Below are 57,671 nucleotides of genomic sequence, written 5' to 3' on the forward strand. Positions count from 1 at the left end.
AAAGCGGTGGAGAAAGACAATGCCAGTCAAGATTGATGGTTTTCTGAAGGTTCCCGATATCAAGGGCCCCAGCACCCGCGACGGCCACGATGACGAGATCGAAATCCATGGCGTCGACTACAAGATGGTCGCACCCTATGACCCGAATTCGCTGTCACGCCGTGGCCGCGTCTCCATGGGCATGATCAAGTTCACCAAACACTACGACAAATCCTCGCCCTATCTGAAAAAGGCTTTGTTCGAGAACAAGGCGCTCGATGAAGTGGTTTTCTCCGCACGCCGGACCATCGATGGCGAGACCAAGGACTATCTGGTCGTCACGCTCACCGACGCCTCGATCATGGAATACGACATGTCGCAGGCCGAGGATGAGGAGGACCTGATCCAGGAGGAGGTCAGCTTCGCCTACAAGAAGATCAAGTTCGTCTATGACGGCAATGATGAAGCCGAAATGGATGTCTATGTCGGCAAGTGAGGTTCGGCGGCCCGGCGCGGGCAAGCAACAGATCGCGGGCAGCCTGCGGGCGAAAAGCGAGGCGGTCCAGCCGTCGCTGTGGGATCGCCTCGTCAATGACCTGCCGGGCCTGACCTCGGAGATAGACGGGCTGCGCCATGTCCTGCTGGACGAGCTTGGCGCGGACCGTCTCGAAACCCTCGTTGCCGGCAGTGCGCGGACCATCGACGCCGATGCGGAGCTGACGCCCGACCAGAAACGGCGTCTGCATCGCCTGGCCTTTCAGGCCCAGCACCGTGTCGAGATCGAAAGCCGCGGTGTGGTGGTATCGGCCCGCGTGCTCAGGGAAGCGGTGCGGCGCGACATTGAGGCTCTGTTCAACACCGAGCGCTTCGAGGCCACGCCGCTGCTTTCCGACCTGGAAAATGAGCAGATGGCGGACAATCCACCGTCGCTTGCCGATTTTCCGGAGGTCCGTCGAAGCGTGGTCAATTACGGCGTGCCTTCCTTCTCGGGCCGGTCGTCCCGCGACTTCGACCGCGACGTGCTGGCGCGCGAAATCCGCTCGGTGCTCGCCACCTTCGAGCCTCGGCTCAAGGAAAGCGCGACGAAGGTTACCGTCACCCTGGGCGACAAGACCGTGGGCCTGAAGATCGAGATCGATGCCGTGCTGATCATGACGCCGACACCGGAACGCATGCGCCTGCGCACCACGATCAATCTCGACAACGGCTTGGCGCGGACCGAAATTAGGGACGCCTGAGATGGATCGGGTTTTCGTCGAATATTACGAGGAGGAACTGACCCATATCCGCAGCCTTGCGGCGGAATTCGCCGACATGCATCCGGCGGTGGCGCGCAACCTTTCGCTCGATACGGTGCCCTGCCCCGATCCCTATGTCGAACGGCTGCTGGACGGCGTCGCCTTCCTCGCCGCGCGCACAAGACTGAAAGTCGACGCCGAGCGCTCGCGATTTTCGCGCAGCGTGCTCGATGTCCTCTATCCCGATCTGGTCACGCCGGCACCGGCAACCGCGATGGCGGTGCTGAAACCCGGCCAGCAGGTGCAGACCATGCCCGCCGGCCACGTCGTCAAGCGCAACACGCGGCTGGTCTCCAGCCTGCAACCCGGCCTGTCGACGCGCTGCACCTTCTCCACCGCGCAGGACATGACGCTGTGGCCGATAGCAATCACTGCGGTCAGCTATTTTCAGGATCGCAGTGCGCTGGCGGCGGCCGGCATCGGACCGATCGGCGGCATCGCCGGCGAGGCGGCGCTGCGGCTGGTGCTGACGCGGACCGGAAAAGGCAAACTCGACGAATTGGCGCTCGACCAGCTTGACCTCTACTTCGCCGGACGCACCAAGGCGCCGCTGCTGTTCGACGCGATTTTCGGCGCCTGCGTGGCCATTGGCGCTCGGCCTGAAGGCAAGACCAACCGGCTTTCGCCCTTGCCGGCACCCGAAATGGTCGGCATCAGCGACGACGAGGCCTTGATGCCGCGCACCCGCCCGACATTCGAAGGCTACCGCCTGCTGCGCGAATACTTCGTCATGCCGGAGCGCTTTCACTATGCGCGGGTCCTGGGGCTGCAGCCGGTGGTGCGCAAATGCGAGGCCGGACTGGAGATCATCTTCCTGTTCCGCCGCCCGGCGCCCGAACTCGCCGACCTGACGCCGGCGGATTTCGAACTTTTCGCGACGCCGATCATCAATCTGTTCGAGCGTGAGTGCAACGTCGTCGAACTCGATCAGCGCAAGACGCGGCAGGTGCTGCATGCCGACCGCACGCGGGCGCGCGACTTCGAGATCTATCGTGTGCTCCGCGTCGAGGATGCCGACAGTGAAGGCAGCGACGCCGAGATACCGGAGCTGTTCAGCCTCGGGCAGAACCGCGGCAGTGGCTGGGTCTATTCGACGGAACGGCGGCCACGCCGGGCGACGGAAGATGAGCGGAGCGACGGCCTGACCCGCACGTCATACACCGGCGACGATGTTTTCCTGGCCGTATCGCGGCCGCTTGGAAGCCCGGCGAACCGGCCGTTGAAGCGGCTCGACATCATGGCGCTTTGCACCAACCGCGACCTGCCAATCCTCGATGACAATCCGACCTTGACGCTGGAGGCCGGCGACCCGGTCGAATCCGTGCGGTTGCTCGGTGCACTGCGTCCGCCGCAGCCGGCCATCCCCGCGGCACTGCCCACCGGAGCCGACGACGAATCCCGGGCCGACGATCTCGCCTGGCGACTGGTGGCGCAGCTGGCGCTCAACTTCTTGAGCCTCGCCAAGGAGGGCCGCGGCGTCGATCCGCTGCATGCATTGCTCGATCTTTATGCCGACCGCGGCGATCCGAGCCTTGCCCGCAACGTGCATTCGATCGTGCGCATCGACTCGCGGTCGGTGATCGAACGGCTGCAGATCGACGGGCCGATGTGCTTCGGGCGCGGCACTGAAGTGACGCTGCATGTCGACCAGTCGGTGCTGGCCGGGCAAAGCACCTTGCTGCTGTCGGCCTTGCTGGCGCGGCTGTTTGCCCGTCATGCCGGAATAAACGGCTTCGTGCGAACCCGCACGCGGCTGCTGCAGAAGCAGGAGGATGTGCCATGGCCGATGACGCCCGGCAATCGCTACCTGATCTAGACAAGACAGCTGGTCTGGACAAGACCGGTCCAGACCGGGCCGAAGGTCTGTCTGAAGCGTTCGACTTTTTCGAACTGCTGCGCCGTCTCGAACAGCGGAGCGGTCTGTTCGGCCATTCCGGACGCCCCGACCGCGAGCCGGCAAGGCTTGGCCAGCATGTGCGCCTCGCCTTTTCCGCGCGGGATCTGGTGCAATTCCGCGAAGCCAGCGACAAGGCTCCGGCCCGGGTCACGGTTGCAAATCTCGGTCTGTTGGGGCCTGAGGGTCCGATGCCGCTGCATCTGACGCGCTGGGTGCTCGACCGCCTGTCGCAGCGCTGGTTTGCCGGCGCCGACGCCCAGCAGACCAGCGACACGACCTTCGTGGACTTCGTCAACATCCTGCAGCACCGCATGATCGCCCTCTACTACCGGGCCTGGGCTGATGCGCATCCGGCGGTCCAGGTCGAGCGCGCGGTCGGTGGCCGCGTTCGCGCCATGCTGGAAGCGATGGCGGGGATTGGACTTCCGGGCACCCGTAATCCTGACCTCGACACCGTCAAGCTTCGCCAGGCGGCGTCACTCGCCAGCCAGGTCGACGGCCCGGAACGGTTGACACTGTTCCTGGCGGAAGCGTTCAGGGTGCCGGTTCAAATCAAGGAGTTCATCGCCGCCTGGATAACCATACCGACCGGTCTCCAGACCCGCCTTGCAAAAGCCTATGCCGGGCTCGGCCGGGGGGCGACGATCGGCCCCCGCGTTTTCAACCGCCAAAGCAGGATCGAGCTGCGCGTAGGCCCTCTCGGTTTCGAGGAGTTCAAGGCGTTCCTGCCGGGAGGCTCGCGCCTCAAACTGTTCAAGCAGGCCGTTCGCGATATGGTCGGGGAATCGCTCGACGTCGACCTGCGCATCGTGCTGGCGCGCGAAGCGGTGCCGCCGCCCCGCATCGGAGCGGTCCAGCTCGGCCGGACCGCCTGGCTTGCGCGGCCCGCCGAAAGGGGCGATGCTGACGAATTGCGGCTGCGGACAATTGTCGGATGGCGGCCGGAGATGGCGGGGGTCGCGGCATGAGCCTGCTGCTGACGCTGGAGCAAGGGCCACGCACCCAGGCGGTACGGCAGACCCGGCTGGACGAAGGCGAGCTGGTGATCGGCCGCAGCGCCGACGCAGGCTGGCAGATCAACGATCCCGACATGTTCGTTTCCCGCGCCCATTGCAGGATCACGGGTGGGCGAGACGGCTATTTCGTCACCGACACGTCGAGCAGCGGGCTCTACATAAACGACTCCGACAGCCCGCTCGGTGCCGGCCAGTCGACGCGGCTTCAAAGCGGCATGCGGCTGAGACTTGGCGACTATGTCGTCTATGTCGACCTGCAGTCGCCGACAGCTCAGACACCCGCTGCCAGCCAGCCAGTTGCGGAACGCTTGCCGCCGGCATCGCGGGCGCCGCTGAGTATCGGCAGTGATGACTTCTTTTCCGCCAAGGTCGAGGAAGAGCCGCGACGGCCACGTCCAGCCGATCTGCCCAATCCGTTCGAGCAGCCGGTTGCGGGCGCGTTCGAGCGCGCAGCCTCCAGCCAGCGCAGCTCGCCTGCTTTCGATGACCCGTTCAGCCTCGATCCGGTTTCGTCGCCTGGGTCGAAAGGTGTTGCCCCTTATCCCGAACCTGGCTCGCCAAGCTTCGCGGACCCGTTCAGCCTCGACTCGGTGCCTCCCCTCAACGGGTCCACCGAACCTGCCGCCGGAAAGCCATCCGAATTCAAGGACGACTTTGGCTTCGGACCAGCCGCGGCGCCCAGTTCGGCAAACGGCGCCGGCGCGATCGGTCAGCGCGAACGAGCCCCCCAAAGGCCGCAATCCGCCAATCCCTGGGATCTGCCTGTGCAAGCGGCTGATGCCCCGCCTCCGGTGCGCACTGGTGCTGCCGCCAAACCCGCCCGCATGCCGGCAGCGGCACAGCTGGGGGACATGGCGCTTCGCTCCGCATTCCTGCGCGGCATCGGCGTCGAGGAAGCCGATTTTCCGGGGCGCGACAGCATTGCGGAAATGGAGAAGTTCGGCCGCGAATACAGGCTGATGATGGAAGGCCTGATGCAGCTTCTGCGCAAGCGGGCCGAGGAAAAGGGCAACGCCCGCGTCGCCCAGACCATGGTCGGGGCTTCCGAAGTCAATCCGCTCAAATTTCTGCCGACGATTGACGACGCCATCGTCACGCTTATCGCCGAGCGCAGCCCCGGATTTCTGGCCGGCGAAGCGGCAATCGCCGACGCGATCCGCGATCTCGCGCAGCATCACGTGCGCGCCTGGCGCGGCGTGCAGGCCGCATTGCGACGTATGGTCGACCGTTTTGAGCCGGCTGCGATCGAGCAGGAGCTGAAGTCGAATTCGGCGCTCGGCAACCTGCTTGCGGGCGGGCGCAGCGCCAAGCTGTGGGAGCTTTACCAGAAACGCCATCGTGAAATCGCCGAGAGTGCCGAGAAAAGCTTTCTTGGCGAAATCGGCGCCGATTTTCGGGACGCATATGAGGAGGAGTGAGACATGATCGACCGACGTCAATTCGTTGTTACCCTGGGCGCGACCGGGCTGCTTACGGCTTGCCAGAGTGGTCCGCCAAAACCCTCGGTGATCACCATCAATGTGACCGGAGGGGCCGGCATGAACCCGGGACCTGGCGGTGGCGACCGGCCGGTGACAGTTCTCGTCATGCGGCTGCGCAGCACCGGCAAGTTCAATTCCGCCGACTACTTTGCCCTGCAAGGCGATTCCGGCTCGGCGCTGGCAGGCGATCTCATCGGATCCGACCAGATCGCCGTCGGGCCGGGTAAATCCGCGTCGAAAACCATCACCGTCGAACCGGACGCGACGGCGCTGGGCTTCGTCGCGCTGATCCGCGAACCCACCGGCAGGAACTGGCGCACGACCAAGTCGGTGTCGTCGGGATCGAAATTCACGATCAATGTCTCGCTTGGCAGCGGCGGCATTTCCGCCTAGCGGCCAAGGCAAGGGGAGCTCGATGCAGAGAGTAGCGGCATGAGCGATGCAAACAGGGTGCTGTGGTCCGAAGGGCTTTTCCTGCGGACCCAGCATTTCCAGCAGCAGGATCGCTTTTTCGAGGCGACAGTACGCGGCGCGTTGCAGGCCGGGCAACTGCATACGTTCGGCTTTCAGCAGCTGACGCTGGACCAGGCGTTGCTCGACGCCGGCCAGGTCGCCATCCTGTCGGCACGGGGCATCTTTCCGGACGGGACACCTTTCGCCATTCCAGAGATGATGGACGCGCCGCGGCCGTTGCCGGTCACGTCCGATACGGCTGCGGGATCGGTGCTGGTCGCCTTGCCGCTCGAGCCTCCCGGCGGTGTCGGCTTCGATCCGGCACACGCCGCCGCCTCGGGAGCCCGCTATCACGGGCGGATCGTTTCGGTGCGCGACGCCGTCCAGGGCGGTTCAGACCCTGAAGAGATCGAAATCGCCCGGCCACAAGCGCTGCTGCTTGCACCCGGCAAATCGGTTGGCGGCTACACAGCCTTGCCGATCGCCGATCTCAAGGGTGTTCGAGCCGATGGCGGCGTCTCGCTGGACGAGACCTTCCTGCCGCCGACACTGGTGACCGGAGCGGTTGCCTGGTATCGGCAACTGCTGCTGGAAGTCGTCACCGGCCTCGACCAGATCGCCGAGGCGCATGGCAAGATGGTGATGGGCGGACCGGGGCGCAGCGTCGAAGACCTGCTGATGCTTAACCTCGCCAATGCGGCGCGGCCGCGGCTGGCCCACATGCTGGCGCAGGATGTCTTCCATCCGGCCGAGCTTTACCTTGAACTTGCCGGGCTCGCCGGTTCGATGGCGACGTACGGATCGAGCGCGCGGCGGCTGGGCGAGCTGCCGGCTTACGATCACATGGCGCCCGGCCCCGCCTATATGGCGCTGGCGGATGCGCTACGCTCGCTCATCCTCAGCCTGCGCTACATCGAACCGAAATCGCGGGCGCTGCCGGTCATGCGGCATTCGACCAATGTCTGGAAAATCCGCATCGACAACCCGAAGCTGCTGGTGGCCAGCCGCATCGTCATCCGGGTCGGTTCGGAGCTGTCGGAAGACGCGCTGCGCAAGATATTCGTCAATCAGGCGACTGTCGGTTCCGCCGACCAGTTCGAGGGCTTGTGGAAATCGCGTCTGCCCGGCATTCCGCTGAAACCGCTTCATTCCCAGCCGCGCGAAATCCCTTACGACGGCGATCGGCTGTGCCTCGAGCTGGACCAGAAAAGCGAACACTGGGCGTCGCTGCTCGATGCCCCCGGCTTCGTCATCGGCGTTTCGGGCGTATTGCCAAGCGAGCCGCAGGTGGACTGCTACTCGGTGAACAGGTGAGATGATGAGCCGCGATGATCCTTTCGGACTGTCGGAGGATCGCGAACGCACCCGCATAAGGCTGACCGGCGCGCCGATGCCGCGGCCGATGGCGCCACTCTTGCCGGGTGCGGCGGTGAAGCGGTCTCGCACCCACCCGAACGCACTCGTCAACGCATTCGCGCCCTTGCTCGAATTCGCGCCCGAGCTTGAAAGCGCGCTGGCGCCGGAGAACCCGGAAGCGCTGCGCACCCGACTGCTCGAAGAACTGGTTCGGGCACGCGACACGGCAATGTCGACGGGCTCCTCGATGGAGCGGGCCGATCAGGCAGCCTGGGTGGTGGCGGCGTTGCTCGACGATCTCGCCCTGAACACGCCCTGGGGCGGGGCCAGCGCCTGGCCGAGGCAGCCGCTTGTGGTCATGCTGCGTGGCGACGTCGATGCCGGCACGCAGTTCTTCACGCGTCTCGACGAACTGGAACGCCATCCCAACCGCGACCGCGAATTGCTGGAGCTGCAGTACAATTGCATGGCGCTCGGCTTCCGCGGCAAATATCGCGTGCCCGGCCGCTCAGGCGATCGCTCGCTCAATGCGGTTCGCGTGGCGGCGGCACGCTTCCTGCGCGATGCCGACGCCGAGGGCGCGCCGCTGTCGCCAAACTGGAAGGGCGTCATCGCCTCCGACGAGCCGCAGCGCTTCATCGTTCCGATCTGGGTCATGGCGCTCGGCGCGGCGGTTGTCGCCACCGCCATCCATATCGGGCTGTCGATGGGGCTGAGCAGCCAGGCGGTCGAACTATCAGCCCTTGTGCGCGCATTGCCGCCGCCCGAACGCGGCGACATCAGCCGGACCTCGCCCAAGGTCGATGCCCCGCCACCGGAAAAAGTGGATTTTGCGCTGTTGCCGGAATTCCAGGCCGGGGCGCCGGCCGACCTCAAATCCGCCCTCAGCGGCACCGAGAGCGTTTCGCTGGCCAAGCTGATCATCCAGGCTTCCAATCCCGAACTGTTCCAGTCGTCGCGGCCACAACTGAGCGACGGCTTCGAACCGCTGATCGCTTCGATCGCCAAGGTGATCCTCGCCAATCAGGAGCTGATCGGGAACATCACGGTGATCGGTCATACGGACGGCGTTCCCCTGCAAAAGACCAACCCGCTGTCGACCAACCAGCGGCTGTCGGAGGCGCGCGCCCAGACGATCGCCGACATGCTGGTGCAGAACGGGGTGCCGCAGGACCGCGTCCATTCCGAGGGCCGCGCGGCGACCGACCCGGTGGCCAGCGACAGCACGCGCGAGGGGCGAGCCTTGAACCGCCGCGTCGAGGTGCTCGTCGAAAAGAGGCTGTGAGATGTTTATCCTGCGCTTCCTCTGGGCGGTCCTGACATCGCGCTGGCTGTGGACGCTGATCGGCATCACGCTGCTGTCCCTGGTCATCTGGGTGTTCGGTCCGATCGTCAGGGTCGGTCCGTATTCGCCTTTCGATTCCGACAATGTGCGCATTGCCATGATCGCGGGGCTGATCATCTTCTGGCTGATCTGGTTGATCGTCGCCCAGCGCCGGGCGATCCGCGCCAACCGCATGTTCGTCGCCGAGATCGCAGCACCCGTAGCGGAAAAGCCGCTCAGCCCCGGCGAAGAGAACGTCGCCGCCGTCGGCGCCAAATTCGCCGAAGTGATGGCCGAACTGAAACGCCGCAAGCTCGGCGGACGCAAGTTCCTGCGCGAGATGCCGTGGTACGTGATCGTTGGGCCGCCGGCCACCGGCAAGACCACCGCCTTGCGGCAGTCCGGACTGAATTTTCCGATCGACCTCACCGACGATTTGCAAGGCGTCGGCGGCACGCGCAACTGCGACTGGTTCTTTTCCGAGAGCGCCGTTCTGATCGACACCGCCGGCCGCTATGTCCAGCAGGAGAGCCAGCCCGATGTCGACGCGGCGGAATGGCTGGGCTTCCTCGACCTTTTGAAGAAGCATCGCGGCCGCCGCGCGCTCAACGGCGTGATTGTCGCGCTGTCGATCGACGTGCTGTCGGAGGGCGACGAAGCCATCAAGGCGCATGGCCGCAAGATCCGCCGCCGGCTGGCCGAGCTCAACGACCGGCTCGAAATCCGCCTTCCGGTCTATTTGATGCTGACCAAGGCCGATTTGATCAAGGGTTTCGAGGCTTTCTTCGGCGGCCTGTCCACAGCCTCGCGCGAACAGGTGTGGGGAACGACCTTCGCGCTGGATGCGCGCGTCGATGCCAAGACCATCGAACGCGAAATTTCGACGCTGGCGACGGAGCTCGAGCGGCGGCTGGTGCCGCGCCTGGAAGACGAGGACAAGCTCGCCGCCCGCGCCGAGATCTTCAGGTTTCCCGCCCAGCTGTCCAGCCTGTCCGAACCGATCCAGGTGCTGGTCGAGGCGATGGTCGGCGAAAGCCGCTATGAAGAGGCAGCCTGGCTGCGCGGCCTCTATCTGACTTCAGCGACGCAGGAAGGGGCGCCCATCGACCGGCTGACCGCTGCGCTGTCGTCGTCCTTCGGCCTGCCGCCACGGCGGGCCCTGCCCGCGCAAAGGGTGGAGAAACGCAGCTTCTTCCTGAAGAACCTGCTCACCGAAGTCATCTTCAAAGAGGCCGGCCTCGGCACGTTCGATCCGCTGGCGCAGCGCCGCCGCGCCTGGATCTGGCGCGGTGCGGCGGCTGCGTGTGCTGCGGCAGCCGTGCTGGCCGGCGGGCTGTTCACTTGGTCCTATTTCGACAACCGCAACGCGATCACGGCGCAGGCGAGCCAGTTCGAGGCGCTGCAAACGCCGCTGACCGCAACTGCCGCAAATCCGGCATCGGTGCAGCAGCCTGCCATAGACGGCGCACTCGAGGCGATGGACGCGGTCGCGAATGCCCGGACAGCACCGCCAGGCGCAGCCCAGGATCTGCTGGGGCCATCGGCCTCGGCGGAGCTGGTGCGGGCACAGACCGACACTTACGACCACGCCCTGCGCAACGTGCTCGAACCACGGATGGTGGCGCTGCTCGAGGCGACCATGTGGCGGCAGATCCGCGATCCGGATTTCATGCTCGGCGCATTGAAGACCTATCGCATGATGACGGGCCTGTCGCAGATGGACCCCGATTTCGCCCAGAACTGGTGGGTGAACATCCTGCCGGAATTCGCGGCCGCAGCACCCTTTCCGACCGCCGATGCCGAAGAGCATCAGCTTGCCGCCATCCGCCGCATGGCGGTCGACGAAAGCTATGTCGCGCCCGACCAGGCGCTGGTCGCCGAAGCGCTGAAAACAGTGTGCACGATCTCGTTGCCGGCGCGGGCCTACAAGCAGTTGCTGGCCGATCCGGAGGTGGCCGGGCTCAAGGAGTGGATCCCGGCCAATTTCGCCGGCCCCAATGGCGGCAAGGTGTTTGCGCGGCGTTCGGACAAGACGCTTCGCGTCGGCATTGCCGGAGCGTTCACCTATGCCGGCTTCCACGACGCCATTCTCGACCGCATCGACGATGTCGCCGCCCAGGCGGCGCTCGATCGCGCGGTTTTCGCCGGCGGCTGCTCGGAAAATTCCGAGACCTCGGTCTCGGCGCTGTCCGAGGATATTCTAAAACTCTACTATGACGACTACATCGCGCAATGGGACAGCTTCCTGCGCGACATGCGGCTCGCGCCATTGACCGATCTCAATGTCGCCAGCGAAAACCTGAAGGACCTCTCGAGTGCCGATTCAGCCTTGAAGCGGCTGCTGACGGCGGTCGTTCAGGAGACCGAACTGACGCGTTCCGACGACGCGCCCGCCGACAACAAGGCGGCGGCCAAGGGTGCCTCGAAACTGCTCGGCAAGTTGGGCAAACTCGGCAAGCTGGCGACAAGCGGTGCGAAACTGCTGCCCCGCGCCGGCTCAGCCACAGAGGTGGACCTGACCGGCAATCTGGTGGCCGAACATTTCAAGCCGCTGAAGAGCACCATTGCCGAGGTCGACGGCCAGCCGCCGGCGCTGGATGCCGCCGTCGTCGCGCTGACCGCGCTGTCGAACGTTTTGCAGACGGTCACCGCCAACCCCAATCCGCAGGATGCCATCAAGAAGCAAGGCGGCCTTGCCGAACTGACCGGTGCGGTCGCCAGGCAAGCACAGATCCTGCCCGATCCTATCAACGTCTGGCTTAGCGGAATTGCCGGTGACACCAGCAATCTGACGCAGAAGGCGGTCACGTCGGAGCTCAACGCCATCTGGCGGGCGGACATATTGCCGTTCTGCCAGGCGGCGCTGAACGACCGCTATCCATTCAGTCCCGACAGCGCTGTGGACGTCAATGTGCGTGATTTCGCCCGTTTGTTCGGGCCGGCCGGACTGATCGACGGTTTCATCAACGACCACCTGATCAACTATGTCGACACCACCAGCCAGCCATGGAAATGGCGCGCCGATTTCGGCCTCGATCCTTCGGCGCTGGCGGCGTTCGAGCAGGCCAGGCATATCCGCGACGATCTCTTTCCCGGTGGCACCGGACCGGTGATGAGCTTCACGCTCGAACCGAAGGACCTGTCTCCCAACGTCACGCGGGTCACGCTCAATCTCGATGGTCAGACGCTGGTCTACTTCAACAATGCGACGCGGCCGCAACCGATGACCTGGCCGGGCAAGGACGGCACCGGGGTCATTTCGCTCGCCTTCCAGCCCATCGACGGATCGCCCGAAATCATGCTCAACGAGACTGGCAGTTGGGCGTGGCTGAGGATGCTGCGCAACGGCCGTTTCGCCGGCACGTCGCTCTCCGATGTCTACAGCCTGCGCCTGGGCACGAAGGGAATGTGGGCCGATTTCGAACTCAAGGCCGCCAGCGTCGAGAACCCCTACAATCTGCAGATGTTCAAGAAATTCTCATGTCCGCCGCAGATATGATCTTGCCCGGCTTTTACGGCAAAATGCCCGCCACCGGCGACTTCGTGACGCGGCGGCTGTCGGGCGACTTTGTCCGCGGCTGGGACCGCTGGCTGGCGCAGCATCTCGTCCCGCTGTTCGGCTCGGAATTTTGGCCAGGCACAACCGCGCTGCGCTTTCTGGCGGGTCCGGTATCCTTCGGCGCATCGGCAGGCATCATCGTGCAAAGCGCCGACAGGGTCGGAAGGAAATTTCCTTTGAGCGTCGTCGCCCAGCTTGCCGAAGCTCCCATTCAATTCGCCGACGCCGAGGCGTGGTTTGCCAGCATCGAAGCGGCGGCCACCGCCGCCCAGAATGGCGAGCTGACGCCCGACGAGTTGGATGCCGCGCTGGCCGGACTGCCGGTGCCATCCGTCGAGGCAGGCGACGAGATCATCGGCGATATGGTGATGTGGACGGCCCGTTCGGACATTTTCGACATCGATCCGCAATCGCCGCAGGCGACTTTGGAACAGATCCTCGCTGCCAGCTGGGAGACCAGCTGATGCAGATCTGGAACCAGATGGGCTATCCGCACCAGTTCACCATGGCCATGGACAAGGCCGGCCATGAATGGATTGTCGTGGTCGTCAAAGGCACGTTCGACTTCCCCGCCAAGCCGGGCGGACTGGTGCAAAAATCGGCGGAGCAGGTGCCGCTGGTGATGGCCGACACACAAACCGGCGTGCCTGGCTACTCGGCCACGCTGTGGGAGACCGACTTCGCCTTCCGCAAACCGCGCTGCGACGTGATCGCCAATGGCTGCGCCTACGCGCCGGGCGGGCGCCCGGCCGAGCGCGTGCCGGTCGGCATCAAGGTTGGCAATTGGTCAAAACTGTTCGAGGTCGTCGGCCACCGCGAATGGCGCTCCATCGGCCCGGTTTTTACCGCCACAGCGCCGCAACCCTTCCTGAAACTGCCCATCTCCTATGACGTCGCCTGGGGTGGTGTCGACAGGCTCGACCCGGAGGACAAGCTCCCCGGCAGCTACAAATACAACCCGGTCGGGACCGGCTGGTCGCGCACCAAGAACCAGCGGCTGATCCCCGGCCTGCGGCTGCCGAACACCCAGGCGGTCGGCGAAGAGGTCCGCTCGCCATTCGGCGACTACAAGCCGATGAGCTTTGGCCCGATGGGCCGTGGCTGGCCGGGCCGCATCGAACATGGCGGCACTTACGACGACAACTGGACCAAGAACATCTTTCCGTTCCTGCCGCCGGACTTCGACGAGCGCTATTTCCAGTCGGCGCCGTCCGACCAGCAGATCGACCTGCCGAGAGGTGGCGAGGTCGTGCAGCTGGTGAACCTGACGCCCGAGGGGCGCACAGGTTTTAGGCTACCCGCGACGGCGCTGCCGCTCACCTTGTTCAAAGGCCGCGCCAAGTCATTCGAAGGCGAGGTCTACCCGGACACGATCCTGTTCGACGCGGAGAGCAGACGGTTCTCACTGGTCTGGCGCGTATCGCAGCGGATCAAGCGAACCATCCTCGACTTCACGGAAGGTTGGGTCGGGCCGCCGACGCCGGCCATGCTGAGGGCGCGCGCGACAGGTCGTACCTATATCCGCGCCAACGGCACCGCGCCCGAGGAGGAAGACGCATGACCTCCCCGATCGAGATCGTTTCGGTTGGTATGGTGACGGCCGTTGGCCTCGATGCACCCTCTGCTTGCGCAGCGATGCGCGCCCGGCTCGACGGCTTTCAGGAAACGCGTTTCACCGGCTCGCCCGCGGGATGGCTTACGGGTGCACCCGTGCCGCTGCCACGCAACTGGATCGGCGAGAAACGAATGGCCCACCTGGCGGCCGGGGCCATAGCGGAGGCTTTCGACAATCACCCGCAAGCGCGAGGGCAGACGGCGCTGATCCTCTGCCTTGCGGAAGAAGATCGGCCCGGCCGGCCGGTGCGGGACAATCTTGCACTGCTGCGCCGGATCAGCGAGATCGTTGAAATAGAACCGCATCTGCGCTCTCGCATCGTGGCTTTTGGCCGTCCGTCCGGCCACGTCGCGTTCGATCAGGCGCGCAGGCTGATTGCTTCGGGCGAAGCGCCCTATGTCATGATCGCGGGTGTCGACAGCTATCTGACGGCACCAACGATTTCCCACTATCTCAGCAAAGGCCGCCTGCTGACGGCAGACAATTCGAACGGCTTCATTCCAGGCGAAGCTGCAGCGGCGGTGCTGTGCACCCGCCCGCGCAATGGCGGTTTCAGGCTCTTCGGGCTCGGTCTTTCGCGCGAGGCGGCTTCGATCTACAACGGCCAGGATTTGCCGTTGCGCGCCGACGGCATGACAGCCGCCTATGATGCGGCGTTCCACGAGACCGGGATCGAGATGAACCGGCTCGGCTATCGCATCGCCGATCTGATCGGCGAGCAGTACTGGTTCAAGCAGACTGCGCTGGCCTCGATCCGCCTCCTGCGAGGGCGCCACGAGTTCCAGGACCTGTGGTCACCCGCGGAGTCGCTTGGCAATATCGGAGCCGCAGCCGTTCCAACAATGGTCGGCATGGCCTGGACCGCAGCCGGCAAAGGATATGCCGCCGGCAATCCGGTTCTCATCGAGGCATCGTCCGATGCCGGTGCCTGCGGCGCCGCGGTGTTCGCTTACGGGAGAACGGCATGACGGTGTATGCCAATGGCCTCGAGGTTGCCTGCAAAGCGCAAGCGAACCAGGTTATCGCGGCTTTTCCTTACGTCTGCTTCACGCCGCCGCAAACGCCGGCAACCCCACCCGGCGTTCCGGTTCCCTATCCGACGTTTGGGATGGACAGTGACACCGACAGCGGCACCGGCACGGTCAAGATCGGCGGCAAGACGGTCACTCAGAAGAACAAATCCTATTACACCAAATGCACCGGCAACGAGGCTGGCTGCGCGCCCAAGAAGAACCTCATCACCTCCGTGAACACGGGCAAGGAATACGCCCATGCCTGGTCGGGCAACGTCAAAATGGATGGTGAGCCGATCAGCCGTTTCACCGACATTTCGTCGAACGACCATGCCTCCCCCACGGCCGGCGGACCGCCAATGCCCAAGGTCGCCACGGCCACGGTGGCGACCTTCAAATGCTCCGACCTCGAAATCAAGCCTTACAAGGAGCTGGAATGCCCGGACGGTTATGAGAAGGAGCATACCGTCGAGGTCCAGTTCTTCACCGCCGAAGGCGTTCGCGACCTGACGCTGGATTGCTGCAAGGCCTATGACGACAAGGAAGCGCCCTGCATTTGCATGAAGGCAAAATGGCTGGCGGGCGAAGGTGCGAAGGCCAAGGCGGCCGGCGTACCGACCAAAAAGATAATCGGCAAGAAACGCAAAACCCCGCACAACTTCAAGTCGGCAGACGCCCGCAACTGGCTGAGCAACAATTCGGCCGGCAAGCTCGGTGATTTTACCGACACTTGCGTGAACAGCACGGTCAAGAACCTGGATGACCCGAAAATTCCGCCGGCCGTGCATGCCGCTGCGACGGAGTGCCTGAAGACTGCCAACATGGAATACATGAAGAAGAGCATGAACAAGTCCGAGCAGGAGGTCAAAGACAAGACGGCCTGCCATGGCAGTTGTCCGAAGGCGAAGGATCAGGCTCGCCTCGTGCAGGTTGCAAAAAAACGCCTGAAGAAAGCCGCCGGAGGGGAGTCCGTGGTCGTGACAGCGGCGGACGTCGCTCCCTCGAAAGTGTCCTGTTAGCCGACCGACCGGCTCTCGGGGAACCGCAGCCACATCTCAGGAGGATGACGCGGATGAAAATGGACAAGGAAGACCTCGAGGGGTTCGCAACCGACAGCGACACGGACATCGAATGCCTTCAGATCGCGCCCTTGGGCGGAGGCAAGGCGGCCATTCTGTTCCTGCTCAGCGATGCCGACTATGTCACGACAGTCTCGGTGATCTTCATCGTCGATGATTTCAACCCCAAGACAGCGCGGGGCTTCCTGGTGACCTCCGAATGGCTGATGTCGCTTTCGGCTGCGCCTTCAGGCGAGTTGTTCGCGCTGGAAGCCACGACCTGGATCTGGCGCAATGCCGATGCCAACTGGGCGCGTGACAAGGTCAGCCAGAAGAGCCTCAGGCAAGTCTGGGCCGAAGATTCCGGCGGACCGATTGCCGTCGGCACGGACGGCGTGGCGTACCGGCTGGCCGGCTCGCAATGGCAGCCCATCGCCCCGCTTGGATCCAATGAGTATCTGGATGTTCACGGGCATCCGAAACATGGCATCTACGCCTGCGGCGAGATGGGCACCATTCACCAACTGGTGGGCGCGGGCTGGCGCCCGCTGGATGTGCATCGGCACGACCGGTTTCGCGGCATCGACATTGCGCCGGACGGCAAGATAAGGGTCGCGGGCGACGATGGTGTCTGCCTGTGCATCGCGGATGAGGAAGTGACCCAGATCGAGGCTGCCGCTGACATGACCTATCTCGCCGTGCGCAGTTTCAAGGGCAAGACCTACTGGGGCGACGAAGCTGGCCTCAATATCGAGGTGGGCGGCGCGCTTGAGCCATTCGAGGACACCGGCATCGCGTCGGACCTGCGCAGCGATGGCGAATTCCTCTATGTGGCCGGTATCGATACCGCCTGGCGCTTTGACGGCCGCAAGTGGAAAACACTTACCCTCGTCTATGACGAAGGCCTTCGGCTGACGTGACCGCGCCGGGTTGGGCCGAGCATCTGCCCAGTACCCGCAAGTTGGCGGACGGCGGTCCTAATGCCCGTTCTCCGATAGATACGCCCGCACTTTGGCGAGGTCGAGTTCGGCGATCCGCGCCGGCGCGCCATTCACCAGCATGCGGAGCACGAACATTTCACCTGCCTCCGGATATTCGGCATAAAGCAGTTCGGCGATCTCCTGCCCCACCTGGCCCGCGACCCGAAGGCCATCGAGATGAGCGTCCAGCCGTTCGACAAGGCGCGCGAGGCGCTCCTCGTCCATGTCGGGGTTTTCGTCAGGGTGCAGCAAATGGTGGTCGTAGACGGTCCACAGAAATGCCGCCATTTCCGCATGCTGTCGCACAATCTCGCGAAGAACGACCTTCGGCATCAGTTTAGGTTCACCGACCCGCCCCGGATACGGTTCGTGGCGCTGGCATGGCTTGTCACGTAGGTGCCGCGAATGGTGATGCGGCCGTCCTTCTCCATGATGATCGTCGCCTTGCCGCAGCGAAGCTCGACACGCTCGTCACCCGTTATGGTTACGCGCTCTCCGTCGCGTATGACCTGGGCGGCGGCGGATTTGCGCGACGGCTCGACAATCCGGCCGACGATGAGTGGTCGGTTCGGATCGCCCTCCTGGAAAAGCAGCGCCACCTCGGCGCCGATCATCGCCGATGTCAGCTCGGTCAGGCTACGCGCCGGGATCGCTGTTTCCTGCGGATTTCCGGGAAACACGACCAGTGGCGCGTCCTCACCGAAGCCCAGGAATATGCCGATCACAACGCCTTCGATTCGCTCTACAACCTGTGTCATCGTCCGCCTTCAATTCTGCTTAATTTCCGAACCCTTCATCGTGATGTCGCTCGAGGCCTTCATATTGATCTTGCCCGAGCCCTTGACGGAAATGTCCTTGCCCTCGATGGTGATCGTACCGTCTTTCTTCATCGTGATCGTCGCGGAACCGCATTTCAGGGCGATGGAATCGCCCGCCTCGAGCACAAACGTCTTGCCTACATTTATGGTCGCGTCCTCGCCGACCCGGACCATGCTGCCTTTTGCGACCTTGAGCTCATGGGCCGCACCAATTTCGGTGACATCGTTGCTCGCGATCTTGGTGTTGCGATCCTTGCCGATCTGAGAAACCTTGCTGCCGGCAATTGCGAAACTCTGGTCCGCGCCGATCTGGACACTCTGGCTGGCGGCAATTTCCCAACCATCCGAAGCACCGATGTTATGGCTCTGCGCAGCACCAACCGTAACCGACCGCGTCGCGCCGATGGTGTTTGTCTGCGGCCCGCCGACGCTTCGTGTCTCGGATGCACCGACGGTATCGATGCGGGCGGCGCCGACAGTGACGGTCTGGACAATCCCGACGGTCTGCGAGTGGTTGGAGCCGATCGTCTCCGTCGAGTTCGAACCGATGCCAATCGTCTCATTCGACCCCACCGTCAGCGAGCGGTTCTTGCCCACTGTCTCGGTGTCGTTCGAGCCGATATTCGTGGTCTGGTCGACGCCGACCTTGACCGTCTTGTTGTTGCCGACGTCCTCATCGAGGTTGTGGCCGACGGAATGCTTGGCGTCGTGGTCGATGCGGTCGGACTGGTCGTGCTGGACGAGCTTGGTGCGGTCGTGCTTGATCAGAAGGTGGTGGTCCTTCTGCGCCTGGAAATTGACCAGTTCGGAGCCGGCCTTGTCCTCGAACATCAGCTCGTTGTAACCGCCGCCGCCTTTCGAAGAGTTGGATTTCCAGCCCGATTGCGTTGCGTTGCCGGGCAAGCCGTAGGGCGGCATCTGCGAGGCGTTGTAGACCCTGCCGGTGATGATCGGCAGATCAGGGTCGCCTTCCAGGAAGTCGACGATCACCTCCTGGCCGATGCGCGGTATCTGGATGAAGCCCCAGCCGCTGCCGGCCCAGGTCTGCGAGACACGGACGAAGCAGGAACTGTTTTCGTTCTTCTTGCCCAGGCGGTCCCAGTGGAACTGCACCTTCACCCGGGCATATTTGTCGGTGAATATCTCCTCGCCGGAAGGGCCGACCACCGTCGCCGTCTGCGGCCCGCGCATGATCGGCCGCGGCGTGATCCGCGGCGCGCGATAGGGCAAGGCAGTCGGTGCGACACCCAGCACGAGTTTGAAATTCTCGCTGTGGGCCTCGTTCTGGGTTCTGTAGCCCGGGTCGAACAACCTGTATTCGGCGCTGACCACCAGATACTCCTGGTTCTGGTCATCGCGCGGAAAGCTTTCCAGCTTGAACGTGCAGCCGGAATGGAGGCCGCGCACGGTTCCGACGGCAGTGATGCGCTGGTGCACGGCCTGGAGTTCCTCGCGCCGGATACCGGCCAGAGTGTCGCCGCGCCCGACATCGAGATGCGCCCCAGGCTGGCGATAATTCTCGCCGGCAGCTTCCTTGTGGCTGAACGGCTGGGCCGACTTCGCCATCAGATCGGCCCCAGGCTTCTGGAAATCATAGTCGGTATGGGCATAGGCCCCCGGCCGCACCGAACTGCCAGGAATCCATTCGGTGATGTATTCGACGTCGCGCCGCGAGCCCTGCCCCTCGAAATTATAGGGTATCTTCTCGTAGCCCGGCGCCGGCTTCAGCTTGCTCATCGCGTCGCACAGAACGAGCGTGTGCTTGCCCTCGTCATGCTCGAAGAAATAGAAGATGCCTTCGTGCTCGAGCAGGCGCTGGACGAAATCGAGATCGCTCTCGTCATACTGCACGCAGTATTCGCGCGACGGGTACGACCCCTGCAGCCGCTTCTCGAATTTCGCCGTACCGTATTTCGAGAAGATCTTTTCGACGATCTCGACAGCGGTCATGTTCTGGAAGATCCGGCAATCGGTCGCATTGCCGAGAAACCAGAGCCACGGCCTGACGACCGCTTCGTAATAGGCCAGCCGGTCCTCGATGCGGGTCAGGCGGAACTCGGACACCAGGCCGCTGAACCACCGTTTTGGATCGGATTCTCCTTCGACCGAAACCACGCCCCCCAGCATCTTCAGCGGATCGATGTCGGAGTTGGGCCCGACGAAGCCGACCGTATAGGCAAAGCAGCGGCTGATCTCGTCGCGGCCGACAAGATGCGTGAAGGTCAGCTCGGCGCCGACCGGTGTCTGCACAACCGTGGCACGTTCGTTCGGCATGGGTCGTGCCCCTCCTGGACGCGGCCGCCGGCGCGGTGGATTTGAAGTTCCCGCCATCTCATCAGGAACTTTTCAGGACCCGCCGCACCAGGCCATGTTGAGCCTACCACATGTTGTCGCGCCGACCAAAGAGGACGCACGGTGGAAAATCCTTACCCTGTCGATGCATTGCCTCGAAACGCTGCTGTCCTGTTGTATGTGCAAACTGCTAGAATGTGGAGTATCGGTCAGTGTTCGACGGCGATCCTGGATGTACATCAGTCTGCAAATCAACAATGTCGACGCCTTGCCTGCGGGCATCTCGACCGGCTACGCGGCGCGGGATCGCAGCTTCGAAATCGGACGCGATGCTTGCGACTGGACCTTGTCGGACCCCGACAAATTCATCTCGGGCCGGCATTGCGAGGTCCGCTACGTGGCAGGTGCGTTCTGGCTGCACGACGTCTCGCGCAACGGAACCTACATCAACGGGTCAAGCCAGCGCATGACCGGCCCGCATCGACTGGGCAGCGGCGACCGGATGCTGATCGGCCGTTATGTCATCTTCGTGTCGATCGACGAGGAGCGGGTCGCGACCGGCCATCCAAGCCACGGTTCGACGCAGCGCGAAATGCCGGCTGCGGCAGGCCGGTCGCTGGAATTCGGAGATGGGCCGTTCTTCGACCCCGCGGAACAACGGTCCGGGCAGCGCGGTGCCGCATCGACGTTCCCGTCACAACCGCCTTTGCCCTCGACAAGAGACGAAGTGCTGCGGGAAATCGCGATCGCGGCCGGCATCTCGCCGGAACTACTGCAATCGCGCGACCCGCATGAAGTTGCGGCCGAGATCGGCGCGGTGCTGCGGACGGTGGTCGAGGAACTGACCTTGCTGCTGAAGGCGCGCGCGGCGGCGAAAATGCTGGCCAAGAGCACGCAGAGAACGATGATCAGCGCCGCCGACAACAACCCGCTGAAATTCGTCCCGGGAACCGACGACATACTCGAGATCATGTTCGCACGGCGCCGGGCCGGCTATCTCGATGCCAGGCGCAGCATCGAGGATGCGTTCCGCGATCTCAAGACCCACGAATTCGCCACCTATGCCGCCATGCAGGCGGCGCTGTCGCGGCTGCTTGACGACCTGTCTCCGGAAGCGATCGGAAGAAAGCTTCCGCCGACGTCGTTCTCGTCGAAAAAGAGCCAGGCCTGGGACGCTTTTGTCGCGACCTGGCGAACCATGGAGGAAGCACACGAGAACGGCATGTTGGACATATTCCTGGCCTATTTCAGCGAAGCCTATGCCAAAGCCGACAAGCAGAAATAGGCGCTTCCGGGGCGCGTTGCAGCCGACGAAGATACCTCTTCGGCGCGCGGCATCCGGTTCCAATCGAGAATTTCCGGGATTACGATCGCATACGACAATTCGCCAAGCGGGTAAGGCTGATCGACCTGGGGGTCTGCGGCAAATGTCATCTTACAGCGGGATAGTAAGGAGTAGCCGACCGTCCTCAAGACACTGCCCTGCTGCGCAGGGCTCGCCTTTGCGTTACCTGGCCGCGAAGAGCTCTGCGCCTGTCCGGCAAGAGCGCGGGCGTCAGGCGCGGACGGACGATCGGCCATGAACTCGAAGGACGATCCTTTCGGCCCGGCGGGCAAGACCGTCATTCGCGCCACGCCACGGCGTGAGCGAAAACCGGCGCCGATCCCACAGGAGCCCGCCGAGGATGGCGGGCAACGCTCGCCGGTCAAGGAGTCGACCGTGTTCGATCCCGGCGTCGGCCGGCATACGCCGCCTGGTTGGACATCAGGGACCGTGCTTTATCAGGGAACTCCTCCTGTTGCGGCAGGAAGCGGCGCTTCCGCTGCGAAGCCGGCGCCGGCTCTGCCACAGGAGACCCTGCTCGATATCACCGACAGTGTCCGATATTCTGCGGCAAACCCGATCCTTGCCGCGGCCGCACCCTTGCTGATGCTGTTCGGCCAGCTCAGGCTTGTCCCCGTCGAGAGACGAGCGGAGCCGTTGGCCGAACATGTCGCTGAGGCGATCGATAAATTCGACAGGACACTGGAGAAATCAGGTGTTGCCGAAGAGGATGCGCGGATTGCTAAGTTCGTCCTTTGCGAAACAGCCGACGATCTCATCGGCAACCTGCCTTGGCCACGCAAGGACACCTGGGCGCAGCACAGCATGCTGTCGCAGTTCTTCCACGTCGAGCCTAACGGGACAGGCTTTTTCGAAGCGCTGAACAAGGTCCTGGCCAGCCCGGAGACACACTACGATCTGCTCGAACTGATGCATGTCTGCCTGTCGCTGGGGTATGAGGGCCAATATCGCGGCCTGACACGCGAAGACACCAATCTCGAACGCGTTCGGCGCGACGTCTACGAAACGCTTCGCTATTTCAAGCCTCGCGCCGACGAGGACATCTCGCCTCGCTGGCAAGGCTTGGCGGCGACGATGTCACAATCGTCGACACGCCTGCCGCTGTGGGCCGTCGCGGCAGCGGCAACGGCGCTGCTGACAGCGGCGTTTTTCGCACTACGGGTCTTCATCACCAATGAAGGCGACGCCACCGCCGGTGAATTGCTGGCTCTCACGCCATCGACGCCGATCGCCATCGAGCGCGCGAGCGTGGCGCCGTTGGCCGAGCCGGTGAAAGTCACTCCGCCTGCAGCCACAACCACGCAGATCGACCGCATCCGCTCGGCACTGGCCAAGGACGTCGAAGCCGGCGGACTGACCGTCGGCACGAAGGGCGACTTCATCGTCGTGGAAATCAACAATCTCCTGCTGTTCCAGTCCGGCCGGGCCGAGGCGAAGCCGGGGTTCCAGCCCATAGCCACTGATATCGCAGCCGCCCTGGAACCCGAGCGCGGACCGATCAGGATCGTCGGCCACACCGACAATGTGAAGCCGCGAAAATCGAGCCCGTTCAAGTCCAACTTCGACCTGTCCGTCGCCAGGGCGAAGGCCGTCGAAACGATGATGGCGCCGAAGTTCAGCGATCCTTCGCGGCTGACCGTCGACGGCAAGGGCGAGGACGAGCCGATCGCCGACAATGCGACGCCGGAAGGCCGCGCCAAGAACCGCCGTGTCGATGTGATGATCGCCAAGGAGGAAACATTGTGAGCACGGCCGGTTGGAAGCGCCGATGACGCGTTGGCTGCTGCAGATCTTCAGCATGATCGCGCTGGCCGGTTTTTCGGCGGCCGTGTGGTTTGCCGGACCGTTGATCCGCTTCGCCGACAGCCGCCCTCTCGGGCCTGTCTGGCTGCGCGCGGCAATCATCGGTGTGATCGTGGCGACCGTGGCGATCATCTACGGATTGCGCTTCTGGAAGATGCGCAAAGCGCAAAAGGCGCTGGAGACCGTCGTTGCCCGCAACGACGACAGGGACAGCGACTCGCAGGTGCTCGAAGCGCGCATGAACGAAGCGATCGCCGCGCTCAAACGGTCGAGCGGCAAGCGCAATTTCCTCTATGAGGTCCCCTGGTACATCATCATCGGCCCGCCCGGCGCAGGCAAGACAACGGCACTTGTCAATTCCGGCCTGAATTTTCCGCTGGCCGGTTCGGGTGATGCCCAGCCAGTCGCCGGCGTTGGCGGCACACGCGCCTGCGACTGGTGGTTTACCGATCAGGCCGTGTTGATCGACACCGCCGGACGCTACACGACGCAGGAGTCCAATGCGCAGAGCGACAGCAAGAGCTGGCTCGCCTTCCTGGCGCTGCTCAAGAAATACCGCGCACGCCAACCGATCAACGGCGTCATCCTGGCGATCAGCCTTGCCGATCTCATCGGCCTCGACGATCAGCAGCTTGACGCTCATGTCGTCGAGATACGCAGTCGCCTGCGGGAAATCCACGAGACGCTGAAAATCCAGTTTCCGGTCTATCTGCTGTTCACCAAGGCCGATCTTGTCGTCGGATTCATGGACTATTTCGGCGGTTTCGACGAGCCGCGCCGACGCAAGGTCTGGGGCGCGACATTCCAGACCGCCGATCGCACCAAGAACATGGCCGCCGAGGCTCCGGCCGAATTCGATGCACTGGCAAGACGCCTGGTCGAGGAGATGCCCGACCGCCTTCAGGAAGAGGCTGACCCGGCCGCGCGCATATCGGTCTTTGGCTTTCCGGCGCAGTTTGGCGCGCTGAAGGTTCGAATTACGAGTTTTGTCGCCGGCCTGTTCGATCCGGGCCGCAGCCAGGTGAATGCCAGCCTGCGTGGGCTCTATTTCTCGTCAGGCACGCAAGAGGGGACGCCCATCGATCAGGTGTTGGGCGCGATCGGCCGCAGCTTCGGCAGCAATTCCCGCGCCCATCTTTCCGGAAGCGGCAAAAGTTTCTTTCTGCATGATCTGCTGACAAGCGTCATTTTTGCCGAATCCGGTTGGGTTTCGTACGACAAATCGGCGGCAAGGCGTGCGGCGATCGCCCGATTTGCCGGGCTTAGCGCCATCGCCTTGATCGCCGCGGCGGCCCTCGGAACGCTCGCCCTGAGCTTCACCGCCAACAGGTCGCTGATTGCCTCCACCACGCAGGCCATGGGCCAGTACCGCACGACGGCGGACGCGCTGCTCAAAAGCACCGAGGTGACCGATGTCGACCTCGAAAACGTCATCGGCCCGCTCGACCAGTTGCGCGATCTGCCGGCCGGGTTCGAAACCGGCGACGCACCGACACCGATCGAGGAGACGTTCGGCCTCAGCCAGCGGGACAGACTGCTTTCGGCGTCCAGGACGGCTTACCGGCAAGCGCTGGAGCGCATGTTCCGATCGCGTCTGCTGATCCAGGCCGAGCGGACGATCCAGGCCAAGATGGCCGATCCCGCCGCGCTCTACGAACCGTTGAAAATCTACCTGATGCTCGGCGGCAAGGCGCCGAAGGTCGACGACGCCTTGATCATCTCCTGGATGAAGCAGGATTGGGAGCAGAACCGCTATCCGGGCGAAAACAACCGCCCAGGACGCGAGCAGCTCGAAAAGCACCTGCGCGCCATGCTTGCCCTGGACGACGCCTATGATCCGGTTTTCGAACTGAACCAGCCGCTCGTCGAGGCCGCCCAGCGCTCGCTTGGGCGGATGAGCCTTGCCGACCGCGCCTCCGCCTTGATCAAGTCGGCGGTATATTCAGCGGCGCTGGAGGATTTTTCGGTTTCCGTCAAAGGCGGCCCGGAGTCGCAGCTGCTGTTCGAGCGTGTCGACGGCGGCGACCTGTCAGGCCTTCGTGTTCCCGGCCTCTATAGTTGGGCCGGCTTCAACCATTTCTATCTCGGGCAACTCTCGCGCATTGCGCAGACGCTCGTCGACGACCAGTGGGTGCTCGGTGGCGGCGGCGAGCAAGGCGGCATCGATCAGGAACTGCTCAAGCTCGGCCCCGAACTTCTCGATCGCTATGGCAAGGAATTCGCAACGGCGTGGAACAGCGTTCTCGACGGGTTGAAATTCAAAGCTATGCTGAAGGACAAGCCGCACTATATCGCGCTTTCTGCCGTCGCCTCACCAACCTCGCCGATCGAACAGCTGTTTACGGCGATCGCCGACGAAACCGCCCTGACGCGCGACGCAGCTTCCGGCCAAGACACGAGCACCGGGGTCGAAGCCGGCACGGTTCAAGGCCAATCTCCGGACGCAGCAAAGATGGCCAAGGGCCTAGCGCGCATCGGCATACAAATCGCCACCGGAAAATCGCAAAGCCGTGCCGGCATAGGATCCGCAGCAAACCAGAATCCCGGGGCCAATATCGAAGCGCAGTTCAAATCGTTCCAGGCCCTGGTGAGCGGTCCTGCCGGACGCCGGCCGATCGATGCCTTGACGCAGAATTTCCGCGACATCTACCAGAGCCTGCAACTGGCGACCGACGTGCCTTCACAGACGGAACGCGTCAACGCCAATCTGCAGCTGCAGATAGCCACCCTTCGCGCCAATTCCTCGCGCCTGCCCAAGCCACTCGCCAGAATGGTCAATGCGACGGCGGACGAGTTTGAAGGAAATGTCACAGAGACCTCGGTGGCGAATTTGAACCAGCTGCTCGACCAGGCGGTCACCGCGCCTTGCGAGGCGGCGATCAACGGCCGTTATCCTTTCTCCGGCAATGCCACCGAGGACATGGCGATGGCGGATTTCGCCAAACTGTTCGCTCCGGGTGGGCTGATGGACCGGTTCTTCGCGCAAAACCTCGCATCGCTGATCGACATGAGCGGTCAGGACTGGAGCTGGAAGCAGGATGCGCGCTTCGGCCGCGACCTGTCGAAATCGACGCTGAAAAGCTTCCAGCAGGCGGCCGAAATCCGCAGCGCGTTCTTTCCCCAGGGCGGTTCGACGCCCTCGATCAGCATCACCTTCACGCCGTTCTCACTGCATGGCGATGCCGATGCGGCGGTGCTCGATGTCGACGGTCAGACCGTGCAGAGCAACCAGGCGGGCAACGCGCCGAGCACCTTGACGTGGCCGAGCGGCGCGGCTTCCGGATCCGCCAGCCTGAGCCTGACGCCGGAGATGCCGGGCCGCGAATCCAGCATCAAGTTCGAAGGGCCGTGGGCGCTGAAGCGGCTCATGGACAAGGCGACCATTACCGGGACAGACAGCAATGTCGAAGCGCGCTTCGTGATCGGCGGGCGCGACGTCACCTATACGATCCAGACCGGCTCCGGCCCCAGCCCCTTCCTGCTTCCGGCACTTCCCGGATTCAGCTGTCCGAAGGCGTTTTGAGATGGGCTTCGAACCTTTCAACGCGTTGACACCCCGCATGAGCCGCAGGGACCCGGACCTTAATTTCGATACTTTAATGGCCGAGCCTGTGGCAGACTGGCACGAGCGGGCGCCCGGGAGTGCGCCGCAGAGGACGCGTGAGACGCGTTTGGTGGCAAGTTGAACGATGTCGCCCTTCCCTTTGACAGCTTCGGCGTGAGCCACAAGGGCTGTGTCCGCGAGCACAATGAGGACAACTATCTTCTCGAGCCGCGAACCGGGCTTTGGGTGGTGGCCGACGGAATGGGCGGGCATGAGGCCGGAGAGGTCGCCTCGGCCAGCATTGTCGACCATCTGGCCACGATCGGCATCGCAAGCTCCGCTCCGGATCTGCGGGCGCGTTTCGAGGACAGGCTGAGCCGGGCCAATGCCGAGATCCGCAGCATATCGGAATCGCGTGGCATCACCATCGGCTCCACGGTCGCCGCCCTGTTGGCGATGGACGGACGGTTCGCCTGCCTGTGGGCGGGCGACAGCCGGGTCTATCTGATCCGCAACGCCGCGATCTCGCAGATTTCGAAAGACCACACCGAAGTACAGGAACTCTTGGATCGAGGCATGATCAGCGCGGCCGAGGCGCTCACCTGGCCACGCCGCAATGTCATCACGCATGCGGTCGGCGTCAGCGACGACTTCGTCATCGATTTCCAGCAAGGCGAACTGATGCCGGGGGACATTTTCGTGCTGGCCACCGACGGGCTGACCGCACATGTCACCGACGCGGAGATCGAGGCCGCTGTGGTGTCGGCAACGCCTCAGGCGGCCGGCGAAAACCTGCTGGAAACGGTTCTGGCGCGAGGCGGAACGGACAATGTCACCATTGTGCTGGTAAAGATCGGAAACGGGCGCAATGGACAATCGCTCCACCCTGATCTGTCCAGAGCGGAGGGCTGAGGCTGATGAGCGCCGACGACAAGACGCGAATTTCGCCGCAGGTGGCCAACACCGCGGTCGGCACGCAGCTCAGCGGCATCTACGAACTTGACGAACGGATCGCATTCGGCGGCATGGGTGAGGTCTACCGTGGCCACAACATCCAGACCGGAGACCACGTCGCCATCAAGATCGTGCTGCCCGAGTTTGCCCGCGACCAGACGATCCTGTCCTTGTTCCGCAAGGAGGCCTCGATCCTCAACCATTTGTCGCATGACGCGGTCGTGCGATACCACGTCTTCACCATCGATCCGGGGATCGGCCGTCCTTACCTGGCCATGGAATTCGTTGACGGCGAGTCGCTGTTCGACATCATGCGGCGCGGGCCGATGCCGGTGGAAGAGGTGCGCAAGCTCTGCCATCGCCTCGCATCCGGCCTGGCCGCCGTGCATCAGGCCGGAGCAATCCATCGCGACCTCTCGCCCGACAACATCATCCTGCCAGGGGGCCGGGTCGACCGCGCAAAGATCATCGATTTCGGCATCGCGCGATCGGCGACCGTGGGCGGGGAGACGCTGATCGGCGGAAAGTTCGCGGGAAAATACAACTACGTTTCACCCGAACAGCTCGGACTGTACAGCGGCGACGTCAGCGAGCAGTCCGACATCTACAGCCTTGGGCTGGTGCTGGCTGCCGCTCTGCGCGGCAAGCCGATCGACATGAGCGGATCACAGTACGAGATCATCGAAAAGCGCCGGACCGTGCCCGATCTCTCCGACATCGACGACGATTTTCGCGGCATTGTCGAAGCCATGCTGCAACCGGATCCGCAAGACCGGCCGGTCAGCATGGCTGACATCGCCAGGATGACGCGCGGCGAAGACGAAGCAACAACGCCGCCGCCATCCAGGACACCCCGTGACCGTCCGGCTCTGCCAGCGGCCGAGCAAACCCTTGCTCCTGATCCCAAGCCCCAGCCATCCAATGTCGCGGGGCACAACGCGCCGGCGGCAACAGGCCCGGGCGAACAGCGCTTCGTCCCGCATGTCCGGCCCGCGCATTTGTCCGAGCCGCAGCCTTCGCCGATCGCCGGGCCGCCGCGCATGGCCGCGAGCAACGTCCCCGGAAAACCTGCGAAGACCCGAACAATCGCGATTGCCGCCTTGGCGACACTGGCTGTCGCCTCAGGCGCCGGCCTTTACCTGAGCGGCTTCATGACGCCGGCGGCGCCGACTGCCGGCAAGACGTCGCTTTCGCCCGAACCCTCGAAGCCTGTAGCGGAAACGTCGAAGCCGACCCCGACGGACAAGGTCGCGAGCGCCCCCGAGCCGGCAAAGCCGGTTGCGCCCGCGCAGCCGGAGGCCAGCGTCCCGCCGGCTGAAAAACAGCCAGAGGCCGCGGCGGCTCAAAAGCCGCAGCCGGCCGAGGCCCTCCCGAAGCAGCCGGCAATGGCAGCGCAACCACAAACGGAGGCGAACGCGCCGCCGGCTGCAAGCCAGGCAGATGCGAAGCCGGTGCAAACGCCCGAGCCGGCGAAGCCCATTGCTCCCCCGCAAACCCAGGAACCCCCGAAGCCTTCTGCAACGGTCGCGCAGCCGTCCGAAACGGCATCGCCGGCAATCCAGCCGGATACGATGGCCCGCAACAGTCAGACGGCAGCTCCAGCACCTGAGACGATAGCTCCAGTCCCGCCGGCCGAGAAGGCCGCAGCACCGCCGCCGGTCCTGCCAAAGGTTGTGGAGACCCCAAAGCCCGAGCCGCAGATCAGCCAGCCGGAAGCCAAGGCGGCCGTGCCGGCACCCAAACCGAGCGTGAGCCAGACGGATACCGCGAACGCCGAGGGCCAAAACGCATCGTCACCGCCGGCCAACCAGCCGGACCAACCAGTCGTCGCATTGAACCTGCCCAAACCGGCGATCCCGCCGGTCGTCGATGACAGTGCGCAACGGGTCTCCTGGGTTCGCGACTTCGGCGGCGGCGACTGTTTCTACGCGACCATGACGTCGTCGACCGACAAGGCCGCCGCGATCGAAGGTTTCGGCACGGCGGTCCAGCCATTCGAACGGATGCTCGGCGATTTCCAGGCAAAATTCCATGTCGAGCCGGACATCAGCGTCCGCCTCATCGAGCCGAGCCAGTGCGAAGTCACCAACTTTCTGCGCTTTCTCGGGCAGACCACGGCCGACAAGCCGCAGCTTGTTCTCGACCGGACATCGGTGCCGAACGGGACGCCGATCAGCGGCACGCTGGTGACGCGCGGCGGGCTCATTTCCAGCGTGCTGCTGATCGATCACAAGGGCATGGTGTTCAACCTCGACGACCGCATCGTCGCGCAATCCGACAGGGCTACCTTCAGCATCCCGATTGGCCTCGGCGCCGCCGACAAGGCCGCCGGGAAGGCCGTGCCGCAGATCATCATGGTGATCACGGGTCCGCAGGATATTCAGGCGGCCTCCTTCTCGACGCCGACGCCGGCCTCGGTTCTGCTGCCCAAAATTCTCGAGGAGATCGAAACCGACGGATCGCAATTCTCAGCCACTGCCAAGTATTTCCGGCTCGGCGGATAGCATGGGCGCCCGATGGAACTCCGCCGCGCGTGTTTGCCTCATTCGTCTGCCGACCTGCCGATAGAGCAGCGTGATCCAGCTCGAGCCCGGCTTGCCATGACAGGCCGCGTGAAGCTTGCGGTCATGGCAGGAGCGGCACTGCTGGCCGTGCTGGTGTCCAGTGAAGCGCGCGCCGAGTTCACCGTCTGCAACCAGACGCTCGACGTCGTCAATCTGGCGGTCGGCCAGAAGGTCGACAATGCGGACCAGACCGACGGCTGGTGGACCATCGGCGCCAACCAATGTGTCAACGTCATCCGTGAGGAGCTGACGAACCGCTACATCTACATCTATGCGACGGATGTGTTCGGCCATGCGATCCTGACCGGATCGACCGAGATGTGCATCGAGCGGCGGCGTTTTTCGATCCGCGGCATCGACGAGTGCTGGCAGCGCGGCCACATCGCGGCGCAATTTCTCGAAGTCGATACGCTCGAACAGGCGCGGTGGACCTTCTTCCTGACCGGAAGCAATCCGTGACGCACAGTATCGACACCAGCTTCAGAGAGAAAAAGCAGGCGCGAGCCGCGCTGCGCAGGCGCACGCTTTGGCGCCGGCTCATTGCCGGGTTGGCCGTGATTGTCCTGCTTTCGATCGCTGCCGGTTTCTACCTCACCGCGGACTATTGGTCGTTTGGCGACGAAGACGAGGAGTTGCACGCGGTTGAAGGCGCGGACGATGTGCCGGCCGATGCATCCGTCTATGTGCCTGCCATTATCGATCTGGCGGGAGATCCGATGTGGATCACGCTTGCGCCCGATGCCGACACGGCAAGCAAGGGCCATGCGGTAGCGCGCCCGGCCGAGCTCGACAGTTCCGGCGCCTCGCCGCAGATCGAGATCCTCTCCGACGTGATGCTGAGTGCCAGCGAAAAGTTCATGACGACGATCCCGTCGACGCAGGAGGACTTCGCGTTCTTCCAGGCACAGCGGCGGACCGCTCCGACATCTCCGGCTGCCGCACCCGCTGAGCAGGCCGCTCCGCCAGCCCCGGCGGCGGCACCGGACGACCAGCAGGGCGACCTGGATAATGACCTGGCCGCACCCGATGCGAGCGGCGCCCCGGCCGGTTCGGCGCCCAAGGCTGATGCCGACGACCCGGAGGCCGGATGGGGAGAGACCATCGATCAGGGCGAGGCAGCGCTGCCCGCCTTCAAGAAGACCCAGATCGAGAACAATACGACCGTGGCAACGGTGACCAGCGAGTACCAGCGCTTCGAGGCGACCGAAGACACGTTCGTGAAGATCCTCAACGACCGCAGCCTGGACAGCGTTGCGCTCGATGCACATTTCTCCGCCGACGATGCCAAGCTGGCCGGCGAAGCCCTGAAGGCGATCTTCAACCGGGACGGTCTGGAACCGGGTTATGTCGTCGCCATGCGCGGCTTCCGGCCGAACCGCGAGACGACGACGATGTCGCTCATGCAGGTCTCGATCTACGCCAAGAATGTCTTTGTCGGCACGCTGACACGCAACGCCGCGGGCGCCTTCGTATCGGGTGTCGATCCCTGGGTGCGCGAGGACCTGTTCAACTATTCCGGTGCCGAACAAGGCGGGCCCAAGCGGCAATACCGCCTGCTCGACGCGATCTATTCGACGGCTGCGCGCAACAAGGTTCCAACCGGCGTCATCGGCGAGGCGATCATGTACCTGTCGCGCGGACAGGATCTCGACGCCTTCGCCAGCGAGGACCAGCGCCTGGTGCTGATCTACTCGCAGACGCCGCGCGGCAAGGAAGAGACGTCCGGGCGGGTGCTTTATGTCGGCGTCCAGGGCGGTGAGAAGACCATCGACTGTTTCGTCTTCCAGCAAAGCGACGGCCAGTACGCCTGCGTCACCGGCAATGACGAGGTGCGTTCGCTGACTGTCGCCAACGGCATGGTGACCCCGGTGAACGGGGTCATGACCTCGACCTTCGGCCCGCGCAAGCACCCGATCCTCGGCGTCGTTCGTATCCACAAGGGTGTCGATTGGGCAGCCCCTGTCGGCACGCCGATCATGGCGGCCTTCGACGGCGAGATCAGCTTCCAGGGCGATGGCGGCAGCTATGGCAATCTGGTGAAGATTACGCATGCGAACGGGCGCGAGACGCGCTACGCGCATATGCAGAAATTCGCCATTGCGAGCGGCGTCGGCACCAAGGTGAAGGCCGGCGACATCATTGGCTATATCGGCACCACCGGGCTTTCGACCGGCCCGCATTTGCATTTCGAGCTCTACCAGAACGGCGAGGCGATCGATCCGCTGGGGACGGTCACCACGGTCGCCAGCTATGATACTGGCAGTTCTGGCAATTCCGGCGATGTCGCCGTCGAAACGCTGACCGAGCGGATCGTTCATGTCGAAAGCGGCGGCAGCGCCCGCGCCAAGAACCCGAATTCCTCGGCGACCGGGGCCGGCCAGTTCATAACCAAGACCTGGATCCGGATGATGAACACCTACCGGCCGGAACTTGCACGCTCGCTGTCGACCGCCGACCTGCTCGCCCTGCGCTACGACGCCACCATCTCGCGTGAGATGGTGCGCAATCTGGCGCGCGAAGGCGAGGCCTATCTGCGGGCGCGCGGTCACCAGATCACAGCCGGCCGGCTCTATCTCTGCCATTTCCTCGGCATGGAAGGTGCGCATCAGGTGCTGTCGGCACCGGGTTCTGCGCAACTGAGCGCCGTGCTGGGGTCGGCCGTCATCCAGGCCAACCCGTTTCTCACCGGCAAGACAGCCAGCTATGTGGTGGACTGGGCCGAAAGGAAGATGGGCCAGAAGCTCAGCCGTGTGGCCACCGACGCCAGCCCGCCGCCGACGACTACGGAGATCCGCCAGACATCGCCGGAGTTCGAAAAATACAAGCAGGCCGTCACCGCCCTCATCAGCTCGATTCAGACTGCGCTTTGAACCTGCCGGCCACGGCATCAGCCCCTCAGGCCATTGGTGTCACTATTTTCGGACCGTTGTGAACCAAAACTGCGGTCAGGACCACATATGTCCAAGGAGCCATTTTTGGCACAAGCGACCCAGTCGCCGACGAAATCTGGCATCCGCCGACATCAACAGTGCCCCCAGTGGGTAGAGGGCTGGTCCATGAAAACGATCACAGTCTTTCTGAGCGGAATTATCGTGGTTTTCCTTGCCGCCTTCGGCGCCGGGGCCGCCGCGCCAGACGCCAAGCGCGTCGCGCTGGTGATCGGCAACAGCAACTATGTCCATGCGGTTACCTTGCCCAACCCCGCCAACGATGCCCGCCTCATCGCATCGACGCTGCGCAATGCCGGCTTCGAGGTGATCGAAGGGGTCGATCAGGACAATGCCGGCATGCACAGCCTCATCAGCCGGTTCACAGAGCAAGCCTACGACGCCGACCTCGCGGTCATTTTCTATGCCGGTCACGGCATGCAGGTCGACGGCAAGAACTACCTGATTCCGGTCGACGCCGATTTGACGTCGCCGGCCTATCTCAAGACACGGACCGTTCAGATCGACAACTTCATGGCCGCGCTGCCGCCCGACCCAGCGATTGGCGTCATCATCCTCGATGCCTGCCGCGACAATCCGTTGGCAAGGACGCTGGCGGCCTCACTGCCGAAAAGCCGCTCCACCTCGCTGGGCACCGGTCTGGCACCGGTCGAAGCGAGATCGGACGGCGTCGGTACCGGTGGCCTGCTGATTGCCTATGCAACAGATCCTGGCGCCATCGCCTTCGACGGCGACGGGGCCGACAGTCCTTACTCCACCGCGCTCGCCAAGCATCTGACCGAACCCGGCGTCGAAATCCAGAGCGCGCTGACGCGCGTGCGCGGCGAAGTGACCGAAACCACGCAAGGCCGCCAGCGGCCGTGGCATAACGCATCGCTGGGACGCGAGGTTTTCCTGGGAAAACCCGTCGCCGCGGCGGCGGCTGCAAATCCCGTGGCCGACGCATCGCACGCATCCGCGACATCCGCCCGTGCCCCTGTCGCCAGTGGTTCTCCTTCCTGGGAAGTCGAGCAACGTCTTTGGGATGAGGCTTCGAAGCACAATTCCGGTCCGTTCTACCAGGCCTATCTCGACCAGTTCCCGAACGGCCGCTTCGCCACAGTGGCGCGGCTGAACATCGACGAACTGAACGGCCCGACAGCTCAAAACCGGCAGGTCGCGGCACTTGATACGAACCAGGCGAGCACCGGTTCCGGCTCTGCCGTGCAGACCTCTATCAGCGTTCCGGACGAGATGAAGCAGGCGCCGGGCACCGCGTTGACGGAAAGTGCGATCGGCCTCGACCGCCAGGGCCGCATCGACCTGCAATTGCGGCTCGAAGCGTTGGGCAACGAGATCGGTCGCATCGACGGAACCCTGGGCTCTCAGACCCGTGAGGCGATCGGCATCTGGCAATCCGATAACGGACTGCCGCAAACCACCTATCTGACGCGCGAGCAGCTGGCGTTCCTGGTGATCCAGTCAGATCCGCAGATGGAAGCCGTGCGTGCCGGATACGCCGCCGATCAAGCCAGTGCGGCGCAGCCGAAAAAGCAGGTGGTGCAGAAGGCCCGCACGATGAGGCCGATGGCACAGAAACCCCGCAAGCAGCAGCAGGTCGTTCAGAAGTGGCGCAACCGCGAGACCATGGCGCGGCTGGATGATCCTCCGCCGCGCCGGCGCAACAACGACTTCCTGACAAGGGCACTGATCTTCGGCGCCGGTGTGGCCGTGGGCAGCCTACTCAAGCAGTGACAGCCGCGCGCTACTGGGTCTTTATGCGCATTTCCACGCGGCGGTTGGCCGGATCGTAAGGGTTGGCGCTGCGCGGATTCTTTTCGCCCATGCCGATCGCATTGATGCGGGCCGGTTCGATGCCGCTGGCCGTCAGGAAAGCTGCCACCGATTTCGCTCGCCGTTGCGACAGGCCTTCGTTGTAATGCACCGTGCCGGTGGCGTCGGTGTAGCCTTCGACGACGAAGCTGAACGTGCTCAGCCGGCTGTCCTTCAGCGCCTTGGCGAACTCGTCGAGTTCAGCGCGTGCGGTGGTGTCGAGTGTGGCTGAATCCAGGCCGAAGTTGATCAGCATATCGAGGCTGGATTTTTCTCCCGGCGCGTCTTTTGCCTTGGTCTTGCTCTTGCACTCCTCCTCGGTGCCGACGCAAATTCCCCGCGACTTGCCGAGATCGGCCGCGCCGGCAAAAAACTTCACGATGTCTTCTGATTTCTGAACGGGATCGGCGGAAACGTGGGTCGAGAAAAACACGACCGCCAACACAAAGGCTGACCTGCCCCACTGCATAGCGGTTACTCCTGTTTGAGCATCCGATTTCGACGATCGCCACGATACCAAATTTCATGGCAATTGTCTGTCGATAAACGCTCTTGGGCATGATTGTGCCGAGGGGTGTTGCGGCGGCAACGGGTTGAGACTTGACCCGCGCGGCGCCTGGGGCTTGAGTGGCCAAGGCTTCTCGATGAAAGCGTGGCGGTCATGGCCAATGGGCTCCGATTCAAGACGGCACGAGATCTTTTCACGGCTTGTCCCGCCATTGCCCGGGACATGAGAACCCTTCCAACCGACCAAAACCCGATCGCGTTTTGCCGCGAGCTGCTGGCCGGGCGCGTTCCCGAAGAAGCTATTACCTTCTGTGCCTACCTGCTTCCCGAGCGGGCCGCGGTCTGGTGGGCGCATGAATGCCTGAGCCATCTGACCGAGCTGTTCGATGGAACCGATCAGGAATTGCTTGCGCGTGTTGGCGACTGGGTGGGTGAGCCGGACAATCCCCGCCATCAGGCAGCCGTCGGTACAGCGGCAGTGACACCCCCAACAACGCCGGTCGGCTGGATTGCGCTCGCTGCCGGATGGCGGGACAATGGTTCGGCAATGGCCGCGACGATGGCACCGGCCTTGCAACCATTTCCTGCACAACCATTTCCCGCCGCCCATGCAGTCAATGCCGGGATACTGGCCGGACTGGCCCGTGTCGCCCTCGCTGACCGGTTTGCCGTTCTTTCGGCATTTGTCGAAATGGGCATCCAGATGGCCGAGATCGAGGCGCGCCAATCGGCGGATGCCTATTAGAGCCGCCTACTTGCAGCCACCTTGCGCCCATTTGGCCAGCGCCACCTTGAAGCGTGTTCCCAGCGGATGTTGCAGGCGCAAGACAGAGACGTCGTTTGCGGCGAAATTTTTCGCCTGATCGCACAGCCGGGTCTCGTTCCATTCATGGCAGCCGTCGCAGTGCTTGTCCTCCCAGACCGACTTGTCCAACCCCTCCACCGGGCTGAACAGCGGCTTGCCCTTGATCAGCTCGGCGATGCTCTTGCCGTCGATTGCCGCATCGCCGAAGTCGATCGGATGGTTGAAAAGGATCGGGGCATCCGACGCCAGTTTGGGGATCTTCTGGCGCAGCACATCGAGCGCAAGCTGGTCGCTGTTTTGGCCTGACGCACCAGCCGCGGCGGTGTTGCGCGCGTCGGAGCCGCCTTCGGCCTGGGGTGTGCTCGCTTCGCCCACGATCAACGGCGCATTGAGGTCGACCTTGTGCAGGACAACCTCAGTGGTCAGTGAAACGTTGAGCCAGGGGCGCTGCTTGCCGGCCGTTGCCTTGAAGACGTCACCGGTCACCCGGTTCATCGCCTCGGTGATGGAGACGTTGGGCGCGCCGATGTGCTGAAGCAGTGCGGCGGTGAACGGCGAATGCTCGCCCGACCCGTCATAGGCGAGTTGATTGGGGCTGGCGGCGAAGGCGACAAGCGTGCCGGCGCCACCATTCTCGATCGGGATCTCGGCCAGGCCACTGCTGGCGCCGTTGACGCCCGCGGTCTTGGCCAGCACGTCGACGAGGGGATTGTCGCGGCAAGCATCGAGAAACACCAGCCTGATGCTGGTCTCCCGCGACATCTGGCGCAGAACGAAATCAACCGACACGGCCTCGAAGTCGAGGGAGGTCTCGTCCTCCAGTGCGGCGTCAACCGGAAGCAGGTAGTTCTTGCCCGAAACCTGCAAGCCGTGGCCGGCGTAGAAGAACAGCGCGATATCGGCACCGCGCACCTGTTTTGCGAACTGGGCGATCGTCGCCTGCGTCTGCGGCTTGGTCAGGTCGAAGCCCGAAACCACCTCGAAGTCGAGCTTCTTCAAGCGTTCGGCCATGGCCTGGGCGTCGCGCACAGGATTGGCGAGTGGTGCTGCGTGCTGATACTGGGCGTTGCCGAGGACCAGGGCGACGCGGCGCTCGGCACTGGCGGTCGTCACAGTCAACAGCAAGGCGAGCACCAAGAGCCCGGCAGCGCGAAACAGGCCACCGCAACGGGCGATCAGATCGGACCTCACCGCCACCTCAGAGCTTGGTCGCGGAAAACTCGATCCGCCGATTGAGCGCCTTGTTCTTGGGTGTGTCGTTGGCGGCAACTGGCCGCTCCTCGCCGTACCCGGTCGCCGTTATCTGCGTGCGCGGAATCCCCGCGGCAACAATGGCATCGGCGACCGCCTGGGCTCGCCGTTCAGACAATTGCTTGTTCGCCTCCGGCGATCCGTCGGAATCGGTATAACCGGAGACCTCGACCTTGAGGCTCGGGCATTTGCCGACGACACCTTCGACCTCTTCAAGCAGCGGCCGGCTTTTCGCGTCGAGCCGCGCGCTGGCAGGCCGGAAGTAGATGGCGCCGGTGCGCGAGAGCACGGCGAACCTGTTCAGGCATTCCTCGTCGCTGAAGTTCGTCTTGGCGGCATCGGTGGCGACCGGGCCGACATCAGCCGCCGCGGCGGTCGGAGCGGCGGCCGGCTTGCTGCCGTCAGCGGTGAAGACGAAATCGAACGACACCGACGCGGTGGGCACGATGTTGGTGACATTGGCCGCCTGCTGCAGCTTGTCGACGTTCGGCAGCAGGCCGAAATCCTCGACATGGACAGCGACCGGAGCCTCGGAGGCAACCGACACCATGGTGTCGCTGATCATGGTGACGACGACGCTGGCCTCGAGGTCCTTGTCGACACCGTGCAGATTGAGGCGGAACGGCAGCGTTGCCTTCACCCTGCGCTTTGTCGCCAGGTCGGCGAACGCGGCGGGATCCACCTTCGCCGTCAGTTCGGCGGTCGGGTATTTGAATGTCTCGAAGAACAGGAAGCGCATGCGGACGTTGCGCAGGTCGACGCCGGTATCGACCGAATTGAGGTCGAACGTAACCTTGGCATCACCCGCCGAACTCAGCGTGCCGGTGATGTTCCTGATCTTGTTGGTCTCGACGATCGTGTTCTTCTTGACCGACTGGTAGGTGATCACCGAAGCGGCGGGATCGAGCGTCCAGTTCGGCGCTGCGCTGGCGGCTTGCGATCCGAGCAACAGCAATAACGCAACGATCAGGCCAAGGGTCCTCGTGGTGAGGTCCCTGAATCCCGTTTTCCACCATAATGCGACGACTTCGAACATGGAACGCCCCTGCCCAGGACTACCGTATCGATACCGACACCGCGCGAACGCGATCGAAGCATAAAGCACTAGCACGCTCTTGGCGAGCAATTGCGGCCGGTCTCCGGTGCGCGCCGAATTGGTGTTGCCAAAGAGGGTCGTAGCTTGACCTGCTTGTTGCAAGCTCATCCCCAGCCACCGCCACCGCCACCCGTACCGCCGGTGCCGCTGCCGCCGCCTCCACCCCCGGTAGGCACAACAGGCGGGGGAACAGTGGTTTCCTCAACCGGCTTGATCACCTTCTTGGCGGTGACCTTCTTCTGCTGGCCGATCTTCGGCGCGGACGTCGTGCGAACGAGCTTCGGCTTGTGCTTGGTCGTTGTCACCGTCGGTTCGGCCTTGGGCGGGACGGACATGCAGCCCGTTAGCGCCGCCAGGGCACCGGATAAGACTGTCGCAATCAATGCCTGCTTCACTGCCCTGCCCACCATTGCCTCCTTGTGAATCAAAACAGGTCCCGACGCGGATTGGCTTGCTCCCAGACCGCTCTGGCCGCCTTGACCAGTTGGTCGTCCAGCGAGCCGTTCGCCGCGATCTTCGACTTGAGTTCGCCGCGCAATTGCGTCAGCGCAGCTGTTTTCGCCTTCACTCCGAATTTTGTCAGCGTCGCCTGCGCGCCCGGCAATTCCTTGCGAAGATCAAGTGCGACGGCGAAGGCCAGGTAACGCACCGCTATCGCCTGGTCGGCCTTGTCGCCCTTCTGCATTTCGAGAGCCGCACGATCGTATGCGCCGGACTGATCACCGCGTGCGGTGGCGAGCTCAAACAGTCTCTGCGCTTCATCGAGGTTCTGCCCGACGCCGACACCGTCCCGGTACATGCGCGCGAGGCTAGCCGGAGCGTAGGGCTGGCCGAGATCCATGGCCTTCTGGAAAAGCCCTTGCGCCTGGCTGGGATCCTTCCCGACTCCCACGCCTGCCAGGTAATTGCGGCCGAGCAGGTTCATCGAATACATGTCCTGCCGCTCCACGCCTGCCTGCAGGAAGGCGACGGCGCGGGCCGGATCGGCGGGCACGCCGTTGCGGCCCTCCGTGAAGATCGCGGCAAGATCGTTCATCGCATAGGTATGGCCCATGGCGGCCGCCTTGAGCAGCAGGTCCAGCCCCTTGCCGGTGTCGCGCTCGACGCCATAGCCGTTGAACAAGGCACGCCCCCATGACGTCATGCCGTAAGGATCGCCCTTGTCGGAGGCCGCCGCATAAAAGGCATTGGCCTGCTTGCGGTCGGCGGGCATTCCCGTTCCCGTCGCGTTGAAGTAGCCGAGCTCGAACACGGCGCGGACGTGGCCTTTGTCGGCTGCCGCCTGGATGGCCTTTTTCGCCTCCTCGACCTTGCCGGCCGCAAGCAGCGCCCGGCCCAGTTCGTAGCGGAAGCGGGCGACATCGGGATAGGCCTTCACCGCCGCCTCGCAGGCCTTCACGGCCTCAGTGCCGATTTCATTCGGCAGCAGGCCGGGGACGACGCCTTGCAGGTCGAGAGGCTCGCCAGCGGCCTGGTCGCAAGGATCGACGCTTGGCGACAGCTTCATCGTGGCGGGCCTGGATGAGCTGCTGTCGGCCCGGATCTCGAAGCCGACCTCGACCGGCTGGGCCGCACCGATCTGGGGCTCGTAGCGCAACTGGTCGACCTCATCGGCCATCAGGCTCGACTCCGGCGACAGGGCGCGATCCGGCAGGGACAGCGTACCCGTTGCCGGATAGCTCGCCAGTTTCAGGCTGACCGCAGGATCGTTTGTCGGGAAGTCCAGCTTCAGCGGAACCGGGCCGACGCCAACCGGGACGCTGATCTCACGGTTTTCGATCGCCTCGGCGGCGCCGGTGATGTGGATGCCCCGTTCCAGCACCTGCTGCTTCTGCTCGGTCTCGAGCGAGGCCACGATCTTTTCGCCCTCGGCGCCCTCACCGTTCTTGACACGGAACACCATGATGCCCTGGGCCTGGCCACCCCAATTGTCGTGCGTGGCGTAGGCCAGCATGTCGACCTCTTCGGACGCACCGGCACCCTTGGGCACATCCATTTTCAGGCGCGGCAGGTCCTTGCCCTCGATCTGTTCGCCGACCGCCACAGCCTTGCCGTCCAAAAGCAGGCGCCCGAGTGCTGGCGGCCTTTCGATGCTGACGGTGATCGATCCGCCATCGACATCAAGCGGCTCCGGCAGGTCCAGGGCAACAGGCCCGACACCCGACGGCACCACCTTCTCCAGAACCGGCGGCAGCGAAGGCCGGCTGGCGCGGCGCATCAGCACGACTTCGTCGATGAGCGACGAGTTTTCCCAGGGAACCTGCTTGCCGTCGGTGGCCTCGACCACATCGCGGCGCACCGCGGCCATGACCGTGCGTATCTCCTGGTTCGGCGCCAGCGCCCGACGCGAGAATGCGGATGAAAACGGGCTGAGGTCTCCCGCTCCATCATAAGCGACCGCCCCTGGCTCGGTGGCAAAGGCAATCAGCGTGTTCAGCGAGCTTTTAACCTGCGCAAGACCGGTGTTGCCGGCCGTGATCAGCTGGTCCCTCAGCCAATAGTCCTTGCGCGGAAACGGATTGTTGCGACAGGCATCGAGGATGATCACCTGGATCTTCGATTTGGCGCGCAATTGCTGCAGGACATCGTCCAGCTTGACCGCCTGGACCTCTATGTCGGCCGCATTCTTCAGCGAGGCATCGACGGGGATCAGGAAATTCTCGCCGCCTATCTGAAAGCCATGACCTGAGTAGTAAACGACGGAGAGATCGGCGCCGTCCGCCGCTGCCAGGTAGTTGCGGAACTGCTCCTCGAACTGCAGCTTTGTGAGATCCTTGGCGACGAACACTTCGAAGCCGGCCAGCCGAAACGTCTTCGATACGTCCTCGGCATCCTTGTCGGGGTTCTTGAGCACGGGGATTTCCCGGTATTCGGAATTGCCGATCACCAGGGCGACCCGTCGATCGGCCGACGCACCGAAGCTCGTCAAGGCCGCTACGAAGAAGATAGCGATCAATCCGCAAAGTCGGAGCATGGCAACCGCCTCAACCGCCGCGACCCGACGACCACAAGCTCCCCAGATTGCGGTATCAAGGTCTGTTGAAGAACTCACAATTCGCCGAGACAGAAACAGGAAAAGAGCGAAAAACCGCCTCGGCAGCAGGCACCTTCCTCATCCCGATGTGTAAACTACCTCAGAGCCGAACCATCCGCAATGAGTGTCGAACCGCCCCGATGTGGCTGTCCGGCTCCGAACACGACTTTTTGAAACAGAAGGGGCCAGCAGGGCATCTCGTGTAGCAGCCACCTGCTACCAACGATGTGAATTTCGGCGCTACCTATTGTGAATGGCGGACCTGGCGATGGCAGTGTAGGGTTCGCTGCAAATAAGAATGACCCGTATCGCGGGCACTGCCAAGCCAACGAATCTGGGAGGATTCATGGTCGAGATCATCTCCAAGCAGGACGGCCCACGGCGCGAGGATGCTCAGGTCAAACGACTGATCGAGCAGAACCGCTCGACCATCGTTCGCCTCGCCGACCAGATCAGCGGCGGTGGCTATTCAGCCTCCAGGAAGCCGCGCCAGCAGCCGAAGGCTGAAGGCCTGATCATCCATGTCGGCGGCGGTGCTGCAACCGCCACCGAAGCGAGCCCGTCCATTCGCGTCACCATGAACGGCCGTGTGATCTCGAAGGATCAGAATACGGGCCGCCAGCTTCACCATATCGGCGATGTCCGCAACCGGAACGGGGAGCAGGTCTTCGTGCTGGCAACGAAGCTGAACGGCTTCTTCTCACCGGTCGACGAAACCATCGCCGAGGCGCTCGCCGGGCTGGACGGGTCCCGGCTGACCGCGACCTATAGCGAGGAGCAGCTTGCGGCCGACATCGGCGCGAAACTCGGCATCGACTGACGGCAAGCTGTTGGGCGTGGCTCTGCATGCCCAATCCGCGACAGCATACAGAAATGGCATACCTCAAAAGGTACTGTGATGACTGAATGAGAAACGCGAGCGGCCCCAATCCGATGAAAACCGATGCTCTTGCGACGCATGCGTCGATGGCCACCGGACAACTGGTTCTGGACAGGATCGACTATGATGAGCGCGCCACCATGCGCGCCTGGGAGAGTTTTCTTTCCGACGAGCCGACATCGGCGCGCGATCCGGTCCACGTCCGCTCGCTGATCCACGATTCCTGGTATCGCAGCGCCACCGGCGGCATCAATGCGCAAGGCATCGAAGCGCCGCTGAGCAGTGATCGCGACGAGATCGAATATCTGACCCGCGCCAATGCCGAACTGCTTTCGGCGGCGCGCCGGTCGTTCGCCTCGCTTGGCCAGTTGCTGGACGGGACAGGCGCGATGCTGGTGCTGGCCGACAGCGACGGCGTGCTGATCGACGCCATCGGCGACAAGAAGACCTTGCATGACGGCAGGGATATCCATCTCGCCATCGGCGGCAAATGGAACGAGGGCGCGGTCGGAACCAACGGCATCGGCACGGCGCTTTGGACCGGTGAGCCGACTTTCGTCCATGCGGCCGAGCATTTCTGCGCCGGGATAAAATCCTGGACCTGCGCCGGCGCACCGATCCGCGATCCGTTGGACGGCAAGATCATCGGCGTCGTCGACCTGTCGGGCTATTCGCCGATCTTCAGGCCGCACAACACCGCACTCGTCGCCGCCACCGCCAGGCAGATCGAAAAGGCATTGGCCGAGCAGCAGCAGGAACAGCGCACGCGCCTGCTCGAAGCCTTCATTTCCTCAGCACCCAGCTACCGCCGGAAGGATGGGCTGGTGATCGTTGATCATCGCGGCCGCGCCATTTTCTGCAACAACGTGCCCAATGGCGACACGACGGAGATGATGGACGGCCCGATGGAACCAGGGCGTGGCCGCTGGCTGATGAACCTGCCTGCCTCCGGCTCGGACACCGATCTCGCCAACGCGCTGCCGCCGCATCTGCGCTCCTGCCACGTCACGCCGCTGAAGCTCGACGGCGACCTTCGCGGCGCGGCCCTGGTGTTCCCTTCGGTGCCGGCTGTTTCCAGCATGACGGTGATGCGCCGGGAGGGGGACAAGCACCTGCGGGCAGCCGCGGCAATGATCGTCGGCGAAAGCGAAAAATTGCTGGCGGCCGTCGATATCGCCTCCCGGGTGGCCGGGTCGAACGGTGTTACCTCGTTGCTGATCGAAGGCGAAACCGGGGTCGGAAAGGAGCTGTTTGCACGGCTTGTCCACGCCGGCAGCCGGCGCACAGAAAACGACCCGTTCATTGCCATGAACTGTGGCGCGATTACCAAGGAATTGTTCGGCAGCGAATTGTTCGGTCACGTCTCCGGCGCCTTTACCGGCGCTTCGCGCGACGGCAAGCCGGGCATCTTCGAACTCGCCAATGGCGGCGTGCTCAGTCTTGACGAAATCGGCGAGTTGCCGCTCGAAATCCAGCCCTTCCTGTTGCGTGTCCTGGAAGAGCGCGTGGTCCACCGTATCGGCGACTCCAGGGGACGGCCGGTGGACGTGCGGCTGGTCGCCTCGACCAATCGCGACCTCAAGCAGGAGGTCGCCGCCGGGCGCTTCCGCAGCGATCTCTACTACCGCATCGGTGCGGTCTCGATCCATGTCCCGGCGCTACGCGATCGCGGCGACGACGTGCTGCTGCTGATCGAGCATTTCAACCGGCAGATCGCGAAGCTGGCCGGCAACGACCCGCTGGAGTTTTCGAACGAAGCGCTCGATGCGCTGCTGGCCTATCGCTGGCCGGGCAATGTGCGCGAACTGAAAAACCTGGTCGAGCGCCTGCACATACTGGCGCGCGGCGGCACGATCGAATTGCAGGATCTTCCCGGGGAAATCAGTGCCGGCGATCGCGGCAGCATGGCGATGCACGGCGACCATCCGGCAGCCATGCTCGAAGCCCCGGTGTGCACATTCGAGGATGCGGAGCGCCAGGCGATCAAGAATGCGCTTGCGGCGGAGAGCGGCAATCTCAGCAAGGTTGCGCTGCGGCTCGGCATTTCGCGGCCTACGCTCTATCGCAAGCTCGGCCAATACGGCATCCGCCGCGGCTTCCTCTGATTTCGATCTGCCTACCGGCACAAAAAACCCGCGGCATTCGCGCCGCGGGCTGGGGAAAATCGTCGACCGAAATTGCCTTCAGGCATCGGCAGCGGACATGATCAGGTCTTTATGACGGCCCCGGTCACTTTCTCCGAGACGAAGCCGAGGATGTTGCCGACGATCAGCGAAATCACCACGGCCGCTGCGACCTTGACGATGCCGGCGGCACCTTCGCCGTAGGCGGCCGCGCCAAGCAGAAAAAGTGCCGCGGTCGTTGCATAGCCATAGACCGCCGACGGAATGGCGCTCAGCAAGGGCAGCTTGGCGGCGAGGATCAGGACGATGATTGAAATGCCGACGCAAATGCCGGCCATGATCGCTGTAACGCCGATCGACGTCAGCGCTATCAAGGCGCCGGCCGCGCAGATCGCGCCCCACAGGTTTGCAACCGCCGAGTTCTTGAACCCGGCCTCCTTGCCGCCGCAGTGATAGAAACTCCCCCAGCCGACGAATACCGCCCAGATCAGCAGATAGGGATTGCCTATCGTGATCGCCGCCCAGGTTGCAATGCCTCCCATAATGCCGATGACGACGGCCAGTCCCGTAACAAGATCCATGTTGTCCTCCCGTTTTTAAACACCACGAAGCAAGGAAACTCGTATGGGGATCGCGCTTCGCCGACGTTCCCGATCTGCAAACGACATGGCATCGGCCACGACGCAGCACGCCGGTTCGTGCTGCGTCTGGTCCAGAGGCTTTCAGGGAACGATGACGCCGCGGCCGGTGAACCGCCGGTTCTTGAAATCGTCGAGCGCGGTGTTGATGCTGGCGAGGTTGTACTCGGTGTAGTGCATCTTGACCTTGCCGTCGGCGTTCAACTCCATCAGCTCGACAAGCTCGGTGAAATTGCCGACCAGGCTACCGCCGATGTTGATCTCCTCGATGACAAGATGCGCGGTCGGGACGTTGATGTTGCCGCCATAGCCGACGACGAACAATTGACCTCCCTTGCGCACCATCTTCCAGCAGATGTTCTCGACACCGAGTTCACCGACGAAATCGATCACCACATGAGCGCCACCGCCGGTGATCTGGGCGACCTCCTCGACGACGTTCGGCCCGCCATCGAGGATGAAGTCGGCGCCAAGGTCCTTGGCCAGCACCCGCGCCGCCGGCTCGCGATCTACAGCGATGATGCGGCAGCCCGAAATCGCGTGCAGCGATTGCAGCGCGATGTGGCCGAGCCCGCCAATGCCGAGCAGCACGCAATAGCTCCCCGGCCGCAGGAGTTTCGCGGCGCGCTTGGCGGCGCGGTAGGCAGTGATGCCGGCGTCGGCCAGCGGCGCCACCTCGATCGGCGTGATGTTGGCGTTGAGCTTGATCAGCGAGCGCTCGCTGGTGATGAAATATTCGGCGAAGCCGCCATTCATGCCGAGGCCGGGGAACTGGCCGTTGTCGCAATACATGTCCTCGCCATGACGGCAGTTGAGGCAGATGCCGCATGAGCGGAAGGGGTGGCAGATCACCGCGTCGCCGCGCTTGACCGATCTGACACCGCTGCCGACTTCCTCGACCCAGCCGGCATTTTCGTGACCCATGATGTAGGGCAACAGCGTGCCTTCGGGATCCATGGTCGGCTTCCACACGCCTTCGATGATGTGCAGGTCGGTGCGGCAGAGGCCTGCGGCGCCGACCCGCACGATCACCTCGTCGGGCGCGGTGATCGTCGGCGCCTTGACCTCCTCGATCTTGAGCTGGACGTTCATCTTCGGGTCGTATTCGTAGAGTCTGGCAGCTTTCATTGTCGTATCCCTTCAACGTAGAGATTGTCTGGGTCGAGATTGTCTGGATTGCTTCAGGCGCGGCCGAGCTTTTCGGAACCGCCGCCACGCGCCGGCCCAGCCGTCGGATCCTCGTCCTCGGCGAGATCGCCAATCAGCGTTTCGGTGGTCAGGATCAGCGTCGCCACGGAAGCCGCGTTGGCGAGCGCGGTGTAGGTGACGCGGACGGGGTCGATGATCCCTGCCTCGAACATGTTCTGATAGGCGCCTGTCGACGCGTTGTAGCCGTAGCCGCCATTGATGCGGGTGACCTCGATCACCACGGCTTCGGGATCGGCGCCGGCATTGGCGGCGATCCGCCACAGCGGCCGCGACAGGACCGAGCGCACCAGGCGCACGCCTTCGGCTACATCGCCATCGACGCTGGCCGCCACCTTGTCGAGCAGCGGCGCGATCTGGGCGAGTGCGGAACCGCCGCCCGCGACCACGCCCTCTTCGGAGGCGGCGCGCACCGCATTCAATGAATCCTCGATCAGCTGGATGGTCCGCTTCTGCTCGACCGGCGTGACGCCGCCGGCATAGAGGATCGCCGTGCCGCCGGAGAGCTTGGCCAGGCGCTCGCGCAGCTTGTCCTGGTCGATGTTCGGCGGCGAAGCTTCATACTGCCGCTGCACCTGGGCGCGGCGCGAGGCGATTGCCGCATGATCGCCACCGCCACGAATGATCGAGGTGTAGGACGAACTGGTCTTGACCCGGTCGGCCGTGCCGAGATCCTCGGCGGTGACATCCTCGAGCCGGCCGCCCAGATCGCGCGCGATCACCTTGCCGCCGGTGATAATGGCCAGATCCTCCATCATCGCCTTGCGCCAATGGCCATATTCCGGCGGGTGGACGACGAGATATCGTCCCGGCCCCTGCTTGCCGAGCAGCGTCACCACCACTTCCGGCGACATTTCCTCGGATACGATCAGCAGCGGCCGGCCATCCTCCTCGGCAATGCGGCGAACCGCATCGAGCTGCTCGGGTTCCTTGATCTTGAGATCGGTCATCAAGATGTAGGGCCGATCGAGCACGGCCTCCATCTTCTCCTGGTCGGTCACCATGTGATGCGAGAGATAGCCGCGTTCGAAGGACATGCCCTCGACGACATCGAGCGTCGTCTCGGTGGTGACGCTGAAGTCCGTGGTGATGACGCCTTCGGCGCCGACCCGCTGATGGGCTTCCGCCACCAGTGCGCCAAGCTTGCTGTTGGTCGCCGCGATGTTGGCGACCGACGCCAGGATACCGTTGCCCTTGGCGGGCTTCGCCGAAGCCTTGAGTGCTGCCACCACCGCCGCTACCGCAAGGTCGATGCCCTTGCACAGATCTACCGATTTCACGCCGCGCTCATTCGCCTCGACACCGCCCTGGATGAGCGCGTTGGCAAGCACGATGGCCGTCGTGGTGCCGTCGCCGGCAATCTCGTTGGTCTGCATCGACACTTCGCGGACCACCTGCGCGCCCATGTTTTCGAAACGGTCGTGCAGCTCGATCTCGGAGGCGATGCTGACGCCGTCACGGGTCACCATCGGCGTGCCGATCGGCCGGTCGATCATGGCGTTCATGCCTTTGGGGCCGAGCGTCGGCTCGACGGCGGCGGCGAGCCGGAAGACACCGCGGGCGAGCGCACGGCGGGCCTCGGAATTGTGAAGCATTATCTTGGGCATGATTCCTCCTTCCGCCTTACGGGCGGGTTGTTGGTTAGGGGCCTCGTGCAAGGGAGGCCGTTGCTGTCGGCTCTGCTTCAGGCGGTCGGCGCGGTTCGTGCCGGCACGCGATCCATGATGAAATCGACCAGCGTCGGTTCGCCGTCGACCACATCCAGTTCCTTGTATCGGGTCTGCTTGAGCCCCCGGCACAGCGCGCCGTTGAACTCCATGTTGATGCGCACACCGCGCAGTTCGGCGAGATGGGCGCTGAGTGCGTCAGGCGGTATGCGATGCCCTTCCCATGTCACGAAGACGGGAGCGTCCGCCCGGCGGTCGGGAAACCGCTCGAGCAGCGCCGCCCGGTATCGCGGCTTCTGCCTGGCCGCCTCGCCCGGCTCGAACCGTGCGACGTCATAGGCCGGCAGGTCCATGCCGACGATTTCGCGATCCGTCAGGCCGTGCGCCTTGAGGCCGCGCAAGACCGCTTCCTGGCGCCGCTTGAAGGCCTTCGTTGCGAAGGTTTCGCGCAAGCCGCCGAGATCCTGATCCTCGGCGAGCACGGCGAAGATATCGCCGAAGCTCTTGCCTTCCGCCATGCCGCTATTGACCTCGTCGGCGAACATGTGGTCGTGCAGCTTGACGCGATAGGCCGGTCCCCAGGAGAGCTGGTCGAGCGCCTTGCGCACGCCATCCAGCATCAGGAACGCGAAATTGGGCGAGCACCAGTAGGTCGGCAGGCGGAAATCGATCTCCACGCTGCCATCGCCCTTCACCTCGCCCCGCTCGACGAAGCCCATCTCGGTGATGGGTTCGTCGAGTTCCGGGTCGTTGACCTCACCAAGGCGCCGCCAGAGTTCCTTCTGGCAGTCGCCCGAAACGCTGGCGGTTGCCATGGCCCCTACTCCGCCGCGATGCTGAAGGGAGAGCTGGCAAGCGCCTTCTTCTTGGCTTCGATATCGATGCTGTAGAGACGTGCGGCGTTGAGGCCCAGGATCTTCTCCTTGATCTCGTCGGTCAGTTGCACGCCGCGTTCGGCGGCGATGTCCTCGGGTATCTGGTAGGCCCAGAACTTCTCGACCAGCCAGCGCGGCGTCCAGATCGCGTAGTCGGAACCGAACAGGATCTTCTCCGGCCCGAGCCAGAACAACAGTTCGGCGATCACCTCACCGAAATAGCGCGGGCGTGCGTGGATGAAGGGCAGCGCCACCGCCAGGCCGCCATAGACATTGGTCTCCTGCGTCGCGATCCAGCAGAAATCGTCGAGACGCGGCAAGCCGCAATGCTCGATGATCCAGTTGAGGCCCTGGAAATCCGTCGCCGCGTGGTCGACATCATGGACGTCGAACGCATCCTTCGACAGCGGCAGGATGGTCGGGCCCTTGTGGACGTGGATGTTCTTGATGCCTAGCTTGTCGCAGAGTTCGAAGCACTTGTAGGCATCGGGATCGGTGAGCTTCCAGCCCTTGGAGGCGCCGTTCCATTCGGCCGTGTACATCTTCACGCCCTTGACGTTGTAGGTCTCCTTTAGGAAGTGGATGTATTCCAGCGCCTTCTCGCCATCGCGCGGATCGAAGGCGCCGTTGACGATGAACCGCTCGGGATAGCGCTTGGCCACCTCGGCATTGCGCTCGATGGTGTTGAAGCCGGTCTTGTAGAAGTCCTTGAGGTAGGTCGACTGGACGATCGCCACATCATCGGGACCGTCGATGAACAGGTCGCGATAGAGATCGTCGGCGCTGTATTTCTCGAACTTGCTCTTCTCCCACAGCTGGTCCTTCGGGCTCAAGCCGGTGTGATAGGCATAGAAGCATTCGATGAACTGCTTGCCGTGGATGTTCTTCTGGTTTTCCGGGCTGCCGTCCCAGAAATGGGTGTGGCCGTCGACTATGAAAATGTCCTTGCCTTCCGGTGTTCTGTACATGGTTGCCTCCGCAGCAATCGCGTTGATCGGTAGGGCGCGCCGCACCCGGCGGCGCGCCGGATTTTCGTGGCGGCTATTCGATGTATTCGAACATCTCGTCCATGTTGCCGAACAGGATCACGGTGTTGTCGTCGACGCGCACCATGCGGCCGTAATGGGTGGAGGTGTTGACCTCGAAGGTCTCGGCCGAAATCTCGCGGCCGAGATACTCGCCGATCGCGTCCATCTTGAAGATCAGCTTGCCGTCGCCGTCGATGCGGATCAGCGCCGGCTGGTAGGTGATGGTCACCCCCGGCTTCTGGCCCATGAATTCGGCGATGGCGCGGGCCTCGACCGAGTCGTTCATGGTGACGCCGCACTGGTGCGAAATCGTCTGCTCGAAGGTGATGTCCTTCATCGCCTTGAAGATGTTGGAATGCGTTGCGTCGCGTGCAGATAGTGACATGACGATTTCTCCTGTTTCAGCGCTTGAGACCGAGTTCGCCGAGGATCTGGCCAATCCGCTCTTCGGATTTGGCGCGGACATCGGCGAAGGCGACCGGCTTGGAATGCGGCATCGACCAGATCGGCTGCAGGCCGGTGGCTGCCTTGTCGGCGAGCGCGCCGTGCTTCTTGACCCAGCCCTGGAAGAGCTTCTTGTTGGCGGCACCATGCTTCTCGTCATTGGCGAGCAGGTGCATGAGGTCGATCGTGTTGGCGAGATTGCGCTCGTAGTCAGCCTCGGCCGCCGAAATCACCGCCGGGGTGATGAAGTCATGGTTGGCGGCGGCGATCTGCATCAGGAAGCCGGAGCGGAACACTTCGCCCACCAGCGGCTCGAAGACGATGTTGATGGCGAAATACTGCTCGAGATAATCGGTCGCGCCCATGATGGTCTCGACCGCTTCGCGCGTGCCTTGCCAGTTCTTGTCCTCGAGCCAGGCCTTCTTGCCGAGTTCGTCGTCCCAGCCGGGCAGGTCCATGCCGATCTCGGCAAGGTAGAGCGTGATGTCCTGGGCAAGCCTGAGCTTGTAGGACGAGTTGGTCAGCGTCGCGTTGTTGATCATCTGGGTGTAGCCGTAACGCTGCGCCTGCATCAGCGAGGTGCCGAGCCCGAATTCGGCATGTTTCCAGGCGCCGAGCTGCGTCTGCAGGATCTTGACCCAAGCCTTGTCGAAGGTCTTCGGCGTACCCGACTTGCGGGCATTGTTGATGACGCTCTGCACCATCGTCTCGATCTTCGACTGGCGCTGGTAGTGCGTGCGCTCCCATTCCTGGTCGGGAGCGCGGAAGGCATGCCAGTTGGAGCTCTGGGCGGCGGTGTTCTGCTTGACATAGGCGCCCTTGCCGTCGGCGAAGGAGATGATCCAGTCCTGGATCAGGTAGCGTTCCGGGTCGGGCTGGACGTCGACCGTCATGTCCTCATAATGGGTGGCGCGCTGGCCTTTCGGATCGAAATACCGGTATTTCCGGCTGTCGGAGTCGGCGAAGATTGCCGCGCCGGCGGCTCCGGATCCGACTGAACTCGAGGTTGCAGGCATAGTCTCTCTCCCTTGTTGCAGTTGTGGTTGGCTGTGGTGTCGGCCGCCCCTTAATGGGCCGGCGTTGCACCTGCCGATGTGGTGAATTTGTCGAAGAAGATCCGCTCGGTTTCGAAGCCGTTCATGAACAGCACCGGCTGCAGCGCATCGATCATCGGCGGCGGGCCACAGGCATGGACATCGCCCTGCCCGTCGACCGCCAGTAGCTTGAGCATGGCGTCGACGCTCTGGTGCACGAAGCCACGCTCGCCTTGCCATTCGGCGTCGTCATTGGCGTGCGACAGCACGGGAATGAAGGTGACGTCGGAATGATTGCCGACCAGCTCGGCGATCCTGTCGAGATAGAACAGGTCGTTGCGGGTGCGGGCACCGTAGAAGAAATAGACCGGACGCTTCTCGCCGCTCTTCAGATGGTCGTTGAGGATCGACCAGATCGGCGACATGCCGGAGCCGGCGCCGACCAGGATCAGGGGTCCTTGCCGTTCGTCGCGGCGGAAACAGGTTCCGTAAGGTCCGACGACGGTGACTTCGGCTCCGGCGCTGATGCCTCCGGAATCGAGTTCGCCCGAGAACTTTCCCTCAGGGTATTTTTTGATGATGAAGGAGAGTTTTTCGGTTTGGTCCGGCGTATTTGCCATGGAGAACGAGCGCGTAATCGTCTCCCCTTTTTGCGTGGTAACCGTGATGTCGACATATTGCCCCGCCCAGAACTTCATTGGGGAGCCGAGTTCGATCTCGATGCCGCGAATGTCGTGGGTCAGGTGCTCGATGCGAGCAATCCGGCCCTTGTACGTCTTCACGGCGATCGCTTTCGCCAGAATCTCCTCGTCGTAATTGAGAAGCTCGACTTCCAGGTCGGAGTAGGCAATGCAGCGGCACAACAGAACGTGCCCGCTTTCCTTCTCCATGTCGTTCAGCGCGAAGGTCGAGTATTTCAGCATGTCGACTTCGCCTTCGAGCAACACGCTTTTGCAGGCCGAGCATTGCCCTTCCTTGCAGCCGTGCGGCAGGGCGATGCCCTGGCGAAACGCGGCGTTGAGCACCGTTTCGCCATTTTCGACCTCGAATTCGACGCCGACCGGGCTGAGCCTGACCGTGTGGGTTTCCGACATACGGACCTCCAGTGAAAGGAAGGGGCGGGACGAACCCGCCCCCCTTTGGCCTGATCAGTTGCAGGGATTGATCGTGAAGCCGGCCCGGTATTCCGCCAGGTGCTTCTCACGGTCGGCGGGCGACATGGCACGCAGCGCGTTCAGCGGCGATCCGAGCGTGTTGCCGCGCACATCGTCGAGCGTCCACATCTCCTTGTCGTCGAAGCGCAGATGCGGCTGCGGGACCAGCGTCTTGCCATCGGAGCGGACGAAGTTCAGGTCCTTGATCGCATCGGCCAGATCCCAGCCGTCATAGAGCGTCTCCCACTCGCGCTTGCCGCTGAAGCGGCCCATCGCGGGCGTCGGGCGGCCCTGATACTCGTCGGCGAAGGCAACCGTTGCGGTCCACTTGTCGAGTTCGTGGGCAAAGGTGTGGAGCTGACCGTCGATCTCGCCGACCACCATGTCCTCGCGGATCAGGCAAGGAACGAGGCACGACCAGCAGCGGTGCGGATAGACGTAGCCGACGTCGCTGTTGAACAGCAGCACCTTCTCGCCCTTGTGGCTGAGCTTGGCGTACCATTTCCAGAAGTCGCCGAACTCGGCGTACCAGCCCGGATACTTATGCTCGAACCACTCGAAGTCCTTGTCGGTCTGGGCTTCGATGCGCCAGAAATTGACCGGCCAGCCGACCGCGAAGAACTGTCCGACCTTGTGGACGTAGTTCTTCTTGGTGATACGCTCCCAGGCCGCCTGGACGTCGTCGTGATGGACCTTGATGCCGTATTTCTCGAGCGGCAGCATGTAGGTGCGGTAGTAATCCTCATAGATCCAGCGGTGCCACATCTCCGCGTAGGATTCCTTGTTCTTGTCGCGGTTGGTGGTGCCGTATTCGATGAAGGTGCCGATGGCCGCATCGACGATCGCATGGTTCTGCCAGAAGGCGTAACGCAGGTCGCGCTCGAGCAGGAGATGGTTTTCCGGCTCCTTGAGTGCCGCCATCAGCAGCGAGTGGCCATTGCCGATATGCCGGCTTTCGTCGGACTGCACCGACAGGAAGACGGTCGGCAGCGCATAGTCGCCATTGCGGGCGGCTTCCGAAGGCATGGCGACGAACAGCGTGTTGGTGAAGGCAGTCTCGGCGACCACGGTCAGGTACATGCAGGCGGCGGTCATCGTGTCGCCGGTGATGAAGCCTTCGGCGAACTGGCGGCCGATGGTGGTGGCGTAGCACTTTCCGAAGGCTTCCTCGGTGATGTCGAAGCCGGCCGGATCGATGTAGTTCTCCATGTACCATTTCTTCAGATTCATCTGGATCGTCGAGTGACGGAACTCGTCGATCATCTGCATGGTGAAACCGGTCCGGAGTTCCTCGCCGGGTGCGATGCGGGCGACCATCGCCATCGAGCGGGCGGCCGAGATTTCCGGGAACGGAATGATGGCCAGGAAGAGCTTCATCCACTCGACCCAGCGCGGCTCGACATTGCGGAACATGTCGCCGCGCAAGGCCGCATCGAGCGCGCCATAGACGCGGTTGTCCTTCTCTTCCTGCATCGGGAAATAGGACCGCAGAACCTGCTTCATCGGGTCGCGCGGCGTCTTGTTGATCTTGTAGTCGGTCGGAAACGTCATCGCTTCCTGCACGTAGGAAGGATTCCAGCCGAGATCGGCAATCTTCTTGGTCGCCTCGCCGACGGAGATTCCGCGTTGCGAGGTAATCTTGTTGAGCGTCAGAGACGTCATGGTCATAAGCCTCCACCAGGTTTGAGCCGCAGGTCCCTTGACCCCGGCATGAAGCGGCAAAGCACCGCCAGTGAGAGTGCGAGCGGCATGACAAGGCGTTGCGCGTCGAAGCGCGACCCGAGGTCCGGCCGTTCAAGTGGATCGGGGCAAAGGTTTCGAGGCGTCTGGCAAGGATCCGCGACGCCAACCGCATATGCGATGGGCGTATCGAAGCGGTCCTGCTTCCTCCGTTCCTTCGTTCTTTTGGCACCGCGTCAAGCGCGATGGGCTTCTTATGAAAATGAACAAAGCAAGCGCCGTGCCAGTTTTAAAATAGCGCTCACGGCCGGCATTAAAAACAAGACCGTCGCCCTTTGGGCAGGCAATCCGATGCGCAACTGTAACGTTCTTTTACAGTTGTAACTTACGCCTGTAATATTTAACATATATTCGCATGTGCAGCATGATTAGTTAGCATTCGCAGCAAATAACGAAATTCATATTATCTGTTTAACTCTTCGTCTTTCCAGACTATTTGAAGGCGGCGGCCCATGGGTGGGCCTGGCGCTGGAGAAAAACCATGCCGAACGACAAGGACAGTCGAGGGTCACCCGAGCCGATGTCCAGCCATGCCGACGGTGTAACCGGTGATCTCGTCAAGCTGATGCCGCGCGATCTGGTCTTCGTCATGCGCTTCATGGGCGAGAGCCAGCACCGTCTGCAAAGCCATTTCCAGGACTTCATCCGGGCCGAGCTTGCCGCCGGCGGCGTCACCATGGAGACGCATCCGATGATCCATCTGTTCATCGAAAACCACGCGATCCTGCTGCGCGACTTCGTGTTTTCCGGGGTTTCGCTGACGCGTCAGTTCCGTGTCGAAGAGATCGAGCGCCTGACCGGCGACACGACATCGATGATCCGCGTCGACATCTGGGACCAGTTGAAGAGCCACATCGAGACGGCTGAAAAACAGTTCCAGTCGCAAGCCGGCACATTGCCCAAATTGCTGTCGGCTTTCGAGAAACCGCAGGGGCCTTTGGGGAGCGAAAAATGACCCAGGCATCCAAAACCGCCAGGCGTGACGCGCTGCTCGCGCGCCGGCTCGATCTCGTCGCCAGCGTCTCGGCGCTTACCGCGGAGGCGCTGCGGCTCAACCAGAAACGCGCCGGTATCGAAATGGACGTGCTGCGCCTGGAGCTCGAAATCGGCAGAAGCGGCGCCAGCGAGCAACTGGTGCGGGACTTGCATGAGGCTGAAGAGAACGCCGAGGCAATCATGCAGGCATGTGCGGCTTGCGAGGATCGCATCATAGCTGCGGAGGGCGATGTCGAGGACGTCGATCGCCTGCTGGCCGCAACGGCGAACGAGGACTGACGGGAGAGACAGCATGAACCAGCAGACGATGCAGAACCTGACCTTGTTCGACCTTCTGGCCCGCAGCTGGCAGCGGCCGTCGGCGATCGCCGATCTGCGCTTCAGCGCCGACGGTTCGGCTGTGACTTTCACCTCGGTCGACGGAACCGTCGCCATAGCCGCGGTCGCGGATCACGAGCCGCCGGAAGCGCGGATCAGGGTCAGCAACGATCTCGGCCAGACGACGATCCGCCCCAGGGAGAAGCCGCCAGTGCCATTGATTGCCACGGCGGCATTCGGTGACGGCGATGTGCCGCTCGCCAGCTATGCGCATTCCGGCTTCCTCGTCGGCGCGGCGAGCGGCGACGTGCTGCATCTGACCACCGGCGGTGAAGTCGCTGAGCCCCTGGTCAGGATCGACGGGCCGGTCGTCGCCATCGACCACAGCGCCAAGGCCGGCACGATAGCCATCAGCAACGGGCATGATGTCTTCCTGTCGCGGGGGAAAGGCGATGCCGTGCGACTGGAACGCGATGTGACCTCGTCGACAGATGCACTTGCCTTCTCGCCGGGCGGGCGGCGACTTGCCTGCGGCCTTGGCGAAGGGCTGTCGATCTGGGCGGTCGAAGGCGACGCAGCCTTGACACACGACATCCCGCTATCCGCGCGCCCGGTGTCGATCCGCTGGAGCAGAGACGGCACCTGGCTGGCCTGCGGGCTCGAAACCGGCGGCTTTGCTCTGGTCTCTCTGGCCGATGGAAGAGCAGAAATCGTCGCGGGATTTCCATCGCCGGTCCGCACCGTGTGCTGGAGCCAGCCGGCGCATGCGTTGTTTGCATCGGGCGCCTTCCGGATCGCCGGCTGGTCGATGACCGCCCCGCCGGTTGGCGGCGAAACCTCGGGTGCGCTGGAGACAGGTCGCGCCGGGCTGGTCCTTGTCGAGGCGGTGGCGGCACACCCGGAAAAGAAGCTGATTGCGGCGGGCTACGCCAACGGCCGTATCACCATCGCCCAGATCGGCGCGCGGGACGAGCTTCTCGTCAGGCCCTTGGGCAGCGCCGTCACCGCTCTCGCCTGGTCCGGCGACGGTCGGCATCTGGCGATCGGAGCTGTCGATGGCACCGCCGCCATCGTCACCTTTCCCGCACAGATGTTCAAATAACGGACGCAGTCCTTATGAAACAGGAGGATGACATGCAGACCGAACTCACCGCCGAGGACAAGAGCAAGGACGAATTTTTCGAACGGCTGGCCGAACTGTCGGAAGAAATGGTGGCCAAGCATGGCAAGGATTTCAGCATGGGCGCGCTGGTGCTCGCCGCTCGCTGGATCGCGGAAAACCGCGTCGGCAAGCTGAAGACCAACTAAACCGACGAGACTGTCCGTTGCTCAGACGAAGAGGCGACCCCTATCGGGCGGAGTTGATACCGCTGCTGGGGGTATGGTCGCGCCGCTTCGGCATCAGCAGGACGCCGCATATGGCCACAACATCACTGGCGCGGATCCAGCAAGATCATCTCCGCAGCCTTTTCCGCGATCATGACGACCGGAGAGTTGGTGTTGCCCGAGACGATTGTCGGCATGATCGAGGCATCGACCACGCGCAGTCCGGCAAGCCCGTGAACACGCAGCCGATCGTCGACCACCGCCATCGAGTCCGAGCCCATCTTGCAGGTGCCGACGGGATGGAAGATCGTCGTACCGATATCGCCGGCCTTGCCGATGAGATCTTCGTCGCTCTCATATTGTGTGCCGGGCAGCATCTCTTCGGGCGCAAAGCGTGCCACGGCCCGCGCCTTCATCAGGCTACGGACATGGCGCAGCGA

Annotated in this window: 47 protein-coding genes (1 of these 47 running past the window's edge); 29 read left to right on the forward strand and 18 right to left on the reverse strand. The window is 63.3% G+C overall.

The window, feature by feature from the left end:
- Nucleotides 1-19: 19 nt before the first annotated feature.
- The 14 genes from AC1DX0_RS03640 to AC1DX0_RS03705 are packed head-to-tail and all read left to right on the forward strand — an operon-like array spanning nt 20 to nt 16,969.
- Entirely contained in the window at nt 20-475 is a 456-nt protein-coding gene (locus AC1DX0_RS03640) for an Hcp family type VI secretion system effector (protein ID WP_477220796.1), read from the forward strand.
- Complete coding sequence (gene tssE, locus AC1DX0_RS03645) at nt 462-1,217, forward strand: type VI secretion system baseplate subunit TssE (RefSeq protein WP_477221089.1); 756 nt, start codon at nt 462-464, stop codon at nt 1,215-1,217. Before AC1DX0_RS03640 ends, tssE begins: the two co-directional genes overlap by 14 nt.
- 1 nt (nt 1,218) lies before the next feature.
- Complete coding sequence (tssF, locus tag AC1DX0_RS03650) at nt 1,219-3,093, forward strand: type VI secretion system baseplate subunit TssF (protein WP_477220795.1); 1,875 nt, start codon at nt 1,219-1,221, stop codon at nt 3,091-3,093.
- Nucleotides 3,057-4,142 (forward strand): type VI secretion system baseplate subunit TssG, encoded by a 1,086-nt coding sequence (gene tssG / locus AC1DX0_RS03655; protein WP_477220794.1) that lies wholly within the window; start codon nt 3,057-3,059, stop codon nt 4,140-4,142. Before tssF ends, tssG begins: the two co-directional genes overlap by 37 nt.
- On the forward strand, nt 4,139-5,608 hold the full coding sequence (gene tagH, locus AC1DX0_RS03660) for a type VI secretion system-associated FHA domain protein TagH (RefSeq protein ID WP_477220793.1): 1,470 nt from the start codon (nt 4,139-4,141) through the stop codon (nt 5,606-5,608). Before tssG ends, tagH (AC1DX0_RS03660) begins: the two co-directional genes overlap by 4 nt.
- A gap of 3 nt (nt 5,609-5,611) precedes the next feature.
- Nucleotides 5,612-6,064, forward strand: a complete 453-nt coding sequence (tssJ, locus tag AC1DX0_RS03665) for a type VI secretion system lipoprotein TssJ (RefSeq protein WP_477220792.1) — start codon at nt 5,612-5,614, stop codon at nt 6,062-6,064.
- 39 nt (nt 6,065-6,103) lie between these two features.
- Complete coding sequence (gene tssK, locus AC1DX0_RS03670; protein ID WP_477220791.1) at nt 6,104-7,438, forward strand: type VI secretion system baseplate subunit TssK; 1,335 nt, start codon at nt 6,104-6,106, stop codon at nt 7,436-7,438.
- 4 nt (nt 7,439-7,442) lie between these two features.
- Nucleotides 7,443-8,765 carry a type IVB secretion system protein IcmH/DotU gene (gene icmH / locus AC1DX0_RS03675; RefSeq protein WP_477220790.1) on the forward strand — a complete coding sequence of 441 codons (1,323 nt, stop codon included), beginning with the start codon at nt 7,443-7,445 and terminating at the stop codon, nt 8,763-8,765.
- A gap of 1 nt (nt 8,766) precedes the next feature.
- Nucleotides 8,767-12,303, forward strand: a complete 3,537-nt coding sequence (gene tssM / locus AC1DX0_RS03680) for a type VI secretion system membrane subunit TssM (RefSeq protein ID WP_477220789.1) — start codon at nt 8,767-8,769, stop codon at nt 12,301-12,303.
- A complete protein-coding gene (gene tagF / locus AC1DX0_RS03685; RefSeq protein WP_477220788.1) occupies nt 12,285-12,827 on the forward strand; it encodes a type VI secretion system-associated protein TagF in 543 nt (180 codons plus the stop codon). The genes tssM (AC1DX0_RS03680) and tagF overlap by 19 nt, the downstream gene beginning before the upstream one ends.
- Nucleotides 12,827-13,924 carry a DUF2169 family type VI secretion system accessory protein gene (locus tag AC1DX0_RS03690; protein ID WP_477220787.1) on the forward strand — a complete coding sequence of 366 codons (1,098 nt, stop codon included), beginning with the start codon at nt 12,827-12,829 and terminating at the stop codon, nt 13,922-13,924. The genes tagF and AC1DX0_RS03690 overlap by 1 nt, the downstream gene beginning before the upstream one ends.
- Nucleotides 13,921-14,946 carry a beta-ketoacyl synthase N-terminal-like domain-containing protein gene (locus tag AC1DX0_RS03695; RefSeq protein WP_477220786.1) on the forward strand — a complete coding sequence of 342 codons (1,026 nt, stop codon included), beginning with the start codon at nt 13,921-13,923 and terminating at the stop codon, nt 14,944-14,946. The genes AC1DX0_RS03690 and AC1DX0_RS03695 overlap by 4 nt, the downstream gene beginning before the upstream one ends.
- Nucleotides 14,943-16,010, forward strand: a complete 1,068-nt coding sequence (locus AC1DX0_RS03700) for a PAAR-like domain-containing protein (protein WP_477220785.1) — start codon at nt 14,943-14,945, stop codon at nt 16,008-16,010. The genes AC1DX0_RS03695 and AC1DX0_RS03700 overlap by 4 nt, the downstream gene beginning before the upstream one ends.
- Before the next feature lie 53 nt (nt 16,011-16,063).
- A complete protein-coding gene (locus AC1DX0_RS03705; protein WP_477220784.1) occupies nt 16,064-16,969 on the forward strand; it encodes a hypothetical protein in 906 nt (301 codons plus the stop codon).
- 57 nt (nt 16,970-17,026) lie between these two features.
- Here the strand turns inward: AC1DX0_RS03705 and AC1DX0_RS03710 are convergent, their stop codons facing one another.
- Genes AC1DX0_RS03710 through AC1DX0_RS03720 form a run of 3 tightly spaced genes read right to left on the reverse strand, consistent with a single transcriptional unit; the run spans nt 17,027 to nt 20,121 of the window.
- Nucleotides 17,027-17,362: a hypothetical protein gene (locus AC1DX0_RS03710; protein WP_477220783.1), complete on the reverse strand. Its 336-nt coding sequence runs from the start codon at nt 17,360-17,362 to the stop codon at nt 17,027-17,029.
- The gene (locus tag AC1DX0_RS03715) at nt 17,362-17,787 is read right to left on the reverse strand and encodes a DUF6484 domain-containing protein (RefSeq protein ID WP_477220782.1); all 426 of its coding nucleotides are present in this window, start codon (nt 17,785-17,787) and stop codon (nt 17,362-17,364) included. The genes AC1DX0_RS03710 and AC1DX0_RS03715 overlap by 1 nt, the downstream gene beginning before the upstream one ends.
- A 9-nt stretch (nt 17,788-17,796) precedes the next feature.
- Nucleotides 17,797-20,121: a type VI secretion system Vgr family protein gene (locus AC1DX0_RS03720; RefSeq protein WP_477220781.1), complete on the reverse strand. Its 2,325-nt coding sequence runs from the start codon at nt 20,119-20,121 to the stop codon at nt 17,797-17,799.
- Between the two features lie 250 nt (nt 20,122-20,371).
- Between AC1DX0_RS03720 and tagH (AC1DX0_RS03725) the strand changes: the two genes are divergently transcribed.
- The 8 genes from tagH (AC1DX0_RS03725) (at nt 20,372) to AC1DX0_RS03760 (ending at nt 35,031) form a co-directional block, all read left to right on the forward strand.
- A complete protein-coding gene (gene tagH / locus AC1DX0_RS03725; protein WP_477220780.1) occupies nt 20,372-21,424 on the forward strand; it encodes a type VI secretion system-associated FHA domain protein TagH in 1,053 nt (350 codons plus the stop codon).
- 294 nt (nt 21,425-21,718) lie between these two features.
- Nucleotides 21,719-23,230, forward strand: coding sequence for a type VI secretion system protein TssL, long form (gene tssL / locus AC1DX0_RS03730; RefSeq protein WP_477220779.1), 1,512 nt, complete (start codon nt 21,719-21,721; stop codon nt 23,228-23,230).
- Nucleotides 23,231-23,252: 22 nt separating this feature from the next.
- The gene (gene tssM / locus AC1DX0_RS03735; protein ID WP_477220778.1) at nt 23,253-26,810 is read left to right on the forward strand and encodes a type VI secretion system membrane subunit TssM; all 3,558 of its coding nucleotides are present in this window, start codon (nt 23,253-23,255) and stop codon (nt 26,808-26,810) included.
- Nucleotides 26,811-26,969: 159 nt separating this feature from the next.
- Nucleotides 26,970-27,743, forward strand: a complete 774-nt coding sequence (locus AC1DX0_RS03740) for a PP2C family protein-serine/threonine phosphatase (RefSeq protein WP_477220777.1) — start codon at nt 26,970-26,972, stop codon at nt 27,741-27,743.
- Between the two features lie 5 nt (nt 27,744-27,748).
- Nucleotides 27,749-30,289, forward strand: a complete 2,541-nt coding sequence (locus AC1DX0_RS03745; RefSeq protein WP_477220776.1) for a serine/threonine-protein kinase — start codon at nt 27,749-27,751, stop codon at nt 30,287-30,289.
- A 96-nt stretch (nt 30,290-30,385) separates the two neighbouring features.
- Entirely contained in the window at nt 30,386-30,808 is a 423-nt protein-coding gene (locus tag AC1DX0_RS03750) for a DUF1036 domain-containing protein (protein WP_477220775.1), read from the forward strand.
- Complete coding sequence (locus AC1DX0_RS03755; protein ID WP_477220774.1) at nt 30,805-33,219, forward strand: M23 family metallopeptidase; 2,415 nt, start codon at nt 30,805-30,807, stop codon at nt 33,217-33,219. The genes AC1DX0_RS03750 and AC1DX0_RS03755 overlap by 4 nt, the downstream gene beginning before the upstream one ends.
- 186 nt (nt 33,220-33,405) lie before the next feature.
- Entirely contained in the window at nt 33,406-35,031 is a 1,626-nt protein-coding gene (locus AC1DX0_RS03760; protein WP_477220773.1) for a caspase family protein, read from the forward strand.
- Nucleotides 35,032-35,041: 10 nt separating this feature from the next.
- Here AC1DX0_RS03760 and AC1DX0_RS03765 read toward each other — a convergent pair whose 3' ends face one another.
- Nucleotides 35,042-35,578, reverse strand: a complete 537-nt coding sequence (locus tag AC1DX0_RS03765; protein WP_477220772.1) for an OmpA family protein — start codon at nt 35,576-35,578, stop codon at nt 35,042-35,044.
- A gap of 192 nt (nt 35,579-35,770) precedes the next feature.
- Between AC1DX0_RS03765 and AC1DX0_RS03770 the strand changes: the two genes are divergently transcribed.
- Nucleotides 35,771-36,361, forward strand: coding sequence for a DUF6931 family protein (locus tag AC1DX0_RS03770; RefSeq protein ID WP_477221088.1), 591 nt, complete (start codon nt 35,771-35,773; stop codon nt 36,359-36,361).
- A gap of 6 nt (nt 36,362-36,367) precedes the next feature.
- Here the strand turns inward: AC1DX0_RS03770 and AC1DX0_RS03775 are convergent, their stop codons facing one another.
- From AC1DX0_RS03775 to AC1DX0_RS03790, 4 genes are all read right to left on the reverse strand, one after another.
- Nucleotides 36,368-37,612: a caspase family protein gene (locus AC1DX0_RS03775; RefSeq protein WP_477220771.1), complete on the reverse strand. Its 1,245-nt coding sequence runs from the start codon at nt 37,610-37,612 to the stop codon at nt 36,368-36,370.
- 7 nt (nt 37,613-37,619) lie between these two features.
- Nucleotides 37,620-38,708, reverse strand: coding sequence for an OmpA family protein (locus tag AC1DX0_RS03780; RefSeq protein ID WP_477220770.1), 1,089 nt, complete (start codon nt 38,706-38,708; stop codon nt 37,620-37,622).
- Nucleotides 38,709-38,872: 164 nt separating this feature from the next.
- On the reverse strand, nt 38,873-39,103 hold the full coding sequence (locus AC1DX0_RS03785) for a hypothetical protein (protein WP_477220769.1): 231 nt from the start codon (nt 39,101-39,103) through the stop codon (nt 38,873-38,875).
- A gap of 89 nt (nt 39,104-39,192) precedes the next feature.
- Nucleotides 39,193-41,742: a caspase family protein gene (locus tag AC1DX0_RS03790; RefSeq protein ID WP_477220768.1), complete on the reverse strand. Its 2,550-nt coding sequence runs from the start codon at nt 41,740-41,742 to the stop codon at nt 39,193-39,195.
- Between the two features lie 406 nt (nt 41,743-42,148).
- Here AC1DX0_RS03790 and AC1DX0_RS03795 point away from each other — a divergent pair, with 406 nt between their 5' ends.
- Together AC1DX0_RS03795 and AC1DX0_RS03800 are read left to right on the forward strand one after the other, a co-directional pair.
- Nucleotides 42,149-42,622 carry a hypothetical protein gene (locus AC1DX0_RS03795; protein WP_477220767.1) on the forward strand — a complete coding sequence of 158 codons (474 nt, stop codon included), beginning with the start codon at nt 42,149-42,151 and terminating at the stop codon, nt 42,620-42,622.
- An 86-nt stretch (nt 42,623-42,708) separates the two neighbouring features.
- Nucleotides 42,709-44,787: a sigma-54-dependent Fis family transcriptional regulator gene (locus tag AC1DX0_RS03800; RefSeq protein WP_477220766.1), complete on the forward strand. Its 2,079-nt coding sequence runs from the start codon at nt 42,709-42,711 to the stop codon at nt 44,785-44,787.
- Between the two features lie 101 nt (nt 44,788-44,888).
- Here the strand turns inward: AC1DX0_RS03800 and AC1DX0_RS03805 are convergent, their stop codons facing one another.
- The 9 genes from AC1DX0_RS03805 to AC1DX0_RS03845 form a co-directional block, all read right to left on the reverse strand.
- The gene (locus AC1DX0_RS03805) at nt 44,889-45,386 is read right to left on the reverse strand and encodes a DUF1097 domain-containing protein (protein WP_477220765.1); all 498 of its coding nucleotides are present in this window, start codon (nt 45,384-45,386) and stop codon (nt 44,889-44,891) included.
- 141 nt (nt 45,387-45,527) lie between these two features.
- Nucleotides 45,528-46,571 carry an NAD(P)-dependent alcohol dehydrogenase gene (locus tag AC1DX0_RS03810; RefSeq protein ID WP_136619350.1) on the reverse strand — a complete coding sequence of 348 codons (1,044 nt, stop codon included), beginning with the start codon at nt 46,569-46,571 and terminating at the stop codon, nt 45,528-45,530.
- Nucleotides 46,572-46,624: 53 nt separating this feature from the next.
- On the reverse strand, nt 46,625-48,256 hold the full coding sequence (gene groEL, locus AC1DX0_RS03815; protein ID WP_477220764.1) for a chaperonin GroEL: 1,632 nt from the start codon (nt 48,254-48,256) through the stop codon (nt 46,625-46,627).
- Nucleotides 48,257-48,333: 77 nt separating this feature from the next.
- Nucleotides 48,334-49,131 (reverse strand): iron-sulfur cluster assembly protein, encoded by a 798-nt coding sequence (locus AC1DX0_RS03820; RefSeq protein ID WP_477220763.1) that lies wholly within the window; start codon nt 49,129-49,131, stop codon nt 48,334-48,336.
- A 5-nt stretch (nt 49,132-49,136) separates the two neighbouring features.
- Complete coding sequence (locus tag AC1DX0_RS03825) at nt 49,137-50,159, reverse strand: amidohydrolase family protein (protein WP_477220762.1); 1,023 nt, start codon at nt 50,157-50,159, stop codon at nt 49,137-49,139.
- A 73-nt stretch (nt 50,160-50,232) separates the two neighbouring features.
- Complete coding sequence (locus AC1DX0_RS03830; RefSeq protein WP_027045792.1) at nt 50,233-50,604, reverse strand: MmoB/DmpM family protein; 372 nt, start codon at nt 50,602-50,604, stop codon at nt 50,233-50,235.
- A gap of 16 nt (nt 50,605-50,620) precedes the next feature.
- Nucleotides 50,621-51,679, reverse strand: a complete 1,059-nt coding sequence (locus AC1DX0_RS03835) for an aromatic/alkene monooxygenase hydroxylase subunit beta (RefSeq protein ID WP_477220761.1) — start codon at nt 51,677-51,679, stop codon at nt 50,621-50,623.
- A 50-nt stretch (nt 51,680-51,729) separates the two neighbouring features.
- Entirely contained in the window at nt 51,730-52,791 is a 1,062-nt protein-coding gene (locus tag AC1DX0_RS03840) for a 2Fe-2S iron-sulfur cluster-binding protein (RefSeq protein ID WP_477220760.1), read from the reverse strand.
- 54 nt (nt 52,792-52,845) lie between these two features.
- A complete protein-coding gene (locus AC1DX0_RS03845; protein WP_197033322.1) occupies nt 52,846-54,519 on the reverse strand; it encodes an aromatic/alkene/methane monooxygenase hydroxylase/oxygenase subunit alpha in 1,674 nt (557 codons plus the stop codon).
- 553 nt (nt 54,520-55,072) lie between these two features.
- Here AC1DX0_RS03845 and AC1DX0_RS03850 point away from each other — a divergent pair.
- From AC1DX0_RS03850 to AC1DX0_RS03865, 4 genes are read left to right on the forward strand one after another with little or no spacing between them, the layout of a single operon-like run.
- Nucleotides 55,073-55,546, forward strand: coding sequence for a hypothetical protein (locus AC1DX0_RS03850; RefSeq protein WP_477220759.1), 474 nt, complete (start codon nt 55,073-55,075; stop codon nt 55,544-55,546).
- On the forward strand, nt 55,543-55,866 hold the full coding sequence (locus tag AC1DX0_RS03855) for a hypothetical protein (protein WP_477220758.1): 324 nt from the start codon (nt 55,543-55,545) through the stop codon (nt 55,864-55,866). Before AC1DX0_RS03850 ends, AC1DX0_RS03855 begins: the two co-directional genes overlap by 4 nt.
- A 13-nt stretch (nt 55,867-55,879) precedes the next feature.
- The gene (locus tag AC1DX0_RS03860; protein ID WP_477220757.1) at nt 55,880-57,007 is read left to right on the forward strand and encodes a WD40 repeat domain-containing protein; all 1,128 of its coding nucleotides are present in this window, start codon (nt 55,880-55,882) and stop codon (nt 57,005-57,007) included.
- Nucleotides 57,008-57,039: 32 nt separating this feature from the next.
- Nucleotides 57,040-57,213: a hypothetical protein gene (locus tag AC1DX0_RS03865; RefSeq protein ID WP_167434275.1), complete on the forward strand. Its 174-nt coding sequence runs from the start codon at nt 57,040-57,042 to the stop codon at nt 57,211-57,213.
- Nucleotides 57,214-57,335: 122 nt separating this feature from the next.
- Here AC1DX0_RS03865 and AC1DX0_RS03870 read toward each other — a convergent pair.
- The coding region annotated (locus tag AC1DX0_RS03870) for a GMC family oxidoreductase (RefSeq protein ID WP_477354271.1) crosses the window boundary (this coding region is incomplete at its 5' end): on the reverse strand, nt 57,336-57,671 show 336 of its 1,201 nt. Its footprint extends 865 nt past the window's final position.

This window comes from Mesorhizobium sp. P3_A9, from assembly GCF_056402975.1.

Excerpts from the sequence above, each read along its gene's own strand:
- AC1DX0_RS03715 (WP_477220782.1), bottom strand. The coding sequence starts at position 17,787 with ATGACACAGGTTGTAGAGCGAATCGAAGGCGTTGTGATCGGCATATTC.
- AC1DX0_RS03785 (WP_477220769.1), bottom strand. The coding sequence starts at position 39,103 with ATGTCCGTCCCGCCCAAGGCCGAACCGACGGTGACAACGACCAAGCAC.
- tagF (WP_477220788.1), top strand. The coding sequence starts at position 12,285 with ATGTCCGCCGCAGATATGATCTTGCCCGGCTTTTACGGCAAAATGCCC.
- tssG (WP_477220794.1), top strand. The coding sequence starts at position 3,057 with ATGGCCGATGACGCCCGGCAATCGCTACCTGATCTAGACAAGACAGCT.
- AC1DX0_RS03710 (WP_477220783.1), bottom strand. The coding sequence starts at position 17,362 with ATGCCGAAGGTCGTTCTTCGCGAGATTGTGCGACAGCATGCGGAAATG.
- tagH (WP_477220780.1), top strand. The coding sequence starts at position 20,372 with ATGTACATCAGTCTGCAAATCAACAATGTCGACGCCTTGCCTGCGGGC.
- tssL (WP_477220779.1), top strand. The coding sequence starts at position 21,719 with ATGAACTCGAAGGACGATCCTTTCGGCCCGGCGGGCAAGACCGTCATT.
- AC1DX0_RS03800 (WP_477220766.1), top strand. The coding sequence starts at position 42,709 with ATGAGAAACGCGAGCGGCCCCAATCCGATGAAAACCGATGCTCTTGCG.
- tssF (WP_477220795.1), top strand. The coding sequence starts at position 1,219 with ATGGATCGGGTTTTCGTCGAATATTACGAGGAGGAACTGACCCATATC.
- AC1DX0_RS03690 (WP_477220787.1), top strand. The coding sequence starts at position 12,827 with ATGCAGATCTGGAACCAGATGGGCTATCCGCACCAGTTCACCATGGCC.
- AC1DX0_RS03865 (WP_167434275.1), top strand. The coding sequence starts at position 57,040 with ATGCAGACCGAACTCACCGCCGAGGACAAGAGCAAGGACGAATTTTTC.
- AC1DX0_RS03820 (WP_477220763.1), bottom strand. The coding sequence starts at position 49,131 with ATGGCAACCGCCAGCGTTTCGGGCGACTGCCAGAAGGAACTCTGGCGG.
- AC1DX0_RS03825 (WP_477220762.1), bottom strand. The coding sequence starts at position 50,159 with ATGTACAGAACACCGGAAGGCAAGGACATTTTCATAGTCGACGGCCAC.
- AC1DX0_RS03850 (WP_477220759.1), top strand. The coding sequence starts at position 55,073 with ATGCCGAACGACAAGGACAGTCGAGGGTCACCCGAGCCGATGTCCAGC.
- AC1DX0_RS03860 (WP_477220757.1), top strand. The coding sequence starts at position 55,880 with ATGAACCAGCAGACGATGCAGAACCTGACCTTGTTCGACCTTCTGGCC.
- AC1DX0_RS03750 (WP_477220775.1), top strand. The coding sequence starts at position 30,386 with ATGACAGGCCGCGTGAAGCTTGCGGTCATGGCAGGAGCGGCACTGCTG.
- tssM (WP_477220778.1), top strand. The coding sequence starts at position 23,253 with ATGACGCGTTGGCTGCTGCAGATCTTCAGCATGATCGCGCTGGCCGGT.
- AC1DX0_RS03835 (WP_477220761.1), bottom strand. The coding sequence starts at position 51,679 with ATGCCTGCAACCTCGAGTTCAGTCGGATCCGGAGCCGCCGGCGCGGCA.
- AC1DX0_RS03640 (WP_477220796.1), top strand. The coding sequence starts at position 20 with ATGCCAGTCAAGATTGATGGTTTTCTGAAGGTTCCCGATATCAAGGGC.
- AC1DX0_RS03845 (WP_197033322.1), bottom strand. The coding sequence starts at position 54,519 with ATGACCATGACGTCTCTGACGCTCAACAAGATTACCTCGCAACGCGGA.
- AC1DX0_RS03760 (WP_477220773.1), top strand. The coding sequence starts at position 33,406 with ATGAAAACGATCACAGTCTTTCTGAGCGGAATTATCGTGGTTTTCCTT.
- tssJ (WP_477220792.1), top strand. The coding sequence starts at position 5,612 with ATGATCGACCGACGTCAATTCGTTGTTACCCTGGGCGCGACCGGGCTG.
- tagH (WP_477220793.1), top strand. The coding sequence starts at position 4,139 with ATGAGCCTGCTGCTGACGCTGGAGCAAGGGCCACGCACCCAGGCGGTA.
- AC1DX0_RS03770 (WP_477221088.1), top strand. The coding sequence starts at position 35,771 with ATGGCCAATGGGCTCCGATTCAAGACGGCACGAGATCTTTTCACGGCT.
- AC1DX0_RS03695 (WP_477220786.1), top strand. The coding sequence starts at position 13,921 with ATGACCTCCCCGATCGAGATCGTTTCGGTTGGTATGGTGACGGCCGTT.
- AC1DX0_RS03705 (WP_477220784.1), top strand. The coding sequence starts at position 16,064 with ATGAAAATGGACAAGGAAGACCTCGAGGGGTTCGCAACCGACAGCGAC.
- groEL (WP_477220764.1), bottom strand. The coding sequence starts at position 48,256 with ATGCCCAAGATAATGCTTCACAATTCCGAGGCCCGCCGTGCGCTCGCC.
- AC1DX0_RS03790 (WP_477220768.1), bottom strand. The coding sequence starts at position 41,742 with ATGCTCCGACTTTGCGGATTGATCGCTATCTTCTTCGTAGCGGCCTTG.
- tssM (WP_477220789.1), top strand. The coding sequence starts at position 8,767 with ATGTTTATCCTGCGCTTCCTCTGGGCGGTCCTGACATCGCGCTGGCTG.
- AC1DX0_RS03830 (WP_027045792.1), bottom strand. The coding sequence starts at position 50,604 with ATGTCACTATCTGCACGCGACGCAACGCATTCCAACATCTTCAAGGCG.
- AC1DX0_RS03805 (WP_477220765.1), bottom strand. The coding sequence starts at position 45,386 with ATGGATCTTGTTACGGGACTGGCCGTCGTCATCGGCATTATGGGAGGC.
- AC1DX0_RS03855 (WP_477220758.1), top strand. The coding sequence starts at position 55,543 with ATGACCCAGGCATCCAAAACCGCCAGGCGTGACGCGCTGCTCGCGCGC.
- AC1DX0_RS03840 (WP_477220760.1), bottom strand. The coding sequence starts at position 52,791 with ATGTCGGAAACCCACACGGTCAGGCTCAGCCCGGTCGGCGTCGAATTC.
- AC1DX0_RS03745 (WP_477220776.1), top strand. The coding sequence starts at position 27,749 with ATGAGCGCCGACGACAAGACGCGAATTTCGCCGCAGGTGGCCAACACC.
- AC1DX0_RS03720 (WP_477220781.1), bottom strand. The coding sequence starts at position 20,121 with ATGCCGAACGAACGTGCCACGGTTGTGCAGACACCGGTCGGCGCCGAG.
- tssE (WP_477221089.1), top strand. The coding sequence starts at position 462 with ATGTCGGCAAGTGAGGTTCGGCGGCCCGGCGCGGGCAAGCAACAGATC.
- icmH (WP_477220790.1), top strand. The coding sequence starts at position 7,443 with ATGAGCCGCGATGATCCTTTCGGACTGTCGGAGGATCGCGAACGCACC.
- AC1DX0_RS03780 (WP_477220770.1), bottom strand. The coding sequence starts at position 38,708 with ATGTTCGAAGTCGTCGCATTATGGTGGAAAACGGGATTCAGGGACCTC.
- AC1DX0_RS03810 (WP_136619350.1), bottom strand. The coding sequence starts at position 46,571 with ATGAAAGCTGCCAGACTCTACGAATACGACCCGAAGATGAACGTCCAG.
- AC1DX0_RS03765 (WP_477220772.1), bottom strand. The coding sequence starts at position 35,578 with ATGCAGTGGGGCAGGTCAGCCTTTGTGTTGGCGGTCGTGTTTTTCTCG.
- tssK (WP_477220791.1), top strand. The coding sequence starts at position 6,104 with ATGAGCGATGCAAACAGGGTGCTGTGGTCCGAAGGGCTTTTCCTGCGG.
- AC1DX0_RS03795 (WP_477220767.1), top strand. The coding sequence starts at position 42,149 with ATGGTCGAGATCATCTCCAAGCAGGACGGCCCACGGCGCGAGGATGCT.
- AC1DX0_RS03700 (WP_477220785.1), top strand. The coding sequence starts at position 14,943 with ATGACGGTGTATGCCAATGGCCTCGAGGTTGCCTGCAAAGCGCAAGCG.